The organism is Niastella sp. OAS944, from assembly GCA_024809215.1.
Classification (GTDB): Bacteria; Bacteroidota; Bacteroidia; order Chitinophagales; family Chitinophagaceae; genus Niastella.
This window is the reverse complement of the sequence record JANUBW010000006.1, coordinates 346,965-404,635: the sequence shown is the minus strand read 5'-3', so window position 1 is coordinate 404,635 and position 57,671 is coordinate 346,965. Positions and strand designations below refer to the sequence as shown.

Genomic DNA, 57,671 nt, shown 5'->3' with positions numbered 1-57,671 from the left:
GCTCTTTCCAAATGTTAGAGCGCGATCAATAGCAAATTTCGCAGCATCTACTGCTTTTACCCATTTGCCGGCGTCGTAACCAGTGTTCATCAATTGCTTGCCATCTGCATTCTTAAAGTTGGCATAATCGAGGTTACCATTATACAACGGGCTTGCATCAAACAATAACACCTGCGATTTAACAGCATCGATAATAAGTGTATTGATACGACCGGTTTGGGTTGCATCCTCGGCACCGGTTGAAGTTACATGCCTGTCGGGCACCATTTTCCGGGCTTCATCAAATTCAGCCAAAATATAATCAACACATTCTTTCCAGCTGTTTCGTGGAAGCTGAAAGTCATCGTCGTACCTTGATACATTATCCCCTACGAGAATGACGGGGCCATATAATTTCATGAGTGTCCAGTAATAATATGCGCGTAAAAAACGCGCTTCGCCTTTGTACTGTTTGATCAGCTCTTCACCATTGGGCTCGTTCAACAGGTTGGTTTCACTGTTATCGATGTTGGCCATAAAAACATTCGCCATGCGAATAGCCTGGTAATTATTCGTCCAGATATTGATGGCGTTAGCCGGGCTCAATATTCCGCTGGCTTGCGAAGTAGCGGTGGAAAGTTCCAGCTCGTCGGTAAAGCCCGCCCAGTATCGCGCCGAATTGGTGGTGGTAGACCACGGATCAGGGAGGAAACTGTAAACTGTCGCCAGCCAGTTCTCCGTCTCCGCTTTATCTTTAAAAATTATATCGGGAGAAACAAGGTCTTTTGGTATGCTATCGAAGTAGCCTTTTTTGCAACCGGCTGCTACAACTGCAAGCAATATTATTATAAGTAAATTCTTCATTTTAATAGATTCATTTGTGAATGATGGATCATCGTGAAACGGCGGCCCCCGGCCCCCTTCCAGACCTCCCCCCCCGGAAGGGGGGAGGCCACTTATTAGCTCAGTTATCCATGCCTTTATCAACTCTATCAACCTCGTCAACCTGTTAACTTGTTAACTCGTCAACTCTCTAAAAAGTCACTCTCGCTCCAAAATTATATGCCTTTATATTGGGATAAAATCCGCCTCTGGCAATCTCGTTAGAACTGGTACCGGTATCGTTTAATTCAGGGTCCCAGTATTTCCATCTTGATATAGTGATCAGGTTGGTACCGTTAATAAATATTCGCAGGTTCTTTATCCTGTTACGGCGTAATACGCCGGCAGGTAATGTATACCCCAGTTCAGCACTTTTTAACCGGATAAAATCAGCGGGATGCAACCACCAGTCGCTTACCAGGAAGTTTGAAGTAGGATCAAGATCACTACTTAAACGGGGGTAAAATGGACGCGGATTGGCATTGTCGGGCGTCCAGCGGTCCTTAACAGCTGCATACAGGTTCGGACTATTGGCGCCTTTGTTAAAAGGTAATGTACCATCACCTGCGCCATAAAGCAACCATACTTTACCGGTACCCTGTACAAAAGCACCGATATCAAAACCCTTGTAGCCAAAGGCCATATTCAAACCATACATCATTTTTGGAGTTCCATTGGCATCAACCCGCGATATATCAAAACTGTTGATCTGTCCGTCGCCGTTGAGGTCGGCATACTTAATATCGCCAACTTTCGGATCACCGGGTTGATCTGCCCATTTCCTGATCTCCTCATCGCTTTCAAACAAACCCACGGCAGTATATAATGTTTTTGCATCCACTTCATGACCTTTCCATTCCATCCAGGGGTATGGCTGGGGCGCCTGTCCATCCTGCAGGTTTTTATTTTTATTATAAGTAAAGGTGCCTGTGAATGTTACCCAGGTTGTTTTTGCAAATGACCTGTTATATGAAAGCGTTATATCAACGCCCTTGTTCAACACAATGCCAATATTCCGGATAGGGTTTATGGAGCCAAAACCCGAGATGTTCGGAATGGTTGCATCGGATCGCAGTATACCTTCTCTACTTTCCCTGAATAATTCAGCTATCAGTTTAAGGTCATTGTTCAGGAAATTCATCTCTATACCTAAGTTGTGCCGGTAAGAAGTTTCCCAGGTAGCATCGGTAGCAATTTGCGACTGTGAGTACCCGCCATAGCTGGGCGACAATGCCGAAGGCGTACCAAATTGATAAGCATTAGAAGACTTGGTCAACAGGTCGAGGTACAGGAACCGGTTGCCGGAATAACCGCCATTACCGGTAAGACCGTAACTATATCGCAATTTGAAGTATGACAATACATCTGCTACAGGCTTAAAGAAGTTCTCGTTCGATACAACCCAACCTATCCCAAATGAAGGGAAGAAGCCATAGCGATTTGCGGGACTGAAATTTTCGGATCCGGTGTATCCAAAATTACCTTCTACAAAATACCGGTTATTATATCCATACGTAGCGCGGCCGGTTAAACCGCGGTTACGCCAGGGCGTAGCTGTTGAAAAGGTGGTAGCATTTCCATCAAGAAACTCCGATTGATTCAACAACAGTAAGGCGCCCACTTCATGTTTACGCCCAAAGCTAGCCTGGTAATTCAATGATGCCTCCTGGTACATGCGACGGCTGGTTGACCTTGCGGAAGCAAACCCGAGAATATCGTTGCTGGTATTTAACTGGCGGGTGATCAGATTACCAGTAATAGAATCGCGTTTTTCAGCATAATACATGCGGGCAGCACGTGTGGTGGCCACTGTGGTACCTGCACCCAAATCGAACGAAAATAACCCGGAAACAGATAACCCTTTTATTAACATGCCCAGGTCCTGCCTCACCTTTATATTTGAACGCATGGTAGCAGAGTCATCATAGCCTGAACCAAAACCAAAGGCAAAGCGCGCCGGACTACTTCTGCCATCAGGTGTTCCCGGCCATTGGCCATTTGAATACCTGGCGGGGATAATATGCGATGGCACGCGTAAAGCCTGTTCAAACAGATTGTTCGATACATTGGAAACAGCACCATCATAAGGCCCGTTTCTTCGGTCAACTATGGTAGAGATACCAAGATCGAGTTTGGTAGTACCGGTTACATTTACAACAACATTCGAGGTAAAATTGTATCTGCGATAAAAAGATTTCGTATCGTAGCTATCGTCGGAGTATGGCTTTATTAAACCGGTTTCATTATAATATCCGCCGGAAATATAGTAAGTGGCCTTGTCTGCGCCGCCACTCACATTGAAATTGGCACGTTGTGTTAGGCCATGATTAAGGAACAGTTCTTTATACCAGTTCGTGTTGGGATACAGGTCTGTATCGGTACCATCTCTGTGAAGCTGAATTCTTTCGTCGGTATAAAATTTAGAACGGTCTCTTGTTTCCAGCGCTTCATTATATAACTCCATCCAGGTAGGTGCATCCAACAATTCGGGCAATTGAACAAATTGGGTAATACCCTGGTTCAATTCAACATTGATCTTTGGTTTGCCGGCAACACCGCGTTTGGTATTGATCAATATTACGCCATTAGCACCTCTGGTACCATAAACCGCCGTTGACGTGGCGTCTTTCAATACAGTGAAGGTCTGAATGTCTTCGGGATCGATGTCATTAAAACTTCTGTCAGGCACACCATCGATGATGATCAGCGGTGTTCTGGTACTGGTACCAAAAGTAGAAACACCACGCACCAACACACTCGCATTATCAGCGCCTGGCCCACCACCCCTTGAAGTGGTAATGATACCGGAGATACGGCCGGCCAACATACCGGCAATATCCCTGGCAGGTAACTTCAGATCTTCCGGCGTAATGGTTGACTGTGAGCCTACCACGCTCACTTTCTTTTGCTGACCGTAGCCAATTACGGTCACTTCATCCATACTACCAGCCACAGGCGATAGTTTAACATTAAGATCAACACGGTTCTTTACCGGTAAGCGCTCGATGCGGTAACCGGTATAAGAAAAATCAATGGAATCAACAGGATTCACATTAATGGAATACTGGCCATCCTTGTTGGTGATGGTAGTAATGCCGGTGTGAGAAATTCGAATAGTTACCCCTGTTAGAGGCTTGTCCAGCTCATCAGTAACCTTTCCGGTAACATTTAAAATACGGTCCTGGGCATTGGCAAGTGCAGCCAGGAGCATAAGCGCTGCAAATGGCAATAGCATATACCACCTGTCTGCGCGCAATGGCGATCTTTTCAGGGTCATAGAGTTAGTTTTTTTGTTGCTGGTGATTATCTGGATGTGGAATTGAACAGACGGTGTACAGGTAAGTTGAAATGGTGGTTTGGCCGGCCACCAGGATTAGCAGTTTGATTCATGACAATCGTTTTAAGCGTTAGTGTTGTAGATATGTACTACATAACAAAAATGGAAAGAAAAGTTGATATCCCCAAAAATTTATGTGTTATCAATCTAATTTACCACCGAAACAGCTCATTCTGAACGAGAAACAATTGCCTGCAGGCCATAAAAAAGAATTATATTATGTAGGTCTTAATAATTCTTACTGTTTAGATCCAGACGCACTGTTCGGGCTAACTTGAAAAGTTAGAGGGGTGGAATAAAACAAAAAAGCCCCGTCATTTCAAACGAAATAACGAGGCTCAAATAAATTATCTACAAACTAATTCTTACAAACCAGCTTCAACATCGAACTTAACGGTAGCAGTACCATTAAGTACGGTAGTTGTAGTACGGCGTGCAGTAGCCTTCAATTTGAAATAGAAAATAGTTGCATTGAATTGATCTTTAAAATCAACATCGCTAACTGGAATTTCTAAAACGTTAGAAGAATAAGTTTCAGAAATAGAAGAAATGCCGGCAAATGTAGTGTAACTACCAATGCTACCGCCTGCATTTGAAGTGAAACTTGCATCAGCAGAAGAGAAAGAGCTCCAGTTATCAGACTGAGTTTGATTATTCAAAGTCAAAACGATGCTCTTAATTTTTGCTTTTTTAATGTTACCAATTCCAAGGTCTGGGTTCGATTTTTTGATAGTGCTATCAAGATTAATCCCCCATGAAAAAGTAGCCTCCTGTGTAACATTTGCAGCTACCTTTTGAATCACGAAGTCTGCATTAACAGTTTGCGTAGGAATATTGATCCTTATCGCATCTTTAACCTTATCGCAAGAAGGTAAAAGGGTACTCAGGGCTAATACGGCAACAAAACCAAGAGATCTGTACAAAATTTTCATGATACTGATTTTGGGTTAAATGTGGTTTACTAGAAACGCGCAAATATATAATTTTTGTATACTAGATACTAGTAATACAGGTGCGAATATTGCTTTTTTGTATGCAGATGAACGTTTGTTGTATGTAATTGAAAAAATGCATCAATTATTTCTTGGTAAATCACAAATAATTTCCTTCATATCATTTGGAAGTATCGACTTTTTTTATAAAAGATCGCACCATCATATGTAGCCTGTACAAAAAGGTGATAAAAACAAAGAGGCTGCCGGCAAACATGTTGCCCGGCAGCCCTTTCTTTACTTTACTATCAGTTATTAGTTTTTACCTTGTCTAATCATTGGCAGTTTTGCATACTGAATCAATACCGTATCTATTACTTCAAGGTGAGATTGCAGATCAAAGTTTTTAACATTCACCATTGGAGTTTCTTTAGGCACAGTAATGCAGTCGCCAGATTTCACAACATAGGTCAATAATGGAGCATAAAAATTAACACCATTAGTGATCAATGGAGAAGTTTTGCGGTAAGTACTGCAGGCTCCATCGGGGCAGTCGGTATATGGATTATACTGTGCAACCTTGTTAACTATTGCTGCGCAGCTTGCACCTGCAGCAGGGAAAGTAGTTGAAGTGTACTCAGACACAATCATCATTGAGTCTTTGTAGCCCATGATCTGCATGTTAATACCGTTCACATTTATCCGGTTGTTATCTAACAATTGCATATACTGGCTAGATTCAGGAATAGTAACAAATGTTTGTCCAAGATAAAATTTGCTTTTAACCTCGTTGTCAAAATTCCGGTTCAGGAAGTCCTGAATTGCAGCCTCGTCAGTAATAACCTGGTTGTTTGTATATATGGCAATCTCTTTTACTTCTAAACTTGTTCCGGGGATATAAGTCTCAAGGATTTTGTCTCCCGGAGTTTCAACTGCAGAGCTGTCTTTCTTACAAGCATTTAATAATGCTACAGACATTAACATAGGGAGCAGAAATTTGTACTTCATCGCGTTTTTATTATAGGTTTTTATAGAATACAAAATTTTACGGTTCGGGTATGCGCATACGTTTCCCACTACAGCTGCAATGGATATGCGCCATATAATTCTTCTTACCGGCTAAAGCGTCGCTAATAGTAATTAATTAAGGTTATACACCTTATTCTCTCCTGGCAGTTAGGGGGCTAACAATTGTTCTTTTGTAGGCAAATCATCGGGCAATTTTCGTTTCTGCAATTAAATTGACAAGCGTCATGCAGATGTAGATAAATTCTTCTGTGGCAATCTGGATCTTTTGTTCCTGCAACCGGGGGATAGTGATTATCAGGGATGGCAAGCATTTATAATTGTCAAAATTACACTAATCACGTCATATAAACAATAGTTGATCAAATATATTTTCTACTAAGAGCGAATATGGCCTCTTGTGGTTGCATCATCTGTAATAAAAAATGAAATAAAAAAAATGTAACCGTTTTCATGGGGTAAAACCACTATGCACATTGTACAGGAAAATAATTTTGTGTTAACAAAAAAACTCCTGTATGGAAATACAGGAGTTTATGATAATCATTTTTACCTAGAATAGACATTCACAGCGGAACGATTATCGCTGTACGAAATAAAATGCAACTTATCCATAATACCATCGGGTGTCTGGTTCCCAATGGCCTGGACGTTTGCTATTTATTGAATTGTTATAACTCTCTGTTAGGAATAGCCTATGGCATCCTGTACTGTACTGGTCATAGTTCGGGATGTAAAGCTGCCGTTGAATAAAAATGTTGTGCATCTGCCAGTAACCACAGATCGAAGGAACATACTGATGTACTTCACCGGTTTAAGGAAAACCGACACTTTTGGGCGGAATATACAAATGAAGGAACAGCGTAATAAGAAAATGGGTGTTACATTCATATGCAATCGTTATGGTTACCCGAAGACGCAGTTAGCGTTTCTGTTCAGTTCTTTAGCCGCTGGAACTCGTTTTTCATATGGCATTCATTGGCGGCGACTTCTACAAACTTATTATTAACCAACCGGTTAGAGGTCTTTATTTTGGTATTTATAGTTTAATTTTTGTTCGTTTGGGTAAAAATTTTGGTTTTTGAGGTTTAAAAAAGTCACAAATACACTTATGACCTTTAATTTTGACCTTGAACCAATTTGACTGATTGCTTACTGCTACATTATGCGATTGCCTGTGATTTTTTTTGCAAAAGTGCTTTTGATCCTGTTTTGCTCACTCAAAGCAAGTTCACAACCCAGGTGTAGTGTGCTGCATTATTCAACTGAAGATGGCCTGCCCGATAACCGGGTTATGCGTATAACCAAAGACCACGAGGGTTTTATGTGGTTTGGTACCTCACGAACTTCGCACCCCGTTAACTCTTATACAGGGGCCCATAGAGGCCGTAGTACAAAGTCCAGGGCTTACGGTTGAGGACCGGGACAATTTATTTATTGCCAGGAAAAATGTAACCCGCATGAGCCGGTTCATTAACCAGTTGCTCGATCTTGGCAAAGCGCAAAGCGGCAAAGCATCGCTGCATATTTCAAATGCGGATATTATTTTATTGACCAGGCAGGTGACAGATTATTTCTTCGAAGCATTTCGTGAGAAACAGGTACAGCTACATGTTCATGCAGAAATGCAGGAATTGCATGCATGGGTTGATGGCGAAAAAATTGAAACCGTTTTATTTAACCTCCTCGGCAATGCCCTTAAGTTTAGTCCGCCCGCAAGCACCATTACCATCAGTGTAAAAAACAGCACCAACCCCGGCTGGTTTATTATAGAAGTAAGCGATGAAGGCCCCGGGGTAGAACAGGCCGAACTGGAAAACATCTTCCAGTTGTATTATGAAAGCCATCACCCGCAACAAACGCATTTGAAAGGCTCGGGTATTGGCCTGGCGCTCTCGAAGGAATTCATTGAGCTGCATCATGGAAACTTAATGCCCGTAACAATGCCGGCAAAGGGCTTACTGTAGTGGTTGAACTACAAAAAGACAAAGCACATTTTGCACCGGATTCGGTTATTATAATAACAACGCCGCCTGTTGTTAATGAAGAAAGCGCACCTGCCTTGCCGGCGACAAATACGCTACAAGAGCCATCTGACGCGCAACTGGTTTTGCTTGTAGAAGACAATACCGAGCTCAGTTCGTTCCTTGCAAACCAGTTACGAACACAATACCGGGTTGAAATAGCTGCAGATGGCCTGCAGGGTTTGCATAAAGCGCAGCAACAAATGCCCGATCTTATTGTAAGTGATATTATGATGCCCAACATGGACGGCATTACCATGCTCGATCAGTTGAAAAGAGATCCGGTAACCAGCCATATACCCGTAGTACTGCTTTCTGCCCGTTACGATGTACAAAGCCAGATAGAAGGATTACAGTATGGAGCCGACTATTACATTACCAAACCATTCCATACTGAATTTTTAAAGGCATCTATCAACAACCTGCTAAGGCAACGAACAAAAGTGTTTCGTAACATGCAGAATAAAGAGAAGCCTAAAGCAGCAGTATTGAATCCATCGGATGTTGTGATCACCACGCAGGATGAACAATTCTTAGATGCGGTGATCAGTTTTGTAGAAGAAAGCATGCATGAACCGGAGTTTGAGATAGAGGCGATGGCCACATCGGCCAACATGAGCCGTTCGGCATTTTATAAAAAATTCAAAAGCCTTACCAATATGGCGCCGCTTGAGTTTGTAAATGAAATGCGGCTGAAAAGAGCTAAACAACTATTCGATGCCGGCGAACAGAATGTTTCAAGCGTAAATTATTCAACCGGTTTTAACAGCGCCAAATACTTCAGCACCTGTTTTAAAAAATACTTCGAATGCCCGCCTTCCGATTATATTAAAAACCGCACCACCATTGGCGAACAAACTCCCAACAAAAAATAAAACAATCCCGCCCGTGTAACCGAAGCGGGATTGTTAAGTATGCGACTACCCCACCAGGGCTATTGAATAACCCTTGCAACAGCAGGCGATACGGTTTCCTGGCCATTCATCCCAATGGCTATTACCTGAAACAGGTACTTCTCTTTCGATTTAAGCCCTGTAAAGGTGTAGCGCGAATCGGTGACGAATTTGCTCACCCAAACGCTATCTTCCATTAAAGGATCGGGCGTATACTGGTGAATGTATGCTTTTGCACCCGCCACCTTTTTAACACGGGTGTTTGCTTCACCGGTGCGTTCAGCTGTAACCTTCAATTCCTTGATGGCTGCCAACGATTTTTCGCCCCGGGCCCTGTTCAGCTCAAAACCACTGCTCAACAGTTTGGTTCTGTCGCCGCCACAGGTAAGCGTTACATACTCGGCCAGTATGCCTAATTTAATAAGCATGTTGGTGCGGAAATCCTTTTTAGCTGAAAGAAATTCCTCATCGCCCCCACTGGCTTTTGTTATTGAGGTTATGAATGCCGGCAGGTCTGCCTTTATTTCACCCAAAACAGCTGGTGGGTTTGGAAAAACCGGGTTGTTATCCGTTTTACCGAGTATACGGTTTATGGTACCAACCAGGTCGTTATCGCTTTCGCGTTTGTACGCGGTAATAATTATATTTTTCATCACTTAAAATTTAAATTGTTTAATAATAAAAATGCCTACTACTAATACGTAACCATTACACTTCATTGGCCAATAAGTGTGAACGAAACGCGCCGTTTGTTTTCTCGTTCCTGTGCCGGGTCCTTAAACACCTGACCGGTTATACATTGCTGTTCGTTTGTTCTATACAAAGGTGGGGGTAGAAGCATAACGCGCCAAGCAATGTTCCTTTTTGTCCAATTTGTCCATAATTTTAAATAGAATCATGTATGTAGTTGAACTGATAACGGTATGAAAACCGAGAAAGTTATCTTGATTACATTGCCAGGAAAGCATATTTCAAACGCTCCTAATTGACGTTTATCTATCAATAAGCAGCCATTAGCATGGAGCAAGTACACCACAAATGCTTGTAAGATGATTACCTACGCTTGTAGGTTGTTTGCACTCGTTTGTAAGATGATTTACTTCGTTTGTAAGATATTTTACATCGCTTGCAGGGTTATTTGCATCGCTTGCAAGTTGTTTGTTTTCGTTTGTAAGATAATCTGCAAGGCTTGTAAGCATTTTTACTTCAACGATAAGATGGTTTACATTGGAGATAAGGTTATTTTCTTTAGCAGCCAGCCTGTTTCTACCGTTTGCAGGCTTGTGGGGGTAGCCAGTTATCTTGTTTGTCTTACTGGCCCGCTTGTTGATGCAATTGGTTTGCTTGTTGAACCTGTCAGTTCGCTTGTTCGCCTTACCCGCACCCTTGTTTACCCAACTGGCCCGCTTGTTCGCCCTGCTCGCTCGCTTATTAAGCTTACCGGTTCACTTGTTTCCCCTGCCCGCCCGCTTGTTGATGAAGTTAGTTCGCTTGTTTTTCTTTATTTTTAACCCTCTAACGATTTCAGAAAGGGGGGATTCACATGAGTCAGAAAGCCATTGGCACAGTTTCTCTATTACTATTGCTGGCGCTTCGCCTGTTTGCCGGCAACTACCCGGTTAAATATTTGGGTATCGACCAGGGTTTGTCGAACAATGTTGTACTTACTATTTACCAGGATTATAAAGGTTTTATGTGGTTTGGCACCTACGATGGCCTCAACCGCTACGATGGCTACGGTTTTAAAATATTCAGGAACGTCATTGGCGACAGCACTTCTCTTAACAACAATACCATTTACACCATTGAAGGCGATAAAGAAAACAATATTTGGGTAGGCGGCCTTAAAGGCGCCTGTGTATACGACCCCGTAAAATCAAACTTCTCGCGGTTACAATACAATACGTTCAATAAAAATAAATGGCAGTATGTACAGGATAATATTCACACCATTAAAGCTACTGCCGCCGGCTATATGCTCATTGGTTCGCAGCAAAACGGACTATTGGTGTTCCCAGACAAACGCTCGGCCGGCATACAAATAACGTTTGAGCAAAACGCCAATTACGACGTAACCGCCATTGAGCCCGATACCAAACACAACACCATTTGGGTATTTATTCAACAGGTAGGCCTTTGCCGGTACAACCATACCAATAAAAGCCTGCAACTGGTTAATAATACCTTTAAGCAAGCCAATTGCTTAAAAGCCGACAAACAGGGCAATTTGTGGCTGGGCAATGAAAGCGGGCTGTACTATTTCAATACGGCAAGCCACCAGTTTTCTGAGAACTTTCTTCCCTGGCGCAGTAAGATCGTGAACCTGTATATTGATAAACAAGATGTATTGTGGGTAGGTTCCGATGGCAATGGATTATTGCAATTACAACCCGGTTCAACCCAGGCAGTTCCATTTGTTTCAACTACCGGCCACCCGTTGGTGAACAGCAACGCCGTTTACGCCATTTACGAAGATGCAAACAGCCGTAAATGGATTGGCACCCTGCGCGGCGGCATCAATATGATTGAATCGCACACCAGCTCCTTTACGCACATTACGTATAATACGCCGGGGAACGACAACCAGGTAAACAACTATATTCTATCGTTTTGTGAAGATGAAAAAAAGAATATCTGGATAGGTACCGATGGTGCGGGGCTGCGCTATTGGGATAGAAATAAAAACACTTTCACCCAATACACCAATAGCAGCACCGGTAAAAATACCATCAGCAGTAATTTTATTACCAGTATTGTGAAGGACATGAATAACGAGATCTGGGTATCAACCTGGCTGGGCGCCATAAACCGTTTCAATAAAACCACCGGCGACTTTACCCGCTATGAATGTTACAACCCGGTTACCCGCGCAAAAGAGAACAACGTTTGGCTGCTGTACCAGGATGCGCAAAACAGGTTATGGGCCAGCGCTACCAATGAGGGCAGTTTGTATTTGTTCAACCGGCAAAACAATCAGTTTGAGCTGTTCGATAACAGCATTACCAACCTGCAATGTATTGCCGAAGACCGCCAGGGCGTTTTTTGGGGCGGCAACTATTCTACCCTTTTTCAAATTGAACGCAATAACAAAAAGCACCACAGCTACAATATTGGCTATACCCTTCGTTGTATTCATGAAGATGCAAAACATAATTTCTGGATCGGCACCCAGGAAGGCGGTTTGCTTTTATTCGATCGTACAACGGGAAAATTCAAACGTTATACCACAGCCGACGGACTGCCAAGTAACTCAATACTAAGACTACTGGAAGATGGCGCGGGTAATTTGTGGTTAAGCACTTACAATGGTTTGTGCCGTTTTAACCCGCAAACAAAAACCTGTCGCAACTTTTCACAATCTGATGGCCTGCAAAGCAATCAGTTCAGCTTCAATGCCGGTTTAGCTATAAGCTCGGGTGAATTTCTGTTTGGCGGCATTAAAGGTTTCAATATTTTTTATCCCGATAGTGTGCAGGACAATAAACAGCAACCGGCCATTTTTCTTTCGGGATTAAAAATAAACAACTCCCCGGCGGAAGCAAACGATCAATATATTACGGGCAGGACGCTCGACCGTATTGACCAGGTTACCATTCCTTTCGATCGTGCTGTGGTGTCACTCGATTACCTGGCGCTGGAATACAATGGCGCCGATAAAATCAACTATGCGTACTTTTTAAAGGGTTGGGATAAAGACTGGAATTATGTGAACCGTATAAAGACCGCCAACTACAGCCGTTTGCAGGAAGGCAAATACCAGTTCAAGGTAAAGATCATGAACCCCGATGGCACCTGGGGTAATGAAACACAGCTACTGAACATTATTGTACTGCCACCCTGGTACCGAACCTGGTGGGCTTACCTGCTATACATTGTTTCGTTTGCCGGCGTCATTTACGTATATCTGCGATATACCCGCACCCAGGAACGGTTACGTTATGAAATAAAACTGGCACATGTAGAAAATGAAAAGGAAAAAGAACTGATGGAAAGAAAGATGACCTTTTTTACCAATGTATCGCATGAATTTAGAACGCCTTTATCACTCATTATCAATCCGCTCAGAGAAGCGATCCATAACGATGCCCGCAACGATCTGAAGATTGCCTGGCGCAATGCCCGCCGCCTGTTAAGTTTGGTTGATCAATTGCTGTTGTTTAGAAAAGCCGACAATGGTTCCGATACCTGTAAAATTGCCGCCATCGATATTATTCACCTGTGCGATGAAGTGTATCAGTGTTTTGTGCACCAGGCAAAAATGAAGAACATCGACTATCGCTTTACAACGGCTACTCCCTCGCTTACCATTTATGCCGATTATGAAAAAATAGAGATCGCATTATTCAACCTGCTCTCCAACGCATTTAAGTTTACGCCCGAGAACGGCTCCATTATTTTTAGTGTTTTGGAAACAAATAATACGGTGATCCTTGATATTCGTGATACCGGTTGCGGAATAGACACCGCGGATAGCCAGCGGATATTTGAAAAATTTCAACAGGCAGGTCATGGTAAACGGCAATCGGGTTTTGGCATAGGTTTGTTTTTGGTTAAACAATTTATTGAAAGCCATAAAGGCACAGTAACCTGTACCAGCCAGCTTAACCAGGGCACTACGTTCACTATTACTTTATTCAAAGGCGCCGACCACCTGCCCAAACACTATGATTATATTTCGGGCGATGTAGATGAAAAGAACAACCTGCTGCTACAGGAACTTGCCGCAGAAGTAGAAGAACAACCTGAAGAAAACACACCCATTCCTTTAAAACAGGAAGGCAAACTGGCCGAAGAAGTAGTAACACAAAAAAGATCGATCCTGTTAATTGATGACAACAACGAGATCACGCAATACCTGCAACAGATATTTGGCCCCAATTACCTGGTATACTCAGCTAACAATGGCGATGATGGCTACAAGCTGGCGTTGCAGCATGTGCCCGATCTTGTGATCAGCGACATCAATATGCAGGGCATGGATGGATTGGAGCTTTGCGCCAAATTAAAACAAAGCGATCTGTTGGGCCATATTCCCGTGATCCTGCTCACCGCCTCTGCCGCTACCGATATGAAGTTGAAAGGAATTGAGGGCGGCGCCGACGATTATATTACCAAACCGTTCGACAAAGCACTGCTTCAGGCCAAAGTGGAGACCATTCTTCGCAACCGCAACCTGTTACAACGTTTCTTTTTCGACAGCATTACACTAAAAGAAACCAATACCAGGGTACCCGCCGAATATCAGGAGTTTTTACGAAAATGTATTGCAGTGATTGAGCAAAACATCGACACTGAAGATTTCACCATTAAAAAATTTGCCAAGGCCATGGGTATGAGCCATCCGGCCTTATATAATAAGGTAAAGTCAATTTCGGGCCAGTCGTTAAATGCGTTTATCAGGTCAATCAGGCTGCGCCGCGCGGCGGTGTTAATGTTGACCGAAAATATGAATATCAGGCAGGCCGCCTTTCAGGTGGGTATAAATGATGTACGTTACTTCCGCGAACAGTTTGTGAAAGTCTTTCATATGATGCCTAGTGAGTATATTAAGAAGTATAGAAGTTCGTTTAACAGGGACCATAATGTTATAAAATCGGAGTCTTGAGGACATGGGTTTCTTTGGATACTTGATGAGCTGATAAGGGAAGGCCGCGAAACTGAACAACTGAATAACTATCCCATGATAACTAAACCGAACTAGTAACAGTGAACTGTGAACTAAGAATTGTAAACTGCATTTTACCACCCTTCTTTTAGTGATTTACCCCCCTTCACCGCCACTTCACCACCCTACTTTGCATAGGTAATCAAGGCTTTATACCTAAACGATTCGCCTTGAGCATTAAGGGTCAATACAACTTTTTTTAACCAAACGTGCTTGTTCGTATGAGACATTTTCTGCACCTGCCAACCAGGGCGGCTGGTAGTTTATTCACCAGGTCCGTCGCATCCATTTTTCTTATTGCGTTGTTTCATTTTATTAGTTTACCCCTGTTTGCCCAATCACCCATAAAAGGCCGGGTGGTGGCAAGCGATGGGCCGGTAAGTGGTGTTACCGTAACAATTAAAGGCACCCAAACGTCCACCGTTACCGACGAAAATGGTACGTTCTCCATTCCCGCAGCCGATAAGTCGGTGCTGGTATTTACCCATATTAATTATGCGGCACAGGAGGTTACCATTAATGGTACGGCCGACATTAATATTACCCTGGCAGCGGCCAACAGCAACCTCAACGAAGTGATCGTGATCGGGTACAATGCTCAAAAGAAAGCAACCCTTACCGGGTCTATTTCGGTGGTAAAAGGAGCAGACCTTGTTAAAAGTCCGGCAGTGAATGTTTCCAACTCACTGGCCGGTCGTTTTTCCGGCGTTATGTTGAATAACCGGACTGGTGAACCAGGTTTTGATGGTTCCGACATCAGGATCCGCGGACTGGCTACCACCGGCAACAATGATGTGCTTGTTGTAGTAGATGGAGTTCCTGGTCAGGTTGGAGGACTGGAAAGATTGAATCCGAATGATATTGAAAGCGTGTCTGTCTTAAAAGACGCTTCTGCCGCTATTTATGGTAGCCGTGCCGCAAATGGCGTAATTCTCGTTACTACCAAACGCGGCAAAAGCGGCAAACCCGCCATCTCCGCCAGCTATAACCATGGCTTTTCCTCCCCCACCCGTCTGCCTAAAATGGCCGATGCCGCAACCTATGCTGCCATCGCCAATGAGATTGCCTATTACAACAACAAGGCGGGTGGTATGAACCAACAGTATTCAGACGCCGAAATTCAAAAATTCAGAGATGGTTCCGACCCATTGAATTATCCAAATACAGATTGGGCCAAGGCCACGCTGAAAAATTCAACCGGGCAAGACCAGGCCAATGTTTCGGTAGCCGGGGGGTCAGATAATATACGCTATTACCTGAGCGCTGGTTTTTTAAGCCAGGATGGTTTGTATAAGAACGGCGCCAACAAATACAAACAATACAGTTTTCGTTCGAACATCGATGCCAATATCACCAAGGATTTCAAAGTGAGCCTTTACTTATCGGGCCGCGAAGAAAATCGTCAGTTCCCAACTTCATCGGCAGGCAACATTTTCCGTTCTATTTATCGCGCATATGCTACCATTCCGGCCTTTTATCCCAACGGATTGCCCTCTGCTGGTATTGAGGGAAATAACCCGGCCATGATGGTAACCAATATAGGTGGTATTAGCAGCCAGCCCACACAGGTGTTTAACGGCATTCTGAAAGGGTCTTACAATATTGAAGCGGTGAAAGGTTTGTCGGTAGAAGCGTTTGCGGCCTTTGACAAATCGTGGTATTTCAACAAAACATTTTCTACGCCATACGTATTATATGAGTACAACAAAAGCACCAATTCATATGATCCAAGAACTGTAGGCGGATCGAACAACCTGGCCCAGTTGAATGAAAGCCAGCAAAACCAACAGCAGAACACTTACAATTTCCGCTTCAACTACGAAAGAAGTTTTGGTGATCACAACATCAACGCCTTTGTAGGTTATGAACAAAGTTCTCTGAAAAGAGATTCGTTCTATGCTGCCCGGCTTAACTTTCCCAGCGTGTTAACCCCTGAGTTAACACAAGGCGGAACAGCTGCAACCGATCGTGATAATGGAGGAAAGGGCTATAATTTCACCCGTAAAAGCTATTTGGGTAAAATATCGTATAACTATGCAGAGAAGTACCTCTTCGATGTGCAAATGCGTATTGACGGTTCTTCAACTTTCCCCAGTGGCGAACGTTATGGTTATTTTCCCTCTATGTCTGCAGGCTGGCGCATTTCCAGGGAATCATTCTTTCATGATCTCGCCTTTATCAATGACCTGAAGATAAGAGCATCATACGGTTCACTGGGTAATGATAATGTAAACCAGTTTCAATACATCGACAACTATACATTCAATAGCCAGGTGGTGTTAGGTACCAGTATTGTACCAGCCGTTGACCTTGTTAAACTGGCCAACCCGGGTATTACCTGGGAAGTAGCCCGTAAAACTGACGTTGGATTGGAAGGAGTTGTGTTCAACGATTTTAATTTTGAGTTCATCTGGTTCAAACAAAACAGAACAAAGATCCTCACCCAAAGAAATGCTTCCATTACCAACGTTACCGGTATTGTAAATCCGTACAGCGGCGATCCGTTGGTACCTGCTGAAAATATAGGCAAGGTGAACAGCAATGGTATTGAAGCCACATTAGGCTATAACAACCGCAAAGGAGCTTTTCATTATGGCGCTTCGGGCAATATAACCTATGCCAAAAGCAAGGTCATATTTATTGATGAAGCGGCTGCCGTACCTGATTGGCAAAAGCAAACCGGCAAGCCTTTGAACACCCAGCCATTGAACGAACAAATGTTGTATAATTCACTGGGCATCTTCCGTTCTGCCGATGAAATTGCCAAATACCCGCACCTCGATGGCGCGCAACCCGGCGATCTTATTCTGCAGGATTACAATAACGATGGTAAGATCACGGCCGATGATAAAGTACGTTCTAAATATAGCAACATACCACAGATCACTTATGGCATACTGTTAAACGCCGATTATAAGTCCTTTGATATTTCGGTGGTGTTTGCCGGACAGGCCCGCGTAAGCCAGTTCGTATTACCTGAAGCCGGTACCGTTGGTAATTTTTACAGCAGCTGGGCCGATAACCGCTGGAGCCCCAATAACCCCAATGGTTCTTACCCCCGCGTTGATACCAGAACGTCAGCTTCTGTAAACGGCGGACAATACCCCAGTACCTTCTGGCTGAACAATGCTTCGTTTCTGCGGTTGAAAAACGTAGAACTGGGCTATAATGTTACCAAGCCTATACTAACAAGAATGAAAGTACAATCGCTGCGGGTATACGTAAGCGCATTTAACCTGTTCACCATTACAAAAGTAAAAGACTACGATCCGGAAGGGAACAATTACAGCGGGCAATTCTATCCGCAGCAACGAATTGTAAACCTTGGTGTAGGATTAAGATTCTAAACAAAAAATCGGCAGACAATGAAAACAAGTATTTTTCGATATATAGTTTCTTCAGCTGTTATTGCAACGGCTATTACTTCCTGTAAAAAAGATTTCCTAACTGTTACGCCTACAAGTATTGTTACAGAGGCCTCAGTACTTAACGATTCTTTATTGTTTGAAGATTATGTTGTAGCGCGGTATGTAGGTATACGGTTACAGGATAAAGAAGGTGATGGCACCAACCCCGGGTTTGGCCGTGGTTTCGAATACGCCATGTGGAGCTCACTTACCGACGAATCGATGTACAACAATGATGATAACACCTGGCTGATACAAAAAGGTTTGCTGGCGCCTGAGAACACCGGTATTGCCGGTACTATCTGGGGGCGCAGCTATCGCAGCATAAGGGATATCAACTACGCTATTACCCATATTGATACGGTGGCCATGAGCGCTCCGCATAAAAGCAAGATACTGGCCGAACTGAAATTCATTCGCGCATTCCGGTATCACGACATCATCAGGAATTATGGCGGCGCTATATTGATGGGCAATAAAGTAATTGACCTGTATAAAGATAACCTGCAGGATGAATCGTTGTTCAAAAGAGCTTCGTTGAAAGAATCGATCGATTATACAGTGGCGCAGCTCGATGAAGCCGCCGCCGGCTTACCCCAAGACAACGATGGTTCGTGGTTGTTGGGCCGTGCTACCAAAGGCGCAGCGCTGGCGCTTAAATCGCGACTATTGTTATATGCCGCAAGTCCGCTATATGCTACCGGTACCTGGCAGGATGCAGTAAGCGCCGCACAAGCTGTAATAAGTTTGAACAAATACAGCCTGTTCACCGGTGGTTATGGTAACTTATTCCTGAACGGTGACAATAGCGAAGCCATCTTCGAAAGATTATATACAAAGAACTCAAACCATACCCACCTCGAAATAGCCAATGGCCCTAACGGTTATGGCGGCTGGGGCGGCAACCTGCCATTACAAAACCTGGTAGATGATTACCAGATGAGCAATGGTAAGGCCATCACTGATGGCACTTCAGGTTATGATCCTCAAAACCCATACGTAAATCGCGATCCGCGCTTTTACGCCACTATATTATACAATGGCGCCAGCTATCGCGGCAGTACTATTGAAACCTTTTTACCCGGTGGTAAAGACAGTAAAGATGGCAAAGAGAACTGGAACACCTCAAAAACCGGTTATTACCTGAAGAAGTTCATGAACGATGCTTATCCCTTACAGAACCCATGGGGCAATGCAGGCTTTCAACCCTGGTATTACATGCGCTATGCTGAGGTGCTTTTAAATTTTGCCGAAGCGGCAAATGAACAATATGGCGCCGATGTAGTGCCCTCCGGCTCTACCCTGTCGGCCCGCACTGCAGTTAACCTGATCCGTAAAAGAGCGAACATGCCCGACCTGGCCGCCGGTTTATCGAAATCGCAAATGCGCGATGCCATTCGTTACGAACGCCGCGTTGAGCTGGCCTTTGAAGAGCACCGCTTCTATGATGTAAGAAGATGGATGATTGCCGATGTAACTGAAAACAAACCAGCCGGTGGTATCACCATTACCAAAACAGGAAGCACGTTAACGTATGCCACAAAGGTGGCGCTCGATGGCCGCAAATTCGAAACAAAAAATTACTGGTTGCCTATTCCCAGGTCCGAAATACAAGCTAGTAACAATAAGATCACGCAGAATAATGGGTATTAAATAATCTCAAATTCCAAATCACAAGTTCCAAAAAATAAAACCACAAATCTCAAGCACCAAGAACCAAATAATGAAATCAAAAACTTCAAATTAAAAATTCAATCTTTATTGCATTTCTTCTGGGATTTGAGTTTTGGGATTTGTTTAGATCTTGGTGCTTGGTTCTTGGAATTTCTTTGAAACTTGTGATTTGAGATTTGAAATTTTCGAAGCTAACTTATAAAACAGGAACATGATTCGGAACTATCATTTGCTTTTATTACTGCTACTGCCAGCGATTGCATTTAGCCAGGAAAGGCAACAGCTACTATTCAACGACAACTGGAAATTTTATAAAGGTGAGGTAGCAGCAGCGGAAAAAGCGGCGTTTAACGATGCAGCCTGGCGTACGCTGCAACTGCCGCACGACTGGAGTATTGAAGGCCCGTTCAGCAACGAATGGGCCAGCGGTACCGGTTACCTGCCGGGTGGTATTGGCTGGTACCGTAAAACATTTACACTGCCCGCAAAATGGACAGGCAAACAGGTGTTCATTTACTTCGATGGTGTATACAAGAACAGTGAAGTATTTATCAATGGCCGCTCTATTGGAAAACGGCCAAATGGGTTTATCCCTTTTCAATATGATTTAACGTCCTATTTAAAACCCGGTGCCAATAATACGATTGCAGTAAAAGTAGATCATACCACCTTTGCCGATTCAAGATGGTATACCGGTTCGGGCATTTATCGCAATGTATACCTTATTGCTACCAATCCGGTACATATTGATAAATGGGGTGTGGCATTTAGCACACCCTCCGTATCTGCCAATAACGCAACAGCCAACGTACAGGTATCGGTAGTAAATAACGACAAAGTAAACAAACCAGTAACCGTACAATGCACGCTTATTGATAAAGACGGCAAACAGGTAGCTACTGCCGAAAAGAACATTACGACCAATACTAAAACAGCCGTACAGGCCAGTTGCGCTTTTGACGTTTCGAGCCCGCACTTATGGTCCATTGACGATCCTTATCTGTATACATTACGCGTAACGCTTTTGTCGGGCGGTAAGAAAACCGATGAATGGACAGACAAAGTAGGTATCCGCGCCATCAGGTACGATGCCGGTAATGGATTTTTCCTGAACGAGGTAAATACCAAATTACTGGGCGTATGTATACACGATGACGCCGGGGTGTTAGGCGTGGCCGTACCCGAAGAAGCCTGGATAAGAAGATTACGCACTCTTAAAGCAGCCGGGGTAAATTCATTAAGGCTAAGCCATAACCCTCATGCCGATTACTTATATCGCCTGTGCGATGAAATGGGTTTTGTAGTAATGGATGAAGCGTTTGACGAATGGGAAGTGGGTAAGAACAAATGGATAAAGGGTTGGAATAATGGCCAACCAGGCAAAGATGGTTACCATACCTATTTCAATGAATGGGCTAACCAGGACCTGCGCGATATGATACTTCGTAACCGCAACCGGCCTTCAATAATTATGTGGAGCATTGGGAATGAAATTGATTATCCCAATGACCCTTATACGCATGAGATCCTGAACACGGGGAACAATCCGCAGATCTATGGCCGGGGATATGATTCAACTCATCCACCAGCTGCACGCCTGGGTGAAATTTCAAAACGCCTGGTAGCAGTAGCAAAACAGTATGATACTACCCGCCCTATTACGGCAGCCCTGGCAGGTGTAGTAATGTCGAACACAACCAGCTACCCTGGCAACCTCGATATTGTTGGTTACAATTATCAGGAATACCGTTATGAAGAAGACCACAAACAATATCCCAATCGTGTTATTTACGATAGCGAAAATGGCATGCGTCTCAGCGCCTGGAATGCCGTTGATAAAAATGCATATGTAGCCGGTATGTATTTGTGGACTGGTATTGACTACCTGGGCGAAGCCGGCGCCTGGCCAAACCGCAGCAACCAGGCCGGACTGTTAGACCTCGGCGGCTTTGCTAAACCGGAATATTACTTCCGCCAAAGCATTTGGACGCAAAAGCCAATGATCTACATGGGCACTTCACCTATTCCCAAAACAGAAGACAATGGCATTTGGAGCCACCGGCAGGCCGCGCCCAAATGGAATGGAACAGCGGGCGACTCTATTCGGGTGAACTGTTTTACCAATTGTGAGGAGGCCGAATTATTCCTGAACGGAACTTCATTGGGCAAAAGAACAATGGCCGACGCAAAAAACCGCATCTTGGTCTGGAACACAGTATACCAACCCGGTGAACTGATTGTAAAAGGATATAAAGACGGAAAAGAAGCCGCGCAATATTCATTGAACACTACCGGCAAAGCTGCAAAAATAGTGGCCAGCATTTATAAAGATCCAATGATAAATGCACGTACCGGTGTGCAGCAAATTGAAGTGGCCCTCACCGACGATAAAGGACAAAAGGTATACGACGCCGATAACGCCGTTACTGTAAGCATAAAAGGCCCCGCCACGTTACTGGGTATTGAGAACAGCGAAGCTAATGATGTAGATAATTATAAAGCAGCTACCAGAAAGGCAAAAAACGGCACACTGATCGTTTATGTACGGCCGCCGGCGAAAGGTGGCACTTACGAAGTGAAGTTAGAAACGCCGGGTATGGAACCGGTAGTGTTGGTTTTTAATTAACAGCAAGATCTGTAAGATTTACTTCAGGACCTTGCATTACTATAATGTTCAGCAGACCTGGCAGGTCTAAGTTTAAATTAATTAGACCTGCCGGAGCCTGCTCCGCCTTAGGGAATGAACGTCATCACAGAAAAAAGGCATTTAAGTAGAACCGTTAATTTAAAAAAGAGTATTTTTCGCTCGCGAAGCTGTAATACCTCTTAACAATTCAAAACCCTACTTAAACGCCACACATGAATTTGCGAATACTGTTTACCCTGGGCACCTTTTTCCTACTCACCATGAACATCATTGCTCAGCCGGGTAAAATGTTCATCGATACTTCGGCAGGCATCAAATCAGAAGATCGAATGGTCTTTATAGGTTATCCCGAAGATCGTCGCGAAGAATCAACCGTAGAACCAGATTCCGTTATAAAAGTTGCCAGGATCTCAAAAAGCACCTTTTTAAGCCTCTCAAAAAATGCCGGTCCCAGTATTATAAATGACTCTACAGGCATAACCCGCACAAAGAAATCTTTCACGATAAAGAACAAATATTTTAAAAAGACATTTGCAACCGACCAGGTTTGTGAATGTTCCACGTCTGACTATCTGGGCTTCATTGCTCCCCTGAACGTATACGTTGTACATACAACAGATATGCAAAATGAAGTTGCTTTTACGGACCTGATCGATTACAGAACAGGGAAATCATTTGATGTACCTTCCTGTGCAGATGAAGGCCCGTATGACATTTTGCTTTCTCCACAATATAATACGCTGTTAACTTATTCTAATTCTGACTTTGAAGCGGGCGACTGCTGTATTCACCTCTTAAAGATCAGGAAAAACCCCACTGGTCAACGCTATACAATGAAAGTAAGCCTGATGTTAAGTTTCAACCGCGTAAACATTCAACAATTGGTTTGGGTAAATGAAAAATGTTTTGTTATGGAAGTGACCGAACGGGATATCGTTGAACCAAATGCCAATTATGATTATGGAAAAAAAAGAAAGTATTTTATGAAAGTTAATCTGCTTAAATAATATATAAGTATTACGGAAAATCAATAGAAAAATTAGTATTCTTTAATTCATGGATACTATAATCAAATCGCTTCAATACCTTATACTGTAGCCGAACCTGGTCCCAGTTTGCCTGAACCTCCGCTGCATCAAAAACAAATATGATTAGTGTGTCCTTGGGTTCATAGTTCCTCGTATAATCCTGAATGGCATTCTCCAGGCATCCACTCTGGTGATAAATTGGTTTTCGCTGCCCGGCCTCAACAAAGGCTCTTTGGTGTGCCATTGGATTCTGCAATGGAATGCTGGTATCAGGATAGTTAAAATTAACAACTGCATATACGTCTTTTTCGGCTTGATTGTTTAACCACAAGTTGTGATGGCAGTTAGTTGTATCTTTCTCGCATTTCATAGCAAGGAACATACAAGTAAAGATCAGAAGTAGTAATATTTTGGTTGCTTTCATAATACATTGACAAGAAAAATACGCCGCCCGTTTTCCACTTTATAATCTTTTTTACATTTTAACATTTACTTTTATCCCCCAAATCCATTTAACAGTCTGGTTAAACACTGATCAAATAATGAATAAAATTGTAATATCTCTACTGATCCTGGCAGTTGCCCATACTACGCTAATTGCGCAAAAACTGGCCCCATTACCTATGAATAATAAAGAATGGAGCGATTCGTGCCAGCCCTTTCGCATTGCCGGCAATTTGTATTATGTAGGCACATACGACCTTGGTTGTTATTTACTGGCTACGCCCAAAGGGCATATTCTTATCAATACCGGTTTGGCCGAATCGGTACCTATGATCAAAAAGAACATGCAGCAACTGGGTTTCAACATGGCCGATATAAAAATTCTACTTACCACCCAGGCGCATTTTGATCATGTTGCCGGAATGGCCGATATAAAAAAACAAACCGGCGCCAAAATGATGGTAGATGAAAAAGATGCTAAAGCACTGGAAGATGGCGGTAATTCCGATTACTATATGGGCGGCAAAGGGCCATTGTACCTGCCGGTAAAACCCGATAAATTATTAAAAGACCATGACACCATTGGTTTGGGTGGAACCAAACTTGAGTTGTTACATCACCCCGGCCACACCAAAGGTTCGTGCAGTTACCTGGTAACCGTAAAAGATGAAAAGAGAAGTTACACTGTACTGATTGCAAATATCCCTACCATTTTAGGAGGTACAAAACTAAGCGGCATGCCCGGTTATCCCGAGATCGGTAAAGACTTTGCCTATACACTTGAATCGATGAAAAAAGTACAATTCGATCTGTGGGTGGCTTCCCATGCCAGCCAGTTCGATATGCACAATAAAAGAAAAGCAGGGGATGCCTATAATCCCGAAGCATTTGCCGGCCGAAGCGATTATGATACCATAATAAAAGAACGAGAAACCGACTATAAGAAACTAAAAGATCAGCAATAAAAATTGAGAAGTAAGAAGTATGAAGTAAGAACCCCGAATTTCCTACCTCATACTTCTTACTTCATACTCTTAAAGCCTACATTCTCTCCTGATATTTATAAACAACATCAAAAGAAGCAGTTCTATCACATCCCCCTCGCCCGCATAGCCCATACCATTTTTACATGGCGGTAAGCATTTGCATCAGACCACTCATTATCCTAATTCAATCCATATGGCCCAAAGTGGCCGCCGCCGGTATTTATAACCGCACTGGGACCATCAAACGACCTGATGGCATCCACTGCTATTGTCCGGGCACTCTGGCTGCCGAAAGATCAAGCTGGTTATCCGCCAAGGGGGAAGATTTAATACAATGGCATAGCGGTGCGCGATACCCATTTAGGCGCATCATTTATACCTTGCCGCAATAACAGGTTGAGTTGTGCAGTATGATGTTGCACATGGCGCATATTATATAATAGCAATTCAAAAAGGGTAAACTCTTTGTACTCACTTATGAAGCGTTTTGTTAACAGTTCTTCAGGCGATATCCGTGTTAACTGATCGCGCAGTTTTTGCCGGGCGTAAGCCAGGTATTGTAACAACTCTTCTTTCTCATACACCCTGTTTGGCATGGCATCATATTCAAAATCAGATTTTGTAAATGGTGCCGGAGGTGTAAAGTCGCTTTCTTTAGGCGTTTGATCACTGAGGTAATAATCTGTCCAGTAAATGGTATGAAAGCTCAGGTACCAGAAGCGCGAACCTTCATTCCACAGTTCAGGTGAACAGGCAGTGATGGCATTTTCAAGCATATCGAGGGTTGCGCCGAATTGTTGCCAGATGTATGTGTTTATTGAGGATTCCATAAATAAATGATGAATGTAGTCTAAATTCAGCAAATCGCATTGAGGCAAGTGGGAAGTGGCGAGTAGCTGATAGGGAAAAAGGCAATCCGGAAGAAAAATAGTAGGTAAGGCTTTGGAATAAAGTGAAGCAAGCGATAACATATGAGCTTCGCATAAAGGCCCTGCTAGCCACTTGCCACTAGCCACTAGCTGCCAACGCAAACGTTCCCGGTAATTTTTCCGCGTTTGGTGTTATGGTTATTAACCAATTGTTTAATTTTTGCTTACATTTCTTTATAGATTAACCAAAAAGATCATAAAACGGTTGGCGGTATGAATGTAAACGCACAGGATGAAAGACTGTTGTTGCTACAGGTTGCTGAGGGCAATGAAAGTGCTTTTACCGTGCTGGTTGAACGTAAGTGGAATAACATATACCTGCAGGCCCTCACCTATGTAAAGGTTTCTGCCCAGGCCCAGGATATTGTTCAGGAAGTATTTTTAAAGATATGGCAGAACCGTAAAAAACTACCTGCCGTTGAAAATTTCGATTCTTACCTGTTCATCATTGCGCGTAACCATATTATAAGCGCCTTGCGAAAAAAACGCCATTTCCCCCTCGATACCGATGACCTTGAGCTGGAAGAAAAGAATTACCTGCCCGACAGAACGCTGGCGCAAAAGAACCTGGCTGCATTAATTGCCCGGGCCATAAACCTATTGCCCCAACAACAAAAGAAAGCTTACCTGTTGAGCCGCGATCAGGAACTTTCGCATGAAGAAATAGCAGCCAGTATGCAGGTGTCCAAAGAAGCCGTGAAAAAGAATATTGTCAGGGCGCTCAATTTCCTAAGGCATTATATCACTACCCATTCCGATATAACTATCCTATTCCTCATCCTGTACCGGTGGGCACAAAAAATATTTTAAAACCCTTGTCCCCTTATTTCTCTGGCATGCGTCTTCAATAGTACGAAAGATGATGCTGCTTTAAGAAAAGAACCAATTATGTATGCAGACTAACAATTTTCAGGAATTATTAGATAAGTACCTCACAGGCCGGCTTACAGAACAGGAAAGAGACCGGTTTTACGAATTGTTGAACGATCCTGAACATACAAAGCAACTCGCAGCCATTATCGATCAGGAACTGTACGAACACCAATACGAAAGCGAACCAGATAATACTTTACTGGCAGCTATTCAGCAAAATTTACAATCCGGTATACAGGCAGAAAAAGAAAAGCGCGCAAAAGTTATTCGCCTCACAAGGCGGCTGGCAGTTGCATCGGTATTGTTTATTGGTTTTTGTGGTGTGGCCTGGTGGTGGCTCACGGCTAAAAAGCCAGTACAAAACGAAATAGTACATGCAAAACCGATAAACGACAAAAACGCAATAACCCCAGGGGGTAATAAAGCAATATTGAAACTGAGCGATGGCAGCGAGATCGTTCTCGACAGCGCCGCCAATGGCGCCCTTGCGCAACAGGGAAATTCGCAGGTTATAAAAACGAAGAATGGTGAGCTGGTATATGATGTGGCTGCCCAAAGTGCGGGCGCCCCACTCACCAGTCACCATTCACCACTTGCTTACAATACAATTGCCACACCGCGCGGCGGGCAATACCAGCTGGTACTGGCAGATGGCACTAAAGTATGGCTGAATGCATCATCGAGCCTGCGATACCCTACTGCCTTTACCGGTAAAGAAAGAAGAGTTGAGTTAACGGGTGAAGGGTATTTTGAAGTAGCGAAAAATGCGTCGATGCCCTTTCATGTGCAGGTAAATAACATGGAGGTAGAAGTACTGGGAACCCATTTTAATATTAATAGTTATACAGATGAAACTGCCATACGTACAACCTTATTAGAGGGAAGTGTAAAAGTCGTGAATCGGTCCCGCCTCAAAGCGGGAGCAATCGGCAATAATACCGTTGTCCTCACACCTGGTAAGCAAGCTGTATTAATTGCCGATTCACGATTCAAGATTGCCGACGCTGACGTAGAACAGGTAATGGCCTGGAAGAACGGCTTATTCCAATTCAAAGCCGCCGACCTGGAAACGGTATTACGACAGGCAGCACGGTGGTACGATGTGCAGTTTGTTTATAAAGGAACTATTCCCGAACGGTTCTCGGGACAAATTTCACGAAGCGCCAACGCAGAACAGTTGCTGAAAATACTTGAATTAACAGGTAAAGTGAAGTTTGAAATAAACGGTAAGACGATTATCGTTAAGCAATAACAAATATAAAATATGTATAAATAAAAACCGGAAGTGGTTGCGACACCTCCGGCGGATTCCTGAGTCAATAAAAAGTAACACTACAATTTTTCAACCCAAAGAGGACCAAAATTATGCTAATGATTGCTTTTGGCAAAGCATCGTTCAAACGATGCTTTCCAGCCGCCATTTACTGCCATGGCGGTGCTAAACTTGTAAGAGTAATGAAACTAACTATTGCTTTGCTTACGGTTGTTTGCCTGCATACCACTGCCAACGGTTTTGCCCAGGGCATAACACTAAACGAAAAGAATGCCCCTGTTGAAAAGGTATTTAAAGAAATTACCAGGCAAACCGGCTATGTGTTCTTTTATGTTGATGGGCTGCTGAACAATGCAAAAAAGGTAACCGTTGTTACCACCAACTCTTCGCTCGACAAAACACTTTCCATTTGTTTTTCACAGTTGCCCTTCAGCTATTCCATTGTTGAAAAAACAATAGTGGTATCAGAAAAAACGCAGCCCCCGCCCCCACACCCAACTGAAAAGCAACTTACTGTTGACGAAGTTACTGTAAGCGGAAAGATCACAGACAATAACAATGCGCCTTTATCAGGCGCCAGTATTGCAGAAAAAGGTACCGAAGCTAAAACCCTGAGTAAAGAAGATGGCAGCTTCAGCCTCTCTGTTTCCAAAGCCAATGCCACGCTTATTGTTTCTTATATCGGATATCAAACAAGAGAAATAGCCTTAAGCACCAGCCAGGTGAGCATTGTGCTGCAACAACTCAACAAGAACATGGATGAAGTGGTGGTGATCGGGTACCAAAGCGTACGCCGCAAAGATCTTACCGGTACCGTTTCTTCTATCAGTGGGGCACAACTGGAAAAGATACCCGTAGCCAGTGCTGCCGAAGCCATTACCGGCCGCCTGCCTGGCGTACAGGTTACCACTGTTGACGGGCAACCAGGCGCCGACATCGTGATCCGCGTTCGCGGTGGCGGCTCCATTACCGGCAGCAATGATCCCCTGTATATTGTTGATGGCTTTAGGGTAAGTAACATAAATGATATTGCACCTTCCGATATTGCCAGCATCGACATTTTGAAAGACGCCGCTACCGCCGCCATTTACGGCGCAGCCGCTGCAAATGGCGTTGTTATTGTAACAACAAAAAGCGCCAAAGGCGGCAAATCAACCATTTCCTACAACGGGTTTATGCAGGCACGCCAATTACCGCGTAAACTGGCGGTTTTGTCGCCTTACGAATTTGTGCTGGCCCAATATGAATATGCCAGAATTCAGGGACAAAGCAGTGTAGACAACTTTGCCAAATACTTTGGGGTGTACGAAGACCTTGACCTGTACAAGTATACAAAGGGTACCGACTGGCAGAATGAATTGTATGGCTCCCCCGCCTGGTCGCAACAACACAATATCAGCTTAACCGGCGGAACCGATAAAACAAAATTCGCACTCAATTTTACCAACAATAAAGAAGCAGGGCTTATTCCAACCAACAGCTATACCCGCAACTATATAAACTTCAAACTAAATCACGAGGTATCACAATCAATAAAGATCGATGCCGCTATCAGGTACACCCACCCCATTACCAATGGCGCCGGCTCTGCAGGCAGCGCCAACTTTCGTGTTGGCGATGGTATAACCACCCGCCCGGTAAACGGCATTGCCGATATGATCATTCTCGATCAGGGCGCCAGTGAAGAATATGAACAGTTCCTCGCCAATATGATAAATCCCGTTCAGCTTACGCAACAGGATTATCGCAGAAAGATCAATCGCCAGTTCAACTTTAATGCAGGCGCTACCTGGAGCATTCTGCGCAACCTTACATTCCGTTCTGAATACAGCTTGGGCTTATCATTCAACGAAACCCGCCGTTACTATGGTCCCTTAACCAGTACTGCAAGGAACGAAGGCATGAATTTGCCAATGGGAGAAATTAACCAAACCAAACTGCGCGACTATCGTTTAACCAACACGTTAAACTATCGTTTCAATAAAAACCTTGTACACGATTTCACCTTTTTGGTTGGTCAGGAAATGCTGGCAAGAGGCAAAGGTTTTGAAGAATATAATCGTGCAAAATATTTCAACGTAGATGTTACTCCCGAAAAGCTGTTTGCTACCATGGGCTTTGGCACTACCGACATTCATACAACCACAGATATTGCACCGGAGAAAACAGCTTCCTTTTTTGGCCGGGTCATTTACCAGTACAACGATAAATATATTTTTAACCTTACCGGGCGGTACGATGGAAGCACCCAGTTTGCACCCGGCAAACAATGGGGGCTGTTCCCTGCCGCTTCTTTTGCCTGGCGTATTTCTTCAGAAGAGTTCATGACCAAGCTGCCATTTATCACCGACCTGAAGCTAAGGGCCAGTTACGGTTCTGTTGGTAATAACAATATCAGTTCCGATCAATGGCGCATGTTATTCAAGCCTGAACAATCGCGGCCCTATGGCGCAGGCGAAACACTTAACCCATATTATACATTTGCCAGCACACAGCTAACCAATCCCGAAGTAAAATGGGAAACTACTATTACCCGTAACATCGGTTTGGATTTTGGTTTATTAAATAATCGCATAGCCGGTACGCTCGATTTTTATCATAACACCACCAAAGACCTGCTGGTACAATCGGCCATTCCACCCACCTCCGGTTTCAGCACCCAACAACGCAATATTGGGCAAACCTCAAACAGGGGTATTGAATTGGGGTTGAATGCCGACATCATCAATAAAGCCGATCTTACCATCAGCTTCAACTTCAATATTGGTGTTAACCGCGCCCGCATCGATAAGCTCGATGGCGTTGATGAACGTACGTTCAATTCAAACTGGGCCGGCACCGATCTTAAAACAATTGACGATTACCGTTTGTACCGCGGCCAAACTATTGGGTTAATGTATGGCTATGTGACCGAAGGCATGTATACCGTTGACGATTTTACCGGTTATGATGCAGCTACCAAAAAATACATACTTGCCGATGGCGTGCACGGTCAGGACCTTGGAGGTATCAGCCTGCGGCCAGGTGTGCTTAAATTAAAAGACCTCGACTCAAGCGGCACCATTACAGCAGATGACCGCACTGTAATTGGCCGTGCACTGCCTAAAGCAACAGGCGGTTTCGGCTTCAATGTAACGTATAAGGGTTTTGACCTCGCGGCCTTTTTTAATTGGGTTTACGGTAACCAGATCTATAATACCGGGCGCATCTCATTCAACATGTATTACCGCAACTCCTTCGCCAATATGTTGAATACAGTTAACTATAACAATCGCTTTCATTATATAAACGAAAGCGGGGCTCTGGTAACCGACCTGAAGGAACTGGCAGCATTAAACCCCAACCCCAAAATATGGTCGCCGTTCTCAATGGGCGGTACCTCACCATACTTTCACTCATGGGCAGTGGAAGACGGCTCCTTCCTGCGCCTGAATACGCTTACATTGGGCTACTCGCTTCCTAAAAATTTGATCTCCAAATTTTACCTCACCAAATTCAGGGTGTATGCAACTGTATACAACGCATTTGTGTGGACGAATTACAGTGGGTACGATCCCGAAGTAAGCACCACCCGCAACAGTGGTTATAACCAGCTGGTGCCCGGTGTCGATTATTCAGCGTTCCCTAAAAGCCGCACATTCACTGCCGGTGTGAACGTAACCTTTTAGCCATTAACAAAGACATTAAGAATTATGAAACGCATTATATATCCCATTATAACGCTTTACTGCCTGGCCGGCATTTCGTGCAAGAAATACCTGGAATCAAATTCAGAGTCTAAGTTTACACAGGAATATGTTTTCGGTTCTGAATCAGATGCGAAGAAAGCCGTGAACATGATCTACGCGCTTTTCAACCAGGATGCATTTACATCACGTGTATCGACCATGTTTGCCGGCAATACCGATGTTGAAGTAGGAAATTCAGTAGCACAAAACCCCGATGGCGCCCGCCGCGATCTGTGGTCATTTGAAGCAACTACCTCCAACAACGATCTGCTCACCGTTTGGAACAATGCTTACAATGCCATAAATAAAGCCAACGAATGCGAATTTGGTCTTACCACCATTTCCCTGGCAAAAGACTCAACCAGCAAAGTTTACCTGAACTTATTAGGTGAGGCAAAGGCGCTGCGCGCGTACTGGTATATGTTACTTGTTCACCATTGGGGCGATGTTCCCTTCAATACAAAAGCATCGCGCGCCGGTGACGACTTCTATATTCCAAGAACAGGGCGCGACACCATTCTTACCTGGTTAATAAATGATCTTATTGGCATAGAGGATAAAATGCAGTGGGCCGAAGCGCTTGACTATGGCATAGAACGCATAAACCGGGAGTTTGTACTGGGGCTTATAGCCAAACTGGCGTTATTGCGTGGCGGTTACTGGCTGTACCCCGACATGACCATGAAACGTAAAAGCGATTACCTGGAATATTATAAGATCGCCAACACATATTGTAAAAAACTGGTTGAATTAAAACCACGTCCCCTGCCCGATTTCGCCACCGTATTTATGAATGAGAATAAAGGTGTTAAACCAGTGAACAGCGACATTTTATATGAAGTAGCCTATCCCCCTGGCTATGGCGATGTAGGCTGGTGTGTAGGAGTTGCAGTAAGCAATGGCGCTGCACAAAAGCACAATTACGGTGCTACTACCATTCAATTTTCCTTTACCCCAACCTATTACCACTCTTTTGATACTACGGATGTACGACTTGCAGCAACCTGCTCGCTGGTGTCTTATAACGATACGCTGGCGCAGGCGCCTGTAGGGCCAACGGGTATCGCTATCAACAAATGGAACCGTTTATTAGTGCCAACGCCTTTAGGGCCCGAATCATCAAAAGGCACCAGCATCAACTGGCCGCTTTTGCGTTATGCCGATGTATTGCTTATGCTGGCCGAAAGTGAAAATGAACTGAATGGCCCAACAGGGCCGGCCCAGGATGCATTGCGTAAAGTGCGGCAACGCGCCTTCCCAGCCAGCTTGTGGAGCGATAAAGTAGATGGCTACATTGCAGCGATAAGTGGCGACAAAAACGCATTTTTCAACGCCATCGTTAATGAACGCGCATGGGAACTGGGTGGTGAAATGTTACGCAAATTCGACCTGGTTCGGTGGGACCTCTATGGTAAAAAAATTGCCGAAACAAGAAATACACTTAATCAAATGGGTTTGGATGCTGTTGGCGGCGTTGGCCAATACAAAAATTTACCCGATATTATTTATGCAAAACGCAACAGCGATAAAACACTCACTTTCCTTAATAAATTTACCAGGGTAACAGGCGCCGTTCCTGCCGAGTACAATATAAAAACAAATTGGCTTGTAACCCTGTATAATACCACCACCAAAGGCCCGGCCAACTATAACCTGTGGCAATGGCGCGGCTATACCGACAATACAGGTAACACGCCAGCAAGATATGTATTACCGTTACATAACCAGGTGATCTCAGCCAGCCAGGGCAGCCTGCAAAACCAATATGGCTATTAAAACAACATTGTACAGGTAAACATTCCATACCATGAACAAAATTATTTATATACTGGCTTTTACAGTATTTATATATACCTCCTGTAAAAAGGACAACGACCTCACCATGCCCCGGTTATTCAGACCAGTATCTATCGGCGCATTAACAGCAGATTCGAATACCATTGAGGCAGCGTGGCAACCCATAGCAGGCGCCACCGGTTATAGTGTAGCAGTAAGTCGCGATACGTTCAAAAGCATTGATATGACCATAGTGGTAGACACCAGCGCGGCAACCATCAAAAAGCTTTTATTTAATCAATTGTACCAGGTACAGGTAAAAGCACTTGCCCGCGATACCAACATGAGTTCAATGTGGTCGAACCTGGGAGCCGTAAAAACCTTATCATCCATATTCCGTTCGCCGGGCATAAACGACATTACGCTAAATTCAGTACGTGCCCGCTGGTCTACCCGGGGCGCCGCGGTAACCGCTATTAAGGTGATTAAAAAAGCCGACAAATCGGTAGTAGCTTCCATAAACCTCACGGCCACCGACCTTACCAATGAGTATGTAGTTATCGATGGGCTCGATGCTTCTACCCAATACACCATGTATTTGTACAGTGGAAACGACGAACGCGGACTTGTTGATTTTTCAACCAAAGCACCGTTTGCCGGCGCCGTTATCGACCTCACCGGTATTACCGGCCGGCCGGGCGTTTTGGCCGATACTTTACCCCAGGTTCCATCGGGAAGCACTATATTACTAAGCCGTGGCGAAACATATATTATTTCCACCGCTATTGCTTTAGACAGATCGCTTACTATTATGAGTAAGCCAGATTTAGCAAATCCCTTAAAGGCGAGAATATACTTTACCAGCAATTTTGAATTCAGGGCCGGTGCTACTATAGATCAAATAGAATTTAATGATGTATATCTGGTGAGCGACAATTATACCAGCCGATATGTGATCAACAATGGCAACAGCGCTAATATCGGGAAAGTGGTATTTAACGAAAGCCGGATAGAAATATTCAGAGGCCTGTTTCGGTTAAAGGACAACGCTACAAACATTGGAGAACTGGTTATGAACAACTGTATAATCGACAGCATTGGCAACTTTTCTGTAATTAATATAAACGCCAGCAGTAAAATAGACAACATTACCATAACCAACAGTACCATTTACAAAGTGGAGGGCGTTATAACCAGCGCATCGGCCGCCAATTCGGTAACTGTATCAGACTGTACATTTAATGAAGCGCCCCTGGGAAATAACAAAAACGTTTATTTCGATTATGGCACCCTTAACATCGCCAATGGTTTTAATATAACCAACTGTTTGTTCGGCATTGGCAAGGTAAGTGGTGGAGCTACTGTAGTGCGTGATATTAAAGTGGGCGGCGCCACTTCGGTTGGCATCACCAACAGCTTTAAAACAACCGACCATGAAACGGGTGGCAGTGAGTTTAAGTCCTTAACATCGGCCAACCGTAAATCAACGGAACTATGGCTGGCTCCATACAATGGCATTTTTGCAATTGCCGATCAAACTTTTGCCGGCCGCAATAGCGCCGGCGATCCACGGTGGCGATAATTCTAAGAGCAAGACCTGTAAGGTTCGCCATCGGTTCTCGCATTATCAGTATGCTTATGCGATCCTGACAGGTCGGCTTTACAAGTAACAGACCTGTCAGGTCCAATTCTACTTAATAATTATTGCAATCTTAAATGATGGACCTTACAGGTCTGTCATTCAGGAAACCTATTGCCATAACAATATTTAAACGTAAAGCAAAAAATCAACGATTGTATGTTATATCAAAAGAACAGGTATTTTTTCTGCTGCCTGCTAACCATGCTGGCGCTTATCCGGAGCTATGGATCACATGCCCAGCAACCCGCTTTCCCCGGGGCGGAAGGAGCTGGTATGTATACCACCGGGGGCCGCGGAACGGCCGGTGTACCCACCACCGTTTTTGAGGTCACCAACCTGCTCGATGACGGTCTGCCGGGAAGCTTGCGGTATGCACTAAGCGCAAACGCCACGTACCGCACCGTTGTATTCCGGGTATCCGGTACCATTCATCTTACTTCGCGGTTGACGATCAAAGCCAACACCACCATAGCCGGACAAACCGCACCGGGCGACGGCATCTGCATAGCCGATCATAATGTAAGCATCAGCGGCGACAACGTGATCGTACGTTATATCCGTTTCCGCTTAGGCGACCGTTACCAGAAAAAAACCGATGCCAATGGCAACCCTGTTGATGGCAGCGGCGGCGATGACGCTTTTGGCGCACTGGGCCCAAGCAATATCATTATAGACCATGTTACCGCAAGCTGGAGCTCCGATGAGGTGCTTACCATTTACCGGGGCGACAACTTAACCATTCAATGGAGCCTTATTTCGGAACCGCTTAACTATTCGTATCACTTCGAAACAGGCGATACCGATTATGAGAACCACGGCTATGGCGGTATTTGGGGCGCTAAACGCGGCAGCATGCACCATAACCTTATAGCACATTGCCGTAACCGCAATCCCCGCTTTGCCGGCATCAGTACTTATACACCTAATACCATTGGTGTAGAAAATGTCGACTTCAGGAACAACGTACTTTATAACTGGGGCATCAATACCGTATATGGCGGCGAAGGCGGTAACTATAATATAGTGAACAATTATTACAAATACGGCCCCAATACCGGCAGTGGTGTAAGATACCGTATATGCAACCCAAGCAACAGTGCTACCGTACCTGTTGGCAAATGGTATGTAGATGGCAATTATGTAGATGGCTCGCCCACCAACACTGCCAACAACTGGGCGGGGGTAAGCGCTGCCGATCCTGCAGCAGCCATGGCAGCCGTGCCATTAAATCATGGTTACCCGGTAACCACAGAAACGGCTGTAAGCGCCTTTGAGACCGTACTATTAAAAGCAGGTTGTTCATTACCCAACCGCGATACACTCGATCAGCGCATTGTAAACGACGTACGTAACCGCAGTGGCCGCATTATAGACGTGCAGGGTGGATTTCCGCATGGCACCGACTATGCACTAACCGTAAATGCATGGCCCGCTCTGGTTTCAACAACAGCTCCTTCCGATAACGACCACGATGGCATGCCCGATAGTTATGAAACAGCAAATGGACTAAACCCTGCCGATGCTGCCGACAGAAATGGCTATGCGGCCAATGGCTATACCAACCTGGAAAATTACCTGAACAGTTTAACCAATACAACCGCCGGCACTACGCCGTTTATTTATGCCAATGCAACATTCAACACCTTTAACCAAATAACCGGCGCCCCTTCCCCCGCTCAAAACTTTCCGGTTTCGGGCAGTAATTTGTCTGGCGCCATTACCATTACAGCGCCTGCAGGTTACCAGCTTTCAACAGACGGAACAAACTGGAGTGGTTCAATTACCCTGAACCCGATAAATAGCGTGGTAGCATCTACCAACATACAGGTAAGACTGAATGCAGCTACTGCAGGCAGTTATACAGGGCAAATAACAATACAAAGCCCCAACGCCACTACCCTTCAGTTTGCATTGAATGGCACAACAGCAAACGTAACCATTAATCAAAAACAGCTTATTGGTTTGTTTCCTACTATGGAAGGTGGATTTGAGAACCAGGCCGCCGGCACCCTGTCAACCGCGGCACCCGCAGCCGCCACCAATCTTATGCAAACTGTCTGGACAACTAATGGTTCGGGCAATATCATTAATAACGGTACCGCCCGAACGGGAAGTAATTATTTTACTTATACCAGTACCAGCGGCAGTACCAAAAACGTGTATTCGCCAACGGTAACAACGCCTAACATGGCAAAAAGCACAAAGTATATTGTACAGTATTATTATAGAACTGCCACACCGGCTACGGGCAATTCTGTAAGCGGACTGCTGGCTGTGGCCGACAGCATTAATTTCACAACCAATTACAATACCATCGCCTACGCAGGTACCGGTACGGCCTGGGCTAAAGCTGCTTTATCTTACTCAGTAAACCCTGCATACAACCCTACTTATACGTGGGGTGGTTTACGTTTCAACGGTGGCGGCGCAGCTATTGTAAAACCTTTTGATGTAGATGACCTGGTAATATATGCGGCAGATGACCAGGCCAACCCCTCAGCAGATAATTCTGCACCCGATGCCGCTACTTCCCCGGCTGCGGCTACAGGCACAAACGGTTCTATTAATATCAGTTGGGCTGCGCCGGCTACCGGCGTAGATGGCGGCGGTTACGTGGTCGTACGCAGCACGTCAACTATACAACCCGCATTAAATGCCAATGGTATTTATTCTATAGGCAATAACATTGGCAACAGCATTGTTCTTTACATAGGCACTGCAACAAACTTTACCGACGATGGCAGCCTGGCTGCTTTGAAATCAGACTCAACATATAACTATTTTATTTTTACAGGCGACAAAGCATTCAACTATTCAACACCAGTTGTTGCTTCAGCAACAGTAATGGTAACGCCGCCAACCGATCCGCCCACGCCCCCAACCTACGAGGTTAAAGTATATACAGCAAACAATGCCGACGCGGTGGTAGCCCTTGATGGGTCGGGCAATTATTCATCTGTACAGGCAGCCATAGATGCTGCGCCAACCGGCAGAACCACGCCCTATGTGATCTTTGTAAAAAATGGAAAATATATTGAGAAAGTACGCATCCCTTCAAACAAACCATTCATTCATTTAATAGGTGAAAGTGTAGCCAATACTATTATCAGTTGGGATTCTTATTCTGGTAAAGTAGAAGGCGGTGTGGTAATTGGCACCAATACTTCAGCTACGCTTACGGTAAATGCCAATGATTTCTACATGATGAGCATTACCGTCGAGAACTCCACCGGCTATACCGGCGATGGCCCGCAAGCCCTGGCCATGTATATTTCCGGCGACCGCTGCGCTTATAAGAACTGTCGCCTCATTAGCGGTCAGGATACTTTGTGGCATAACGGCGATGGACGTCACTATTTCAAAAGCTGTTATATTGATGGCAATACAGATTTCATTTTTGGTTCATCAACAGCAGTCTTCGATTCCTGTGTTATTTTCCCAAGAGATCGAATCGATGGCAGCGGCGGTGGTTATGTTACTGCAGGCGCTACGTCAGCTAGCAATCCTTATGGTGAAGTGTTCAGAAATTGCATTCTTACCGGGAACCGGGGCGTTACCACTTACTCATTAGGCCGGCCCTGGCAGAATGCGCCTAAAACCGTTTTTCTGAATACGATCATGGGCTCTTCTATAAACCCAACTGGCTGGTCAACCTGGAATATCGATACCTCACTCATTACTTATGCCGAATACAATAGCAGGAATTACAATGGCACCCCGGTTGATGTAAGCAAACGCCTATCCTGGTCAAAACAACTAAGCGATACCGCTGCGGCCCGTTACTATAATAATGTAAACCTGTTTCGCGAGTGGGACCCGTTCTTAACATTCCCTGCAATCAATGCACCGGTAACAACCGAGCTGGCGGTATCGAACATGCGTACCCAGCGCAGCGGCGCCAAATCAATCATCAGCTGGAACATAAGCTGGCCAATGACGGGCGTAACGTATGATTTGATGCGCAGTACCGACAGCATTCATTTTACAAAGATCGCCGAGCTTACCGGCACCATCGATTCTATAGTGGCATTCAGCACCACCGATGCCCTGCCGGCAAAAGGAAGCAAATACTATTATTATGTAAAAGCGTCAAAACCGTCGTACCCGTCAACCAATAGTTATGTAGCAATAGTTGACCCAACCATTCCCATCAATGGCGAATTCCGTTCTATGGCATCTGGTAACTGGACGAATAATGGCACCACTTCTATTTGGGAACGTTATAACAGTTCAACAAAAGCCTGGGAAACAGTAGCAGTTGGCACCGGCGCTTCAGGAACGGTAACCATTTCAACAGGCGACACTGTAACATTGAATGCATTGGTAGGCATCAATAACCTGAGCATCGATTCAGGCGCTGTTTTTCAAACCGATGCATCAGGAAGGAACCTGCGCATAAAAGGCGATATAAACAATGCCGGTACGTTTGGGGGAACCAGCACCGGCACAAATAAAATAACCCTTGAACTGGATGGCGCCAATGGCGAATACAATATAACTGGTAGTGGTTTATTCAATTTCTCAGGTATTCGGGCGCTCACCGGTGTTAAAAACATCACATTAAATATAAATGCCGATGTTACCCTAAATGGAAATCTGCAGGCATGGTATGGCAGCGCATCGGCCACTAACTACGGCGATAACAATGTGATCATTAACGTTGGTAAAGGGTATACTGTTAAAGCCAACGTGCTGCACAGCTCATCAACCACCAACACCGCAGCCTCTTTTGGTAAGTATACCTATAATATTAATGGTACGCTCGACCTGAGCAACAGTACTGCACTGAGCGGATTGATACCGCACGCAACCGCAAGCGGTAATTCAATTGCATTAAACGTAAACGGACTGCTTAAAACCGGTACGCAATTCCGTACAGGAAGCACCGGTTCCGGTATACCCGAAACCAAAGTGCTCTTACATATAGGCGATTCTGGTTGGGTAGATGCATCAAAAGCAAGCGCCTTTGCTATAATTGGTAATTACTTTGTGGTGAATGGGAACGGCCGCCTTACATTACCGGTTGGTTTAGAAGCCACCCTGTTTCCCATAGCAACAGCAGCAGGTTTGTACAGTCCGGTTTCGTTAAAGAACAACGGCACACCAGATAATTTCACCGTTAATATAAAGAACAGCTTCGATCACCCTGTGACCGATACAACGAAGGTGGTTAACAACCAATGGACCATTACCGAAGAAACACCTGGCGGCAGCGATATCACAGCCGTGTTTGGCTGGGAAACAGCCAGCCAGGCAAGTGCATTCGACACCGCTCAATTGCTGGCCGTAATGCAATACGATAGCGCATGGAAAATAAAACGCACTATATTGGGTGGCAGTGGATCACACGTTGATCCTTTTACAGCTACCGTTTCGGGATTGAAAAATTTCTCCATATTCGGGGTAACTAATTATACAAAAGCAAACGCTTCCGTGCAGGTGAAAAACCTTACACATACCTACGATGGGTTAACACATGAAGCAACAGCCTTTGCGTATGGCACCGGCGGCGTAACAGATACATTAACACCAGCCGTAACGCTCAATTATGCCGACCAGCTTAATAATATATTACCTGGTTTGCCACGCAATGCCGGCGCTTATTCAGTAATTGTTAACTATACAGGTAATGATTATTATAATCCTGATACGGCTGTTTACAGTTTAACAATTATCCCGGCCCCGCTTACCATCAAAGCGGTTGATCAGGAAAAAGAATTCCGTGCTGCTATTGACCTGGGCAACACTAAGTTCATTACCAGCGGCCTGGCGACGGGCGATACAATTACAAGTGTTAGTTTGTATAGCGCAGGCGCAGGTGCCAAAGCAAAAATGGGTGTGTATCCTATTATTCCATCCAATGCAACAGGCAGCGGGCTTGCCAATTACGTCATTTCTTACCAAAACGGCACATTAACGGTAAATCCGCCAGGATGCGGCAATAACGACCACCCGTTCCCCAGTCATGACAGGGTTAAGATCTATCCCAACCCGGCAGATGATTTCTTCATCGTTCATGTAAACAAACCGGAGCCCAACGCAACTATTCAATTGTATACCAGCAATGGGGGCCTTATACGCACCGTACGGTTTACAAGTGAAGCCCAACGCATTTGGGTAAAAGACCTGCACCGGGGTATATATTATGTTGTTATTAAGAATGGGCGACAGGTAACAACGGAAAAACTTATAATAAGATAGTTAACTGTGATTGTCACTTTTAGGTTAAGACCAGCCAGGGATTTTCTGGCTGGTCTTTTTATTTCCTTGATTAAGAGCTGATAATGGAAGTAAGCTCTTATTAAATGAAAGCGATTCTTGTAAATGAGTTGTTAAGGAGCCTCCGGAAGATGCCACTCGGATTCTGTTTTATTAGTTTTGTTCCTTAATGCGAATAGCTATAATTATACTATGCCTGTGCTATCTCCTTTTTGGGGGATATAATTACCTGTTAACAGGCAGGCATCATGTCAGCTATTCCACGGTGCTGCATATTGAAAAGAACCATCTGTCGAAATTCACCGATAAAAAACAAGGGTACCCTGTAATAAAAGAAGGGGCTGGCCAGCAGGAATCAAATCTACTGGCAGATATTGAAGACGATGACGACAATGACCCTACAACCCGCAAATTCAAACTGCTTGCAAAACTCCTGTACGCACTCTCCTATTCATTCATATTAACCTGGCTCTATAGCCGCTTTAAAAATCCGCGGCCACATTCTCATATTCTTTCCTACAAATACATAACTATCAGGTCGCTGAGACTTTGATTGACGTGAAACGTGAAACGGCAAACGTGAAAGGCTTTACATGCGGGCCTAATAACTTTTTCCGGCATTCGCTATATCTCGTCTCCCTGCAACCTGCAACCTTTAACCTGTAACCTGGAACCTGTAACATGTAACATGTATCCCATTTACGCTTTACCGTCATCAGATAACCCGGCATCTGGTAACCGGTAACTGGTAACCTATACAATCACCCATATAAATAATGAAAAGAGTAATCCTATTCAAAAGCTTGTTTATTCTATTATATGCAACAAGCTGTAAATCGACCAAAGAAGAAAAAGAAGAAGCTGGTAAATACACCGTTACCAGTCCCATCCGCCTCGATACGTCCTTTACCAAGGAATATGTTTCGCAGATACGTTCTATCCGCAACATCGAGATCAGGGCGCAGGAAAAAGGTTTTCTGCAAAACATTTATGTAGATGAAGGCCAGTATGTAAAAGCAGGCCAGCTATTATTCAGGATCATGCCCAAAATGTATGAAGCCGAAGTATTGAAAGCTGAAGCAGAAACCAAGGCAGCAGAAATTGAATTGCAGAACACAACGGCCCTGGTTGAAAAAAATGTAGTATCAAAGAACGAACAGGCAATGGCTCAGGCCAAACTCGACCAGGCAAAAGCCGAAAGACAGTTGGCAAAATTGCATTTATCGTTCACAGAGATCAGAGCGCCGTTCGATGGTACCATCGACCGTCTTCCCAAAAAAATTGGTAGCCTTATTGACGAAGGCGAACTGCTCACCAGTCTATCAGACAACAGCGAAATGTTCGCCTACTTCAACGTATCGGAACCTGAGTATCTCGAATATCAGGCCAATGCTAAAGGAAAGGTGAACCACAATAAGGTAGGCCTGCTTTTGGCCAATAACCGTCCCCTTCAATATAAAGGAGTTATTGAAACTATAGAAAGCGAATTTGATAATGAGACCGGCAACATTGCCTTTCGCGCTAAATTCCCCAACCCCGACAAACTGTTAAAACACGGTGAAACCGGCAAGGTATTATTGACATTGCCCGTAACAAAAGCATTGATCATACCACAGAAAGCCACATACGAATTACAGGATAAAAAATTTGTTTTTGTAATAGACAAGAACAATGTGGTTAAATCAAGGAACATTACAGTATCTGGCGTATTACCCGATCTGTATGTAGTGAGCGAAGGACTTTCAGATGATGAAAGAATTCTGCTTGAAGGTGTTCAGAAAGTAAAGGACGATGACAAGATCGCCTACGAATTTCAGAAACCTGAGGAAGTAATTAATCACCTGCGCCTGAAAGCAGAATAGTGTAAACTCAAATTGATTTAATCCGATGTTCAATAAATTCATTCAAAGACCGGTCCTGTCTATAGTGATCTCCCTGATCATTGTGTTCCTGGGAGCGCTGGCAATTATGGGGTTACCGGTAACACAGTTCCCTACCATATCACCACCCAAGGTGAATGTAACAGCAGATTATCCCGGCGCCAACGGGGAATTAATGACCAAAGCGGTGCTTATTCCCCTCGAAAGAGCTATCAACGGTGTACCGGGTTTAAAATACATGGCCTCCGATGCAGGTAACGATGGTGAGGCAACCATACAGGTTGTATTCAACCTGGGTACCGATCCCAACGTGGCATCACTGAACGTACAAAACCGCGTGGCCTCGGTAGTGAACAAACTACCGCCGCTGGTTGTACGCGAAGGGGTAAAGATCACGCGTGAAGAGTCGAACATGCTTATGTATGTGAACCTGTACAGCGATGATCCCAATACCGATCAGAAATTCCTGTTCAACTTTGCAGATATAAACGTGTTATCAGAGTTAAAGCGTGTTGATGGTGTGGGTTATGCCGACATCCTTGGTAACCGCGAATACTCTATGCGTATTTGGTTAAAACCCGATCGCATGCTGGCGTACAAGATCTCTGCCGATGAAGTAATGGAAGCGCTTAGCTCGCAAAGCTTGGAAGCCTCACCCGGTAAAACCGGTGAAAGCTCGGGTAAAAGATCGCAGTCGTTTGAATATGTATTGAAATACTCCGGAAGGTTCAGCGACAAACAACAATACGAAAATGTAATTCTTCGCTCAAGCCCCAATGGTGAGATCTTACGCCTGAAAGATGTGGCAGATATTGAGTTCGGCAGCTCTATGTACGACATCTATTCTAACCTGAATGGCAAACCATCTGCAGCAATTGTTTTAAAACAATCATACGGAAGTAATGCCAGCCAGGTTATTAAAAACGTAAAGGAAAAACTGAAAGAGATAAAGGCCAGCTCGTTTCCAAAAGGTATGAACTACGAGATCAGTTATGACGTATCCAAATTCCTGGATGCTTCAATTGAAAAGGTGATTCATACCCTTGTAGAAGCGTTCATCCTGGTAGGTATTGTGGTTTTCCTGTTCCTCGGCGATTGGCGGTCTACGCTTATCCCTGCCCTGGCTGTACCGGTTTCATTGATCGGAACATTCATGTTCATGCAGTTCTTCGGTATAACACTCAACCTCATTACCCTGTTTGCGCTTGTAATGGCCATTGGTGTGGTGGTCGATGATGCCATTGTGGTTATTGAGGCTGTGCATGCCAAAATGGAAGAAGAACATCTTTCTCCATTACAGGCCACTAAAAAAGCCATGCATGAGATCAGCGGCGCTATTATCGCTATCACCTTTCTTATGGCCTCGGTGTTTATACCGGTGGCATTCATGAGCGGCCCGGTAGGTATCTTCTACCGTCAGTTCTCAATTACCATGGCAACAGCCATTATTCTTTCGGGTGTGGTAGCGCTTACGCTTACCCCTGCCCTTTGTGCCATGATCTTAAAGAACAATCATGGCAAACATAGAAAGAAAACACCGGTGAACAGGTTCCTCGACGGTTTCAACAATGGTTTCAACCGTGGACAAGGCAAGTATATGCAGCTGTTAGGTAGTATAGTTACCAGAAGAGGCCTTACCTTTCTCGTTTTAGGCGCTTTTTGCGCCGGCACCTGGTTCCTGAATGGCAAAGTACCTTCGGGCTTCATTCCAAATGAAGACCAGGGTATGTTTTATGCCATCATTCAAACTCCGCCGGGTTCTTCATTGGAAAGAACAAACCAGGTAGCGGAGCGTTTGCAAAAGATAGCCGAAGGTATTGAGGGTATTTCATCAGTGTCTGCTCTGGCAGGTTATGAAATCCTTACCGAAGGTACCGGCGCCAACTCTGGTACCTGTTTGATCAACCTCAAAAGCTGGGAAGAACGGAAACATTCAGTACAGGAAATTATACAGGAGCTGGAAGAAAAGTCAAAAGATATAACCGGCGCCAATATTGAATACTTTATGCCGCCGGCCGTACCAGGCTATGGTGCAGCGGGTGGTTGGGAATTGCGTTTGCTCGATAAAGCAGGTTCAGGAGATTACAAGAAGATGGAGCAGGTAAGCAATGAGTTTGTAGCAGCGCTTACCAAACGAAAAGAACTTTCTTCGGTATTTAGTTTTTACAGCGCCAGCTTCCCGCAATATGTGCTTAAAGTTGATAACGATATTGCGCAGCAAAAAGGAGTTACTATCGAAAATGCGATGAACACACTTTCTACATTGGTAGGCAGTAACTATGAGATCAGCTTTATTAAGTTTGGCCGTCCGTACAAAGTGATGGTGCAGGCAGCGCCACAATACCGGGCGTTACCAGAGGATATCTTAAAGCTATATGTAAAGAATAACAAAGACGAGATGGTGCCATTTTCAGCCTTTATGAAAATGGAAAAGGTGTACGGCTTATCAGAGATCACCCGGCATAACATGTACAACGCATCTGAGATCAGTGGAGCCGCAGCACAGGGCTATAGTAGTGGCGATGCCATTAAAGCTATCAATGAAGTAGCAGCGAAAACACTACCAAGAGGTTTTGGCATCGACTGGGCAGGTATCTCTAAAGATGAGGTAGCCCAGGGTAACCAGGCGATCTATATTTTCCTCATCTGTCTTGGTTTCGTGTACCTGGTGCTGGCAGCCCAATACGAAAGCTTCATTCTTCCATTAGCGGTGATCCTATCGTTGCCAACCGGTATTTTTGGCGCTTTTCTCCTGTTGAAATGTATGGGGCTCGAAAATAACATCTATGCCCAGGTGGCTATGGTAATGTTGATTGGCTTATTGGGTAAGAACGCCGTACTGATAGTGGAGTTTGCCGTTCAAAAGCACCGACAAGGTTACTCTGTGTTGAAAGCGGCGATGGAAGGTTCAAGAGTGCGGTTCCGCCCCATCTTAATGACCTCCTTTGCCTTCATAGCCGGATTGATACCACTGGTATTTGCACATGGCCCTGGCGCCTTAGGTAATCGAACTATTGGCACAGCCGCAGCCGGCGGTATGTTGGTGGGTACGGTATTCGGTGTGCTGATAATACCCGGACTGTACTACATATTCGGGAAAATTGCAGAGCGGCGCATGCTGGCCAAACACGAAGAAGAAAATCCGTTAACTGAAGAAATTGATCATAATGTTTAGATTCCGTATTCAAAAATACGTTGGTCTGTTGTCGATTATTATTGCAGCGGCAGCGGGATGTAAATCCCCTGCCCTTACAACAGCAACGGAAAACAGATCTACACCTGCATCCTACGGGAATAATACCCAGGATACTACCAATACATCGATGCTGCCCTGGCGCAGTTTCTTTACCGATCCAAACCTGATAGCGTTAATAGATACTGCATTAAAGAACAACCAGGAGTTGATGATCACCTTGCAGGAGGTTGAAATAGCAAAAAATGAGATCAGGTTCAAACAGCAGCCACTATTACCAACCGTTGGCGTAAAAGGCGGTATTGGCGTTGAAAAGGTAGGAAGATATACAAGTCAGGGTGCCGGCGATGCCACTACCGAAATAAAAGAGGGCAAAGAAATGCCCGACCCGTTAGGTGATTTTACAATAGCAGCTTATGCCAACTGGGAAATAGATATCTGGAAGAAATTGCGCAATGCAAAAAAGGCAGCAATTACCAGGTATTTGTCAACGGTAGAAGGCAGGAATTTTGTGCTCACCAACCTGATTGCCGAAATAGCTAATTCATATTATGAATTACTGGCGCTCGACAACCAACTGGCAATTGTTAGGCAAAACATAGAGCTGCAAAAGAACGCCCTTGGCATTGTAAAGATCCAAAAGGAAGCCGCGCGGGTAACCGAACTGGCTGTTCAGAAATTTGAGGCAGAAGTGTTGAAATCGCAAAGCCTTGAATATGATCTTCTGCAAAAGATAAAAGAAACCGAGAACAGGATCAACTTCCTGTTGGGCCGGTTCCCGCAACCAATTGTAAGGGAACAAAATAATTTCATTGGGCTGGTACCTGCAGCAGTAAGCACGGGTATACCATCACAGCTGTTGGCAAACCGTCCGGATATTAAACAAGCAGAGTTGGAACTGGCGGCAGCCAAATTGGATGTAAAAGTAGCGCGTGCAGAATTCTTCCCTTCACTGGGCATTTCTGCCGCAGTAGGTTTTCAGGCATTCAACCCAACTTACCTGTTTCGCTTTCCTGAGTCGTTATTGTACTCACTGGCAGGCGACCTTGCCGGACCATTGATAAATCGCAATGCAATAAAGGCCGAGTTCAACAATGCCACGGCACGGCAATTACAGGCAATGTATAACTATGAGCGAACCATCGTAAATGCATACCTGGAGGTAAGTAACCAGTTATCGAACATCAGTAACCTCGAAAAGAGTTATGATCTGAAATCGAAACAGGTAGAAGCATTGACCAATTCAATAAGCATTTCAAATGATCTGTTCAAAAATGCAAGGGCCGATTATTTAGAAGTGTTGCTGACCCAACGCGACGCACTGGAATCGAAATTAGAACTAATAGAAACAAAGAAGCAGCAGCTGAATGCAGTAGTGAATATCTACAGGAATTTAGGCGGCGGCTGGAAATAGTGAAATGAAAAACCACTAAAGCCCTCCATGGATTGCGCCGGGAGGGCTTTTTTTATATTGGTATTATTTACTACTCCCAAAACACGACCCCACCACACTCACCGGCCACCAGCTTTTATCGGTCACCATTGTTAATGATTTACCTTCCTTCACTTCATATTGAATACTGAACGCCACCACCACCAGGGCGCCTTTTACCGGCTCCATATCTAACGAAAGGGTTTGCTTTCGCAATGGCCGCTCACCATATTCCAATATAACGCTGGTTTTATGTTTTTCGGTTGTGCCAGGTGTATCGAAAACATCTGATCTTTTACCAAAACGAAACAAACAGCCAGCTACGCGCGCATTATAATGTATTTTTGCTGTGCCGGCCGGCGCAATTATATCTACCCCGGGAATTAGCTCGGGCACATCAATCGTAATATCCCCTTGTTCGGAAAAGTTTGTCCTAACAGTTTTTTTAACCAGCATAGACATGGAGGCTGCCGCATTGAACTGAAAATTATCTATATAAAAATTGCTGGTTGAATAAGTATTCTCATTTGGCTGATACTCGTGCAGCCATTTATGCATAGCGCTATTAAAGCCATACAACATAGTTTTATCCTGAGCATCATGCAAAATGCGATAGAATGAATCTCGCAAACAACTCGATGCCTTAACAGCCAAACCAAACTGCGCAGCGCTTTTTTTCGTGGCTGCGGTTTGGCGTACAGAACCGGGCGCAGTTCTGCAACACATTATACCCCTGTATTCATAAAAGATGAGTTTGCCAACTTTACCCGTTGCCATAAGATTCTTTGCACGTCCCATACATAATGGTTAAATGGTTAATAATTGATTCGTACCTGATTAACCTCATGTACATACTATTAGCGGCAGAAATCAGTAGCAAGACCGTGACCATAACGGAGTTGATACGGAGATGGTACGGACTTGGTACGGACTTGGTACGAAGTAAAGTTAAAGAAGATACGAACCAAACCACAACCAAACCCATCTTTTTACTACAAAATGACCTGATTGCCATACGTAGCAAGTACACAAAAAAGCCCCCAACGGTACCGCGGGGGGCTGCTTTCACATCAGAGCATATTGCGCTTCCAATACTTATTTACTTCTGCGAATGCACCGTTGCTATGGTTCCGTCTGCATTATATTTTAATTCGGTCACCTTTACATTGCGCAAATGCGTTTTACCCGATAATTGTATATCATGATAGAACAAATACCACTTGCCATCTTTTTCTATAATTGAATGATGGTTCGTCCAGCCTTCAACGGGAGCAAGTAAGATTCCTTTGTATGTGAACGGTCCGGTTGGGCTATCACCAATAGCATACACTATATTGTGCGTATCGCCGGTTGAGTAAGAGAAATAATATTTACCATTATACTTGTGCATCCAGGCAGCTTCAAAAAAGCGGCGGTCGTTGTCTTTTTCTTTATACAGGTTACCGGCACTGTCTACCACCTTAATTTCTTTTACCGGTCCTGCAAAGCTTTTCATATCGGCGCTCAGTTTGGCCACTCTTGGTAATATGGCCAACTCATTCGGCTGACGTAATTTGCCGGCGCTGTCGTATTTGTTATTGTTCCAGCGTTGTAATTGTCCGCCCCAAATGCCACCAAAGTACATATAATACGATCCGTCATCATCCTTGAACACACAGGGGTCAATACTGTAACTTCCTTTTATTGGTTCTTTTTCGGCGGTAAAAGGCCCTTCCGGCGTTTTTGACGTAGCCACACCAATTCTAAATACGTCCTGTTTATCTTTTACAGGGAAATACAAATAATACGTACCATTTGCAAAGGCCGCATCGGGGGCCCATAACTGCCGGCCCGCCCAGGGAATATCTTTTATATGCAATGCCACGCCATGATCGGTAACCTTACTGCCCACGGCATCCATTGAAAGTATGTGATAATCCATCATGTTGAAGTGGTCGCCATTGTCGTTCTGAGGCGTTCCTGTCGCCGTATCGTGCGAGGGGTAAACGTATATGCGTCCGTTAAAAACATGGGCCGAAGGGTCGGCGGTATAAATATTGGAAACCAGAGGCTGCTGCAGGTATTTATCGGCTGTGGCAGCAGTGTTTGTTTGGGTAGTATCTGTAGTGGGTGTTTTGCTGTTCTCAGCTTCATTACAACTGCTTAGGACAGCAATGGCCGATGCCATTAAAAAGATCTTACTTTTCATATGTTTCTATTATGTGTTGTTTTTGCAATCGATTACATAGCTTTCTTAACATAAAAGCCCAGGGCCGGCACAGGTACTTTCAGCAAGCTGGTCAATACATCAAATATACTCCGCGGCGTTCAAAGTTTACCCCGGCATGCCCAACATCTTTAAAACCAGGTTACATTTTTTCAGCTAAGAGCCCTTCGCGAAAATAATTAAAAAACTGACACTCAATAATATCATAACATTTTTGATACTCTTTTAACCAGTTTGCCAAAATATGAGCAATTCCCGGTCCCCGTTTTCTAAACCCACAAACCACCATAAATATACCATCAAATGCCCCTTCAGGCTCAAAGCGCTGAACCGCTTTTAATACCATTGCCAGACCGGCATTCATGAAAAATAAACAAAATTTATTGTAATCGGTTACATTTTGTTTCAAAAATATCTAAATTCGTTCCTGAGAGATAGCTTCCAGCTATTGGAAACGATTGACAACGATTGAATACTGAACAACTTAACTGCTGTATGAACCTTGCGGAACAATACACGAATGCCATTGTGGGGCTATGCCATACCTTAATACCCCTTACCCCCCGGGGCGTTTCCTATTATTATTTTTTTGCATTGAAACCAGGCAACAATTGTATATCAGTTGCCCGGGCGGCCGCATGTTCTTACCGGTTACCACTCCTCAACACCGTAAATATTAGTAACGCCTTAAAATCAAACTATGCTTATGCAAAAGTTATCTAAGCAAAAAATAATGGCCAGCCTTACAAGCCTGCGCGCCGGCCGGTTATTATTTGCACTTATTTCTGCTGCCTTCCTATTGACTGGCTCGTTGCCGGCAATGGCCCAGGACAAAACCATTCAGGGCCGCCTCACTACCGAATCGGGCTCGCCAATTGCCGGGGCCTCGGTTACAATAAAAGGCACCAGCACAGGCACAACCACTAACATCAAGGGCGAATACACCATATCGGCGCCCAAAGGCGCCATCCTCGTTTTTTCGAACGTGGGTTTTTCAGAAAAAGAAGCTACCGTTGGCGATGGCAATACTATCAATCTTCAATTAGGCACGGCTACCCAAAGTTTTGACGAAGTGGTGGTAGTTGGTTATGGTACCCGCCGCAAAAAAGACCTTACCGGTTCTGTTGCCAGCGTAAATCTCGAAGCGCAACAAAATGCGCCCAATACTAACCTTGGCCAATACCTGCAGGGAACGGTGCCCGGTTTGAACGTAGGCTTATCAACCTATGCCGGCGGAACACCACCTATATCTATACGCGGACAAAACACCCTGAGCGGTAATCAAAACGTATTGATCATTCTGGACGGTATTCAATATACAGGTTCACTGTCGTCAATAAACCCCGATGACATTGCCTCTATTGATGTATTGAAAGATGCCAGCTCCACCGCCGTATATGGCGCCCAGGCTGCCAACGGTGTATTGCTGATCACAACAAGGAAAGGACGCGCCGGCACAAAACCCCGCATTGCCTTCTCCAGTTCTTACAGTACACAACGCCCAACCGTAGATATGCGGCCAATGAACCGCGAGGAATACCTGAAGAACATCGCCGATGCCTGGTACAACGAAGCTTATCTGGCCCCGGACTATACTCAGCCTAATCCGAATTTTAACGTAGCCAACCGGGTAGATGCCACCATGAAAGTCAATGGCCAAATATTACCCAATGATTTTAACTGGTACGATGCGGCTACCAACACCGGACAGATTTTCGAAAACAACCTTAGCATTTCGGGCGGTAACGATCGCACTACCTACCTGATATCGGGCGGACTGGTTGATCAAAAAGGATTTGTGATCAATGATATCTTTAAAAGAAAAACCATAAGGGCCAATATTGAAACCAAAGCATTGCCCTGGTGGAAAGTGGGTCTTATTTCTTCCGGCTCTTTTGTAAACCAGGATGGCGCAGAACCTTCGCTCAATAGTATTTTGCGTTGGTCTCCTTTGCAAACGCCATATGATGCAAATGGCAAGGTTGTTCCCTTCCCTACCAATACACTGGAGCCCAACCCATTCACTACTTACTATGTAGATGATTATGAAAGACACAATTATCTTTTCGCAAATGTTTATTCCGATATTGATCTCCCCTTCCTGAAAGGGCTTAATTACAGAATGAACTTTGGTAACAACTACAGAAGCGATCAGAAATTCTTCAGCAGTATTTATGGCGCTAACCAAACAGGTGAAGCATCAAAAGGATATGCCGATTATTACGATTACACGTTCGATAATATCGTTACCTATACCAACACTTTTGGAAAACATAACATCTCTGCTACTGTATTATACGGGGCAATAGAAAGAAAATACAATTCCACTTATACAAGAGCAACCGGGTTCGACCGCCTGAGCCTGAGCTATAATAACCTTTCGTTAGGTACCACTATTACCGATACATCAGACGCATGGCGTGAAAGATTGAACTACCAGATGGCGCGGGTGAACTATAAGTTCAATGATAAATACCTGCTTACCGCTACCCTTCGTCGCGATGGATTTTCGGGATTTGCAGAGAACTTTAAAAGCGCTTACTTCCCCACGGTAGCAGCAGGCTGGATCATTTCTTCGGAAGACTTTATGAAAGATGCCTCCTTTATCAATTACCTTAAACTAAGGGCTGGTTATGGTATCAGCGGCAACCAAACACCCCGCTTTTTATCTATAGCGCGGGTTACCGTTAGCCCATCTTACATTTTCGGCGACGGTTCCCCCTCAGCAGTTGGCCAGCAGGTAAGCGGCCTTGGCAACCCCGATCTTAAATGGGAGCGCACGCGCGGTTTCAATGCAGGCATAGACTTCACATTGCTCGACAACCGCCTGAGTGGTAACATTGACGCTTATTTCAATAAAACAACCGATCTGTTATACAGTATAAACATCCCTGAGATCACCGGTTTCACAAGTATTCAAACCAATGTAGGCGAGCTGCGTAACAACGGAATAGAAGCTTCGATCACCTATAAAGTAATTGATAAAAAAGATTTTCACTGGAGCGCTACCGCAAACCTTTGGTCTAACAAGAACAAGATAGTTACCATTACCGGCCAGGACCTCAATAAAGACGGTGTTGAAGACGACCTTATATCAAGCGGTTTATTTATAGGCAAATCAAGAAATGCCATTTACCATTATCAAACAGACGGCATTTACCAGATAGGCGATACAAGAATAGCCGGCTTTCCCGTGGGAAGCGTACGCCTTGTAGACCAGAATAAGGATAACGATATTACACCCGACAAAGACAGGGTTTTCCTGGGCCGCAAAGAACCGGCTTACCAGATAAGCTTATTCAACTCTTTTTCTTACAAAGATCTTTCATTAAGTATTTTCTTTAACGCAATACAGGGTGGTAAAGACGGCTACCTGGGCAATAACAACCCCAGCTATTTCCGTGACGATAATGCCATTCGTAACAACTTCCCTGCAAGGACCAATTTCTGGTCACCAGGCAATCCTTCAGGTAAGTATCCCCGTAACATCTCCGGTTCCAGGGCTAAAATTGAACCTGAAATGTACCAGAAAAGAAGTTTTATCAGGCTGCAGGATGTTTCTCTCTCCTATAACTTAAACAAGTTTGTAAAGAAAGCGAAATTCCAGGCATTGAATGTATTCGTAAGCGGAAAGAACCTGGTTACCTGGACAGACTGGGAAGGCTGGGACCCCGAAGCGCTTGACCTGAACAATAACCCAATGGGTTTAATAACTGCAGGCCGGCCGGTTATGAGAGCCTTCACTGTAGGAGTGAACATTACTTATTAGTTTTTCAATTACGGTTAAAAAAAATAACATGAAACGATACTTATATATATTCCTGGTAACCATCACAGCCGGCAGTTTGTCGTGCAACAAAGACTATCTCGATGAAAAACCGGAATCGTTCCTGAGTACCGATAATGCCTACTCGACCGAAGCAGATTTTAATGCCGCTATAACGGGCATATATGGATTGGTGAGAAACCATTACTATACAGTAAACGACTTCAACCCATTCTGGTACCTGTACCGCACCGACGCGTACTTTGACATTTCGGTAAGTACCCCCAACATGTCGGGCGATATTGCGCCTACCGGCATCACCAATTTTGCCTGGGCGCCGCACTATGAGATCATTTCTGAGGCAAATACAGTTCTTAGCAGGCTCTCCAATTCAACCGTATTGACCGATGCGCAAAAAAAGCTCTTTGAAGCAAAGGCAAAATTCTTCAGAGGGTTGGCATACCGGGCATTGGGTTACCTGTATGGCGGCGTACCGCTGGTACTGGAAGAAACAACAAACCAGAAAGCACTTAATCCCGATTTTGTACGGGCAAGCAGAACCGAAGTATATACACAGGCCATTGAAGACCTGAAGTTTGCAGCCGCCAATTTACCCGACGTTAAGGGCAACCTGAAAAAAGGAGAAGTGTCCAACGCAGCAGCTTATCACCTTTTAGCAGAGGTTTACCTTGCCAATAAACAATACCAGGAAGCTGCAACCGCAGCAACCGCAGTTATCAATAACCCGGCTTTGGATTTAATGACCGCACGGTTTGGCAGACGCAGTACCGTTACACCCGGCGATGTGTATTGGGACCTGTTTCAACGGGGCAACCAAAACTCTAACGAGAACAGGGAAGCCATCTGGGTTATTCAGATAGAAACAGATGTACCCGGCGGCGGCGGTAGCACAACCGGGGGATCGCAATTTGGTGTATACGGCGCAGAACGCGTGCATGCCCCATTGGTACGCGACCTCAGCAGCAAGGTAGGTACCGCAGATGTTGCATTATTCAACTGGCCAATGGGCGATTACAGTGGCGGCCGTGGTGTAGGGTTCCTTTGTCCCTCTTACTGGTTCAGTGATTCAGTATGGGCCACCGATTTCAATAATGATATAAGGAACGCCAATCATAATTTTGTAAGGGATTTTGTGGCAACAAACCCCAAAAGCCCCTACTTTGGCCAAACCATCTCAACCAAAAACCCTCCTGCCGGTATAAAAGGCATAGGCGGCACCCTTACAAAAGGTAAACACGACCGTGCATTTTATCCATATCAATCAAAAGCAACGCAGGCATACGATCACCCATCAGCGCTATACAACAACCTTGGTGAAACAGACCCGGTACAGAAGTATTTACTAAAATCAGGTGCAGGCGGCACGTACATAGATCAATATTTTATACGACTGGCCGAAACCTATTTATTAAGAGCAGAAGCATACGTGGGCTTAAACCAACCGGCTTTAGCAGCTGCTGATATTAATAAGGTAAGAAGAAGAGCCGGCGCATCGGACGTTTTACCTGCCAATGTAACCATAGATTATATACTTGACGAAAGGCTGCGTGAACTGGGCATTGAAGAAAAAAGAATGTTAACACTGATGCGTTTGGGCAAATGGGTTGAAAGAACAAGAAAATACAATCCTTTCTACGGCACCCAAATGAAAGACAACTACAACCTGTGGCCAATACCATTTGGTGAAATTGAAAAGAACAACAAAGCAGTACTGGAACAAAATCCCGGATACAACTAAGGCAAAAATTCCAAATTCCAAGTTCCAAATCTCAAGTTCCAAATAATAAAACCCAAGCACCAAATCTCAAATTCCAAATAAATACATAGCTTTCTAAACAGGCGTTGAGATTTGGAATTTGGGTTTTATTTGGAGCCTGGGTTTTGTGATTTGCGATTTATTCGTTGGATCTTGTGATTTGAGATTTGTGATTTATTTTTTGGAGCTTGGAATTTGTGATTTGTGATTTTACTAAACATTAGTTCATGAAATACAGATGTCTCTCTATTAGCCTATGTGTGTTATTGATAGCACTGGAAGTTAAAAGCCAAACAACCCGCGAACGCATTAGCCTGAATGACGGATGGAAGTTCATGAAATACACTTCGGCGCCCGATAAATTAATATACGACACAAGGCCCGAGGTCACCGATCGTAAAGACGATGTAGTGGCCGACAGCAAACCCACCGAAGCGGTAACTACCACCACTTCAACAAACGTGTTAAAGAACTGGATACTGCCTACCGCCAATGAGTTTATAAACGACCCGGCCAAACATCATCAGCGGCCGGCAGGCAACCCCGGCAGTGATTTCCCCTTTGTACAAAACAACTTCAACGATAACAACTGGGAAGCAGTTACCCTGCCGCACGACTGGGCTATTAAAGGCCCGTTCTACGAAGGCGAACCCGCAGTAGTAGGCGGTGGTATGGGTAGGTTGCCCAGTCCCGGTGTTGCATGGTACCGTCGTAAGCTAAATATACCGGCTACCGATAAGGGCCGGTCGATCTACCTTGATGTAGATGGCGCCATGTCATACCCCATGGTATGGCTGAATGGCAACCTGGTAGGCGGCTGGCCCTATGGTTATAATTCATTCCGCCTCGATCTTACGCCTTATATTCAATACGGCGGCGATAATCAATTAGCTATCCGGCTCGACAATCCCGCCAATTCCGCACGCTGGTACCCAGGCGGTGGCTTATACCGGCGTGTATGGCTTACCAAAGTAAACCCGGTACATATAGCTCACTGGGGCACATTTATTCGAACAAAAAATGTTACCACTGCAGCAGCCACTGTTGATATTACCCTGCAACTGGAAAACAAAACAGCAAACAGTGAGCCCGTTGAAGTAGCAACTGAAATTTATACCCTCAATGCGCAAACTCAAAAAGCAGGAACTAAAGTAGCCACCATTCCCCGCTCAACTGCCACTATACAGGCAGGCAATAAACAATCTTTTAATTATTCGTCTACTATTAATTCGCCCTTATTATGGGGGCCGCCACCCACACAAAAACCCAATAGATATATAGCCGTTACGCGGCTTTATTCAAAAGGAAAGATGATAGATGAATACCATACCCCCTTTGGTATTCGCTCGCTGCAATTTGATGCCGAAAAAGGCTTGCTGGTAAATGGAAAACCTATTCGCATACAAGGCGTAAACCAACATCACGACCTTGGCGCATTGGGCGCAGCCTTTAACTACCGGGCAGCTGAACGGCAATTGGAAGTGCTGAGAGAGCTGGGTTGCAATGCCATTCGTTTATCGCACAACCCACCGGCGCCGGAGTTATTGGAACTTACCGATAAAATGGGATTCCTTGTCATTGACGAGATCTTCGACAGCTGGGAAAGAAAAAAAACGCCGCACGATTTCCATTTGATCTTCCCCGACTGGCATGAACCCGATACCCGTTCTTTTATCAGAAGAGACCGCAACCACCCTTCTATTATAGCCTGGAGCTTTGGTAATGAAGTGGGTGAACAATATACTGCCGACACAGGCGCTGCCGTTGCAAGAAGACTGTACAATATTGTACATGAAGAAGACAGTACGCGCCCGGCCACTGCGTCTATGAACTATGCCAAACCCCATATGCCGTTCCCTAAAGAAATGGACCTCTTAAGCCTGAACTACCAGGGAGAAGGCATACGTGATGCACCGGCATATGCGCATTTACGTGGCATCAGAACATCGCCCTTATACCCCGCCTTTCATACAAAGTTCCCGAATAAAATGATCGTAAGCAGTGAAACCGCTTCGGCATTGAGCTCTCGTGGCACCTACGTATTTCCGGTATA

Annotated in this window: 33 protein-coding genes (2 of these 33 cut by a window edge); 23 read left to right on the top strand and 10 right to left on the bottom strand. The window is 44.5% G+C overall.

Going from position 1 to position 57,671, the window contains the following annotated elements:
• The 4 genes from GGD38_RS24170 to GGD38_RS24155 form a co-directional block, all read right to left on the bottom strand.
• Positions 1 to 843, bottom strand: the 5' end (the start) of a protein-coding gene (locus GGD38_RS24170; protein WP_375301568.1) for a RagB/SusD family nutrient uptake outer membrane protein. It extends 984 nt beyond the left edge of the window; only the first 843 of its 1,827 coding nucleotides appear in the window; its start codon is at positions 841 to 843; the stop codon falls past the left edge of the window.
• Positions 844 to 1,012: 169 nt separating this feature from the next.
• Positions 1,013 to 4,138: a SusC/RagA family TonB-linked outer membrane protein gene (locus GGD38_RS24165; protein ID WP_375301569.1), complete on the bottom strand. Its 3,126-nt coding sequence runs from the start codon at positions 4,136 to 4,138 to the stop codon at positions 1,013 to 1,015.
• Positions 4,139 to 4,563: 425 nt separating this feature from the next.
• Positions 4,564 to 5,130, bottom strand: coding sequence for a hypothetical protein (locus tag GGD38_RS24160; RefSeq protein ID WP_375301570.1), 567 nt, complete (start codon positions 5,128 to 5,130; stop codon positions 4,564 to 4,566).
• A 315-nt stretch (positions 5,131 to 5,445) separates the two neighbouring features.
• Complete coding sequence (locus tag GGD38_RS24155) at positions 5,446 to 6,138, bottom strand: hypothetical protein (RefSeq protein ID WP_375301571.1); 693 nt, start codon at positions 6,136 to 6,138, stop codon at positions 5,446 to 5,448.
• 1,183 nt (positions 6,139 to 7,321) lie between these two features.
• Between GGD38_RS24155 and GGD38_RS24150 the strand changes: the two genes are divergently transcribed.
• Genes GGD38_RS24150 through GGD38_RS24140 form a run of 3 tightly spaced genes read left to right on the top strand, consistent with a single transcriptional unit; the run spans position 7,322 to position 9,055 of the window.
• The gene (locus tag GGD38_RS24150) at positions 7,322 to 7,573 is read left to right on the top strand and encodes a two-component regulator propeller domain-containing protein (RefSeq protein ID WP_375301572.1); all 252 of its coding nucleotides are present in this window, start codon (positions 7,322 to 7,324) and stop codon (positions 7,571 to 7,573) included.
• The gene (locus tag GGD38_RS24145; RefSeq protein WP_375301573.1) at positions 7,488 to 8,123 is read left to right on the top strand and encodes a sensor histidine kinase; all 636 of its coding nucleotides are present in this window, start codon (positions 7,488 to 7,490) and stop codon (positions 8,121 to 8,123) included. The genes GGD38_RS24150 and GGD38_RS24145 overlap by 86 nt, the downstream gene beginning before the upstream one ends.
• Positions 8,123 to 9,055, top strand: a complete 933-nt coding sequence (locus tag GGD38_RS24140; protein WP_375301574.1) for a response regulator — start codon at positions 8,123 to 8,125, stop codon at positions 9,053 to 9,055. Before GGD38_RS24145 ends, GGD38_RS24140 begins: the two co-directional genes overlap by 1 nt.
• Before the next feature lie 59 nt (positions 9,056 to 9,114).
• On the opposite strand, the gene GGD38_RS24135 is transcribed toward GGD38_RS24140, so the two are convergent.
• Positions 9,115 to 9,726: a fibronectin type III domain-containing protein gene (locus GGD38_RS24135; RefSeq protein WP_375303894.1), complete on the bottom strand. Its 612-nt coding sequence runs from the start codon at positions 9,724 to 9,726 to the stop codon at positions 9,115 to 9,117.
• Between the two features lie 564 nt (positions 9,727 to 10,290).
• On the opposite strand from GGD38_RS24135, the gene GGD38_RS24130 reads away from it, so the two are divergent.
• The 6 genes from GGD38_RS24130 to GGD38_RS24105 all read left to right on the top strand — a co-directional run bounded on the left by GGD38_RS24130 (position 10,291) and on the right by GGD38_RS24105 (position 23,473).
• A complete protein-coding gene (locus tag GGD38_RS24130) occupies positions 10,291 to 10,584 on the top strand; it encodes a hypothetical protein (RefSeq protein WP_375301577.1) in 294 nt (97 codons plus the stop codon).
• A gap of 32 nt (positions 10,585 to 10,616) precedes the next feature.
• Positions 10,617 to 14,678: a two-component regulator propeller domain-containing protein gene (locus GGD38_RS24125; protein ID WP_375301578.1), complete on the top strand. Its 4,062-nt coding sequence runs from the start codon at positions 10,617 to 10,619 to the stop codon at positions 14,676 to 14,678.
• A 281-nt stretch (positions 14,679 to 14,959) separates the two neighbouring features.
• A complete protein-coding gene (locus tag GGD38_RS24120) occupies positions 14,960 to 18,085 on the top strand; it encodes a SusC/RagA family TonB-linked outer membrane protein (RefSeq protein WP_375301579.1) in 3,126 nt (1,041 codons plus the stop codon).
• An 18-nt stretch (positions 18,086 to 18,103) separates the two neighbouring features.
• On the top strand, positions 18,104 to 19,798 hold the full coding sequence (locus GGD38_RS24115; protein WP_375301580.1) for a RagB/SusD family nutrient uptake outer membrane protein: 1,695 nt from the start codon (positions 18,104 to 18,106) through the stop codon (positions 19,796 to 19,798).
• A gap of 232 nt (positions 19,799 to 20,030) precedes the next feature.
• A complete protein-coding gene (locus GGD38_RS24110) occupies positions 20,031 to 22,445 on the top strand; it encodes a sugar-binding domain-containing protein (RefSeq protein ID WP_375301581.1) in 2,415 nt (804 codons plus the stop codon).
• A gap of 233 nt (positions 22,446 to 22,678) precedes the next feature.
• Positions 22,679 to 23,473, top strand: coding sequence for a hypothetical protein (locus GGD38_RS24105; RefSeq protein ID WP_375301582.1), 795 nt, complete (start codon positions 22,679 to 22,681; stop codon positions 23,471 to 23,473).
• Between the two features lie 10 nt (positions 23,474 to 23,483).
• On the opposite strand, the gene GGD38_RS24100 is transcribed toward GGD38_RS24105, so the two are convergent.
• A complete protein-coding gene (locus GGD38_RS24100) occupies positions 23,484 to 23,864 on the bottom strand; it encodes a hypothetical protein (RefSeq protein ID WP_375301583.1) in 381 nt (126 codons plus the stop codon).
• Between the two features lie 172 nt (positions 23,865 to 24,036).
• Here GGD38_RS24100 and bla point away from each other — a divergent pair, with 172 nt between their 5' ends.
• Complete coding sequence (gene bla / locus GGD38_RS24095) at positions 24,037 to 24,903, top strand: subclass B3 metallo-beta-lactamase (RefSeq protein ID WP_375301584.1); 867 nt, start codon at positions 24,037 to 24,039, stop codon at positions 24,901 to 24,903.
• A gap of 347 nt (positions 24,904 to 25,250) precedes the next feature.
• Here the strand turns inward: bla and GGD38_RS24090 are convergent, their stop codons facing one another.
• A complete protein-coding gene (locus GGD38_RS24090; protein WP_375301585.1) occupies positions 25,251 to 25,754 on the bottom strand; it encodes a DinB family protein in 504 nt (167 codons plus the stop codon).
• A gap of 312 nt (positions 25,755 to 26,066) precedes the next feature.
• Here GGD38_RS24090 and GGD38_RS24085 point away from each other — a divergent pair, with 312 nt between their 5' ends.
• From GGD38_RS24085 to GGD38_RS24040, 10 genes are all read left to right on the top strand, one after another.
• A complete protein-coding gene (locus GGD38_RS24085; protein WP_375301586.1) occupies positions 26,067 to 26,663 on the top strand; it encodes an RNA polymerase sigma factor in 597 nt (198 codons plus the stop codon).
• An 82-nt stretch (positions 26,664 to 26,745) separates the two neighbouring features.
• Positions 26,746 to 27,978, top strand: coding sequence for a FecR domain-containing protein (locus GGD38_RS24080; RefSeq protein ID WP_375301587.1), 1,233 nt, complete (start codon positions 26,746 to 26,748; stop codon positions 27,976 to 27,978).
• 203 nt (positions 27,979 to 28,181) lie between these two features.
• Positions 28,182 to 31,667: a TonB-dependent receptor gene (locus tag GGD38_RS24075; protein ID WP_375303893.1), complete on the top strand. Its 3,486-nt coding sequence runs from the start codon at positions 28,182 to 28,184 to the stop codon at positions 31,665 to 31,667.
• A gap of 24 nt (positions 31,668 to 31,691) precedes the next feature.
• The gene (locus GGD38_RS24070; RefSeq protein ID WP_375301590.1) at positions 31,692 to 33,503 is read left to right on the top strand and encodes a RagB/SusD family nutrient uptake outer membrane protein; all 1,812 of its coding nucleotides are present in this window, start codon (positions 31,692 to 31,694) and stop codon (positions 33,501 to 33,503) included.
• A gap of 31 nt (positions 33,504 to 33,534) precedes the next feature.
• On the top strand, positions 33,535 to 35,085 hold the full coding sequence (locus tag GGD38_RS24065) for a DUF5123 domain-containing protein (RefSeq protein WP_375301591.1): 1,551 nt from the start codon (positions 33,535 to 33,537) through the stop codon (positions 35,083 to 35,085).
• A 216-nt stretch (positions 35,086 to 35,301) separates the two neighbouring features.
• On the top strand, positions 35,302 to 41,346 hold the full coding sequence (locus GGD38_RS24060; RefSeq protein WP_375301592.1) for a pectinesterase family protein: 6,045 nt from the start codon (positions 35,302 to 35,304) through the stop codon (positions 41,344 to 41,346).
• A 187-nt stretch (positions 41,347 to 41,533) separates the two neighbouring features.
• Positions 41,534 to 41,917 carry a hypothetical protein gene (locus GGD38_RS24055; protein WP_375301593.1) on the top strand — a complete coding sequence of 128 codons (384 nt, stop codon included), beginning with the start codon at positions 41,534 to 41,536 and terminating at the stop codon, positions 41,915 to 41,917.
• 223 nt (positions 41,918 to 42,140) lie between these two features.
• The gene (locus tag GGD38_RS24050) at positions 42,141 to 43,226 is read left to right on the top strand and encodes an efflux RND transporter periplasmic adaptor subunit (protein WP_375301594.1); all 1,086 of its coding nucleotides are present in this window, start codon (positions 42,141 to 42,143) and stop codon (positions 43,224 to 43,226) included.
• Between the two features lie 25 nt (positions 43,227 to 43,251).
• Positions 43,252 to 46,419 carry an efflux RND transporter permease subunit gene (locus GGD38_RS24045; protein ID WP_375301595.1) on the top strand — a complete coding sequence of 1,056 codons (3,168 nt, stop codon included), beginning with the start codon at positions 43,252 to 43,254 and terminating at the stop codon, positions 46,417 to 46,419.
• Positions 46,412 to 47,851, top strand: coding sequence for a TolC family protein (locus tag GGD38_RS24040; protein ID WP_375301596.1), 1,440 nt, complete (start codon positions 46,412 to 46,414; stop codon positions 47,849 to 47,851). The genes GGD38_RS24045 and GGD38_RS24040 overlap by 8 nt, the downstream gene beginning before the upstream one ends.
• Positions 47,852 to 47,914: 63 nt before the next feature.
• Here the strand turns inward: GGD38_RS24040 and GGD38_RS24035 are convergent, their stop codons facing one another.
• The 3 genes from GGD38_RS24035 to GGD38_RS24025 all read right to left on the bottom strand — a co-directional run bounded on the left by GGD38_RS24035 (position 47,915) and on the right by GGD38_RS24025 (position 50,484).
• The gene (locus GGD38_RS24035) at positions 47,915 to 48,667 is read right to left on the bottom strand and encodes a hypothetical protein (protein ID WP_375301597.1); all 753 of its coding nucleotides are present in this window, start codon (positions 48,665 to 48,667) and stop codon (positions 47,915 to 47,917) included.
• A gap of 301 nt (positions 48,668 to 48,968) precedes the next feature.
• The gene (locus tag GGD38_RS24030) at positions 48,969 to 50,057 is read right to left on the bottom strand and encodes a glycoside hydrolase family 43 protein (RefSeq protein WP_375301598.1); all 1,089 of its coding nucleotides are present in this window, start codon (positions 50,055 to 50,057) and stop codon (positions 48,969 to 48,971) included.
• A 160-nt stretch (positions 50,058 to 50,217) separates the two neighbouring features.
• Positions 50,218 to 50,484 (bottom strand): hypothetical protein, encoded by a 267-nt coding sequence (locus tag GGD38_RS24025; protein WP_375301599.1) that lies wholly within the window; start codon positions 50,482 to 50,484, stop codon positions 50,218 to 50,220.
• A 297-nt stretch (positions 50,485 to 50,781) separates the two neighbouring features.
• On the opposite strand from GGD38_RS24025, the gene GGD38_RS24020 reads away from it, so the two are divergent.
• The 3 genes from GGD38_RS24020 to galB all read left to right on the top strand — a co-directional run.
• Positions 50,782 to 53,844: a SusC/RagA family TonB-linked outer membrane protein gene (locus GGD38_RS24020; protein WP_375301600.1), complete on the top strand. Its 3,063-nt coding sequence runs from the start codon at positions 50,782 to 50,784 to the stop codon at positions 53,842 to 53,844.
• Between the two features lie 28 nt (positions 53,845 to 53,872).
• The gene (locus GGD38_RS24015) at positions 53,873 to 55,600 is read left to right on the top strand and encodes a RagB/SusD family nutrient uptake outer membrane protein (RefSeq protein WP_375301601.1); all 1,728 of its coding nucleotides are present in this window, start codon (positions 53,873 to 53,875) and stop codon (positions 55,598 to 55,600) included.
• A gap of 245 nt (positions 55,601 to 55,845) precedes the next feature.
• Positions 55,846 to 57,671 carry the 5' portion of a beta-galactosidase GalB gene (gene galB / locus GGD38_RS24010; protein ID WP_375301602.1) on the top strand. It continues 874 nt past the right edge of the window, so the window shows 1,826 of its 2,700 coding nt (coding positions 1-1,826); it begins with the start codon at positions 55,846 to 55,848; its stop codon lies beyond the right edge, outside the window.

Coding starts and splice junctions, on each gene's coding strand:
- GGD38_RS24165 (WP_375301569.1), bottom strand. CDS start 4,138: ATGACCCTGAAAAGATCGCCATTGCGCGCAGACAGGTGGTATATGCTA.
- GGD38_RS24160 (WP_375301570.1), bottom strand. CDS start 5,130: ATGAAAATTTTGTACAGATCTCTTGGTTTTGTTGCCGTATTAGCCCTG.
- GGD38_RS24155 (WP_375301571.1), bottom strand. CDS start 6,138: ATGAAGTACAAATTTCTGCTCCCTATGTTAATGTCTGTAGCATTATTA.
- GGD38_RS24150 (WP_375301572.1), top strand. CDS start 7,322: ATGCGATTGCCTGTGATTTTTTTTGCAAAAGTGCTTTTGATCCTGTTT.
- GGD38_RS24135 (WP_375303894.1), bottom strand. CDS start 9,726: ATGAAAAATATAATTATTACCGCGTACAAACGCGAAAGCGATAACGAC.
- GGD38_RS24130 (WP_375301577.1), top strand. CDS start 10,291: ATGGTTTACATTGGAGATAAGGTTATTTTCTTTAGCAGCCAGCCTGTT.
- GGD38_RS24125 (WP_375301578.1), top strand. CDS start 10,617: ATGAGTCAGAAAGCCATTGGCACAGTTTCTCTATTACTATTGCTGGCG.
- GGD38_RS24120 (WP_375301579.1), top strand. CDS start 14,960: ATGAGACATTTTCTGCACCTGCCAACCAGGGCGGCTGGTAGTTTATTC.
- GGD38_RS24115 (WP_375301580.1), top strand. CDS start 18,104: ATGAAAACAAGTATTTTTCGATATATAGTTTCTTCAGCTGTTATTGCA.
- GGD38_RS24110 (WP_375301581.1), top strand. CDS start 20,031: ATGATTCGGAACTATCATTTGCTTTTATTACTGCTACTGCCAGCGATT.
- GGD38_RS24105 (WP_375301582.1), top strand. CDS start 22,679: ATGAATTTGCGAATACTGTTTACCCTGGGCACCTTTTTCCTACTCACC.
- GGD38_RS24100 (WP_375301583.1), bottom strand. CDS start 23,864: ATGAAATGCGAGAAAGATACAACTAACTGCCATCACAACTTGTGGTTA.
- bla (WP_375301584.1), top strand. CDS start 24,037: ATGAATAAAATTGTAATATCTCTACTGATCCTGGCAGTTGCCCATACT.
- GGD38_RS24090 (WP_375301585.1), bottom strand. CDS start 25,754: ATGGAATCCTCAATAAACACATACATCTGGCAACAATTCGGCGCAACC.
- GGD38_RS24085 (WP_375301586.1), top strand. CDS start 26,067: ATGAATGTAAACGCACAGGATGAAAGACTGTTGTTGCTACAGGTTGCT.
- GGD38_RS24080 (WP_375301587.1), top strand. CDS start 26,746: ATGCAGACTAACAATTTTCAGGAATTATTAGATAAGTACCTCACAGGC.
- GGD38_RS24075 (WP_375303893.1), top strand. CDS start 28,182: ATGAAACTAACTATTGCTTTGCTTACGGTTGTTTGCCTGCATACCACT.
- GGD38_RS24070 (WP_375301590.1), top strand. CDS start 31,692: ATGAAACGCATTATATATCCCATTATAACGCTTTACTGCCTGGCCGGC.
- GGD38_RS24065 (WP_375301591.1), top strand. CDS start 33,535: ATGAACAAAATTATTTATATACTGGCTTTTACAGTATTTATATATACC.
- GGD38_RS24060 (WP_375301592.1), top strand. CDS start 35,302: ATGTTATATCAAAAGAACAGGTATTTTTTCTGCTGCCTGCTAACCATG.
- GGD38_RS24055 (WP_375301593.1), top strand. CDS start 41,534: ATGCGAATAGCTATAATTATACTATGCCTGTGCTATCTCCTTTTTGGG.
- GGD38_RS24050 (WP_375301594.1), top strand. CDS start 42,141: ATGAAAAGAGTAATCCTATTCAAAAGCTTGTTTATTCTATTATATGCA.
- GGD38_RS24045 (WP_375301595.1), top strand. CDS start 43,252: ATGTTCAATAAATTCATTCAAAGACCGGTCCTGTCTATAGTGATCTCC.
- GGD38_RS24040 (WP_375301596.1), top strand. CDS start 46,412: ATGTTTAGATTCCGTATTCAAAAATACGTTGGTCTGTTGTCGATTATT.
- GGD38_RS24035 (WP_375301597.1), bottom strand. CDS start 48,667: ATGGGACGTGCAAAGAATCTTATGGCAACGGGTAAAGTTGGCAAACTC.
- GGD38_RS24030 (WP_375301598.1), bottom strand. CDS start 50,057: ATGAAAAGTAAGATCTTTTTAATGGCATCGGCCATTGCTGTCCTAAGC.
- GGD38_RS24020 (WP_375301600.1), top strand. CDS start 50,782: ATGCAAAAGTTATCTAAGCAAAAAATAATGGCCAGCCTTACAAGCCTG.
- GGD38_RS24015 (WP_375301601.1), top strand. CDS start 53,873: ATGAAACGATACTTATATATATTCCTGGTAACCATCACAGCCGGCAGT.